Here is a 57,671-nt window from a genome sequence, read left to right as displayed (position 1 = left end):
TCTCATCCACTTGCACAGCCCGCTCGAGCGTAATCGTATCGTCGGTAGAGACCGGAAGGTTCAGCGACTCGAAGACGTTCGGAATCTGGAACTCAAGTTCGACCACTTCTTCGCTTACCAATGCACGCTTGCGCTCGACCGCGGCAATCGCGTGTCCGATAACCTCACCGAGCTGGCTGATTACCGCCCGTTCGTCGTCTGAGAACGCGGACGGTCGCTCGGTATAGACGTTCAACACGCCATAGATCGTACCTTCATGGACGAGGGGGATTGCAGCGGACGAACGAAACCCATACTCTCGGGTGGCATCGCGCCAAGGGTCGTAACGCGGATCGGCGCTGATATCCTGTGCAACCTGGCATTCCTGCTGTAAGATGGCTCGTCCCGTGGGGCCTCTGCTGCGCTCGTCGTCCGGATCAGTCGAAATGGTGATCGAATCGAGATATCCCTCACAACCCGCCTCCGTCCGAAGGTTCACCGTCTGTGATTGGACATCGACATCGCCGATCCACGCAAACAGGTAGGAGTCCGAGTCGGCAAGGCGTTCGCAGACGATCTCCTCGATTTCCCTGCGGGTGGACTGCTCGATCACCGTATCGGTGATATCGCGGAAGATGTCGTTGAGATTGTTGAGGGCGGCCAACTGCTCGCGCTGGCGCTCCAATTTCCGTTCGCGCTCTTTGCGGTTCGTGATATCTTGGACGATGCCGATTGCGCGGGCGGGCTCGTTCTCGGTGCCATAGTGAAACTCGCCACGAGCTGTGATCCACCGCCGTTCGTCGTCGGCACGGATGATCCGACATTCGAACTCCCAGTCGCCCGTCTGAAACGCGGCCTCGAAACTCCGTTTGACACGTTCTCGATCGGTCGGATAGACATGCTCAAGGAATCGCTCGAAGCTCCAGTCGTCAAGCCGTTCTTCATACCCAAAGATTCGGTCGTGTTGTGCTGAGCGGATAGATGACTCCTCGGTCTGGAGATCAAGTTCCCATGCGCCCATGTCCCCCGCCTTCAGGGCAAGTTGTAATCGTTTCTCACTTTCACGCAGGGCATTTTCGGACTTCTTGCGGTCAGTGATGTCGTTGAAGAGGATGGCGACCGTGCGCTCCTCCGGCTGACCAACACGGAATGCATAGACATCGTACCATCGGTCGTCAAGATACTGGGCTCTGTTCGCAAACCGCTCCGACTCACCCGTCAGGGCAATGCGGCCATATGTTTCGAACCAGTGCTGTTCGTGGCGCGGTTCTAGCTCTCGCATCTGCTTGCCCTCAGCATCGGCGAGTCCCGTCTGCTCCTCGAACGCCGGGTTCGTCTCTAAAAAGCGGAAGTCCACAGGAGTGTCGTCCGAATCGAACAGCACCTTGATGACACAGAAGCCTTCGTCAATCGAGTTAAACAGGGTACGATAGCGCTCCTCACTTTTACGCAATGCCGCCTCTGTCTGTTTGCGTTCGGTGATGTCTCGGAGATACACCGACATCCCGGTCTCGGATGGATACATCCGTACCTCGACCCAGGCGTCGGCTGTGGGTGAGTATTCCTCGAATGTGACTGGCTTCTGGGTCGGCATCGCCCGCTCGAACCGCTTTCTATACGACTGTTCGTCAGCGCCCGGAAATTCATCAAAGGCGTATTTCCCACGGAGTTCGTCCTCCGTTTTCCCGAGCAGGTCTTCGGCCTGCTCGTTCATGTGGATAAACCGCCAGTCGGTATCGAGTGCGAGAAATGCGTCGGTGACTCGCTCGTACATATCCTCACGTGCCAACCGGAGATCACGAGGACTGGATCGCCACCACACACGCCCGCGGGCACCGACCTTTTTGGTCTTGAGGTAGCCGTGCTCCACGAGGGCATTGAGCCGGTCGTACGTACTCCGGCGACCAATACCGAGGCATTCAGTGACCTCATTTGTTGTCAGTGGCTCTCCTCCATCCAAATCGGTAAAAACGCGAAGGGTTTCTCGGAGGCTATTTGACAGGGGTTCAGCAGTCACTACGAAACGCTGTGTGCCCCCAACATCATAACTCCTCCGTTAACGGAGTTAGAGGAACCATCACATTTGGCGAGACCAACTTCTACGTCATCCTCGCTATTCAACTAACTGCTGTACTGATCGTTCCAGGGGATGCGAGCCTAATCAATTATGCCTGTGTCTTATCGAGTGTCGGTACTTTAAGAAGAGACAGACCTGGCAGTAGCCGGGGAGTAGGAAGGGGACACTCAATGTCGACTGATCCAAACATCGAAACGAGGAGAAAAGTTGAGACGACCGGGGTATGCAGTAGTGAGCACTATCAGCTATTGGCGGATGCTCGACGTCGAGCGGTTCTCACAGTGCTTGACCCTGATGGGCCGCCGGTCGCTCTGGCCGATCTGGCGCGACAGGTGGCGGCCCACGAGTTAGATAGCACGCCTGATCGTATAGTGGAGTCACCACGGGTACAACGAATCCATGTATCGCTCTATCACGTTCACATCCCCAAGTTAACCGAGGCGGGTGTCGTGTCGTATAATGCTAATCGGCAAACGGTAGCAGCCGGCCCGGAGTTCGACGCTGTTCGATCGCTCTTGAAGAAATTTCGCACGGAACTTACGAAGTAAGCAGATGAGGGGTTTAGTCATGTGCACGGGATGTGGGAATTTTGTCGATGCAGTCCTCACGATGACTGACGACGAAGACGAAAAGACGCTCCAGCCACTCATCGATATGTGCCCTAAATGTGGTGGAACGCAGTTCAAACCGTCATCGTGAACCGTCTCCGGGCGTGGTTCCGAGACACTCGGCCTGCTCCGCCTGCAGGAGATCGATCTATTCGACCGAGAACAGTCCAGGATGATTTCACCCCAGGTACCGGGAAACGAGTATGGGTACTGAATTTCATCGGCTCCGGGCCACTCGTCGAGAACGCGTACGAACCGGACTCCGAATGGACACATCGTTAAGTGCCAACATACCGAACTCGGCGCCATGTCAGACCCGACGCTCGACACCGAGGCACAGCGGCGATTCCCCGTTCCGGACTACGACGAGATTCCAGACGACCTCCGCGACCGCATCGAGACAGAGACCGATCGTGCGGGGTTCACACCCAACGTGTTCGCAGCACTCGCGTACAAACCCTCCCACTTCCGCGCGTTCATGTCCTTCCACGATGCACTCGTCGACGACACGTCGCTCGACCGCGAAGAGGTGGAGATGATCATCGTCGCCGTTTCCGGGGTCAACCATTGCTACTACTGCAACGTCGCTCACGGCGCACTCGTCCGCATCTACGCCAAACAACCCACACTCGCCGACCAGCTGGTTGCGAACTATCGACAGGCAGACGTGAGCGAGAAGCGGATGGCGATGCTCGATGTAGCGGTGAAACTCACCGAACACCCGACGGAAGTGTCCGAGGATGACCTGCAACGACTGCGCGACGTGGGCTACACCGACGAGGAGATCTGGGACATCGGAAGCGTGGCGGCGTTCTTCAACTTCTCGAACCGGATGGCGATGTTCGCCGACTGGCGCCCCAACGACGAATTCCACACGATGGGCAGAGAGTCACGAGAGTAGTTGTCAATCATCGGTGTGACTATTTTGATGGGGCTTGTCGAAACCCTCAGCAACGGATAGGAATTGCCGTGCCTATCGCTAGATCTCCGCCTAAAGACGGAGGAATGCGCTATCGAACTGTATCACGTCGATGAGAGTATACTCGCCAGCCGGGTCTTGTTCGCCGAGATGGAGAACGCCTCGGTCACGCCAAGCTTAGCGGCCCCACAGTCACTTCCGGCGATGACCTGATTGCGTCGCCTTGTTTCCCCGTAATGTATTTTGAGTAGAAGGGCCGAGTTCCCGTCAGTGGCGGGGATGCGTCGCGATGTCGGCCCAGACGAGTCGGTGATCTGAGGCCATACTGACGTCCTCGCCGAGGTTCCGCTTCGTTGCGTTCTTGCTCGGCCAGACGACCGACGAGGCCTGAAGCGAGAGGTTTGGGGACGGGAGGACGTAGTCGATCTGTTCGACAACGCCCTCGAAATCACCGCCGACCCGTGTCGCGGTGGGAAGATCGCGTTGCGCCCCGCCCGGACTCGTTGGGAGGCGGTCAGTGTAGAAGTCGTCGTTGTCGACGAAGAACTTCTGAGCAGGGTGGAGCGGACGCTCTTCCCGACCAAGACCTGGTCCCGCATTCATGTCCCCCATCAGGACGTAGGAGGCGTCGTCGTCGAGACCGCCGCGGACGCCACTGTCGTCGTAGATGTAGTCTTCGCCAGCGACGTAATCTGCGAAAAACCGGACTTCGTCGTGATTCCACCTCCCGTTGAAGTTGTTCACCCCGTCGAAGCCGGGCGGTGTCGGGTGCGCGAACAGGCCGTGAACCGTCCCTCCCTTTACCTCAAACGGGACATCGATGTGGGTCTTCGAAGAGAGCCGATAGACGTCGAGTTCCTCCTCCGTGAGGTAGATCGCGATTTCGTCATCCTCGGGATCCGTGACGACGCCTTCGTCGCCCGCTACCGGAATGAGGTTCCCGGGCATGTCCGCCCACTTAAACGTCTGGAAAGAACGAACGCTCGATTCGTCGATCGGGTACTTGCTCGCGATCGCGAACGCATAGTGACCCGGATACACCCCGAACCCGTATGCGTCACCCGGCCGTTCGCCGAACGTTCCATCCTTGTTGAAATCGTAGTCCTGTTCGGGAAGGACGCCAGTGTTACTCTCTGGCTGGAGCGTGTGTTCGTAGTCGATGCCGTCGAGGTCGTCCCGTTGTGAGACGCTGAGATAGTTCTCAACGAAGGCGTCGATGTTCGCTCTGTCGGTGTATTTGCCCTGCTGGAGGTTGTTGGTGAGTTCGTTGACAACGAGGACATCTGGCCGGACTTCCTGGATGACTCGGGCGGCCGCTTCTGCCTGTGGATCGCCCGGCTTCTGAACCTGCTCTGTCTCCAGTTCGATGACGTTGAACGCCGCGTAGCGTGTCCCACGACCCTGTTTTCTGTCTCCGGTTCGCTGTCGACCGCTCACGGTACCGACGAAACTGGCTGCAGTCGCTGTGCCACCGATCGTCTTGAGTACCTCTCGTCTGGTCTGAGGTCGAACCATCGAATGCATCAATGTCACACACCCACATTAATATTTTCAAGAATTTAATGATAGTTATTAGAGATTGATACTGGATTAGAAGACAGAGGTTCGCGGCTGTGTCAAGCAAGACCATGACGACCTTGTGAAAATACCGTTTTGCCGTTGGCAATCGTGTCGATTTCTAACACGACGGTTCCGTGGAGGTGGGGCCGGCCGACGTTCGCGCAGTCCCGGGCGAGTAACGACCGTGAAACCGCAAGGCCGAATGTCGAAAATCGGCTACTGGCCAGAGCGATTTCAAAGCTGCTCGCTGAAACGAGAACATGGTCACCGTTTCCGATCTTTGGATACTCGTAAAGCGTGTTCTCTCTGACGTTTCCGAGAAAAATGTGACCTTCATGGCGGCGGGCATCGCGTACAACGCATTCGTCTCGCTTGCACCCATGCTGTTGTTGCTCCTCTTCGTGATCTCTATCTTCGGTGGAGGCCTCGAAGCACGTATCGCGACAGTCGTCGGGCGGTGGCTCCCAGGGCCGATCGCAAACGTCGTGCAGGAGATCTTCCAGGGGAATTCGTCGGCCACGAGTGTCTCGTTCGTCGGTCTCGTCGTTCTGATCTGGGGAACGCTCAAGATCTTCCGTGGCCTCGATACGGCTTTCTCGGAGATCTACGAGACTGAATCGAGCAATTCGTTTCTCGACCAACTGACGGACAGTCTCGTCGTCCTGGTTGCACTCGTCATCGCGATCGTAGCGACGGTGGGTGTGAGCGCCATCTTCGCGTGGTTCTCCGATACCATCCCCTTCATCGGATATCTGACACCCGTGATACTGATCCTCGGGCTCGTGGTCGCGTTTTTCCCGATCTACTATCAGTTCCCAGATACGGAAGTCGAGATGGGTGACGTGCTTCCAGGAGTGGTGTTCGCCGCAGTCGGTTGGGCCACACTTCAGGGACTGTTTCAGATCTATCTCGTCTTCAAAGACCCCGGTTCGGGGAGCTTTCTCGGGAGCGTCATCGTCATCGTGACCTATCTGTATTTCTCGGGACTCGTCCTCCTACTCGGCGCGGTGATCAACTCCATCTTTGGAGAACACTCGTCGGGAGAACCGGGTGGTGTCGGTCAAGGCGCGACGAGTTACGACACCGAGACCACGACGTCGTTGAACCGCGAAGAACTTGCCGAGTACCTTCAGAACCTTCGCGAGGAACTGACTGGTCGCTACGAGGGGATGGCTTCGGCGAGCGACGCCACTGACGATACCGACTATCCCCGTCCGAAGAGCGATGTGGAACTGGTCGAACACAGTTCGATGGAGGACGGAACTGAGCAGTGGGCGGTTACGCTTCGGTGGGAAGTCGCCGATGAGTCGGACATTCAGATGAAAACGGCAGACGATTGAAAACGACGTTCCGAAACCCGATTTTCGAACACGCCAACTGCAGGCCAGTAGCGTATCGTGTGGCTATATCTCTCCACTTCGGAAGCCGAAACACCAGTATGGAGAGAGTCCGACTCACATTCCCATTAGACATCAAGTACCTAAGAAGTATATCACCACGTGAATCGCCTCGGGGTCAAGCCCCGAGGCTTCCTGTTTCTACGACGCGCTTTGCAGACACGGACTCATGCTGAGTCGTGTCCGTAGGGAGCGCAGTCTCCACGGGAGTGTCTTCGGGCCATCCCAGCCCTAGTTCAGAAAAACCGCGTTGTAGAACGTTCATCGCTGCGTTCGCGTCCCTATCCGTTTCGAACCCGCACGACGGACACGAATGCTCGCGCACCCAGATGGGCTTTGCCGTCTCCACACCACACGACGCACACTCCTTTGTCGTTCCTGCTGCTTCCACCTGCACGATGTGAGTGCCGTACAACTCGCCCTTGTATTCGAGCAAGGTAATGAACTGTCGCCACGCCACGTCCTGCTTGTTGCGAGCGGTGTGCGCCTGCTCCAACATCCCCTTCACGTTCAAATCCTCAACGAACACTGCGTCATACTCGCGGACGAGCCACGTCGTAATCTTGTGTTGGTAGTCCAGCACCGTTCGGCGGATGTGACGCTTGACCGTGGCGACTTTCGTTCGTTGTTTCTCGTAGTTCTGACTCCCTTTCTGCTTCCGCGATAACTTCCGTTGTTCGCGGCGGAGTCGTTCGTACTCATCGTTGAGGTCGAGCCAATCCACAGTCTTGCCATCCGAGGTGTGGATGTAGTTGAGGATGCCGAGGTCAACACCCACGCTGTTACTTGCGTCAAGCGAGTCCACGTCTGGTTTCTCGGGCAGGTCGGCGTCGTCGGTTTCGAGACCAAAGGAGACGAACCACTCGCCGGTCGCCTCCTTCTTAATGGTGACTTCTTTGATGGACGCCTCGTCGGGAATCGGACGGTGGTAACGGATTTTGATGTCTCCGATTTTGGAGAGCCAGAGGGTCGCTGTGCGGCCACTCGTGTTTTTGAGTTCGAAGCCGGACTGCGAATACGTCATACTCTGGAACTCCTTCGGTGACTTCCACGTGAGCATCCCGACCGTGTTCCCGTTCTCTTTCTGGGATTTGAGGGTCGAGAGATTCTGATAGAACCGTGTGACGGTTCGCTGGAGTGCTTTGGAGTGAACCTCTTTGAACACTGGAAACTCGTCTTTCCAGCCGGTGAGGCGGTCGTGATGCTTATACGCCGACCCGATGGTGTCGGCGTCAAGGTGGGTGTATTCGTAGTGTGTGTAGTTGTACGCTTGGCGATGAACGTCGATGTGGTATTCTAGGTGCACCGCCCCCTCTTGTGTCGGGTACGCGGGGTAACGGTGACTGTATTCCATCGCTGTCTATCGATTAGATATATAATCACTTAATCGTTCGCACCCCGCCTATCGGATTCAACCCCGGGGTCAAGCCCCGGGGGCATTCTCCTTGACCGCCTGTAAAGTAAAGATAAATTTGTTGAGATTATTTCATCAACACAAAGGATTTAACAAATGCTCATGAAATCTGGGTATGGCCCCTCCCTCCGTGTCCCGCAGAACCGCCCTCGCCCTCGCCGGTAGTACACTCTTCACCGGGTGTCTCGCATCGACCAACGAATCCACACAACCCACACGAACGACGGATACGCCGTTGAATCCCGCCTCCGACTCGTCCTGGTCACAACTCGGGCGGGATTCGAATCACAGTGGGTACAACCCAAGCGTCCCCGCGACCTGCTCGGAGATGCGATGGAATGTCAAAACGAAAGGCCCGATCACCACACCGACGGTCGTCAACGATCGTGTCTACGTGACGCGGGGGAAACCGACCGATGGCGCACCCGACGCGACACTCGAAGCCTACGATCTGAACAGTGGAGAGCAACGATGGGCAACCTCACTCGACACGACGTTCGTGTTCCACGCACCACTTTCCGACCTTCGACCCATCTACTACGACGGAGTGCTCTACTGTAACGTCGACGAGAGATTCATCGCACTCGATGCCCAGTCGCGAGAGCGGCTCTGGGAAACGACCGAGTTTGCTGGTTTCATCAACGACCCACCGGTTGTCACGGACGATGCGATCTACGGTGCCGGGCGGGAAGGACTCGTCTGCTTCGATCACGATGGGAACGAGCAGTGGTCGTTCACACCCGATGGTCGGATGGGGGGTGCGAATCTCCCCGCCGTACTTGACGACACCGTGTACACCACGGCGAATCAGGAACTCGTCGCGCTCGATGCCGCGACCGGAAACGAGAGATGGCGGGAACAGGTCAGTGGTTTCACCACTTCCGTGGTCGTGACCGACGACGAAATCGTTCATGCAGGGCACGAGAAGGTTCGCGTCTTCGATCCAGATAGAACTGAACGGTGGCAGGCACCCAGCGTACCGAAAGCGAGCATTCGGCCGGCAGTCGACGACGATACCGTCTATCTCGCCGACCTGAACGGGAACGTGAAAGCCCTCGAACTGGACTCCGGTGAAACGCGCTGGACCCGAGAGCTCCCGGAAAACGAATGGGCACAGGGAACGATACCGACCGTGACCGACGGAGCAGTAAATCTCCTCCGTACGGATACGGAGAACGTGACCATCTATTCGCTGAACGCCAAAGACGGCGAGACGAACTGGAAGCTATCCAAATCCGGAAATCGTGGCCGTGGCCCGATACCAGCCAACGACAGTATCGTGTTCACGTCGGAATACACTCCGCCGAGTCAGCGTCAGTCGAAAACCGTCTCGGAAGGAGTAGACACGGACAGTCAGCTCTGGGCGTTCGACGTCTGACCGAATCTGTGGTTGGATTTCTGCTGCACTAAACCCGAGAAGGATTCGATTGGAGGAATTTCAGTCTTTGTCTGGCACGTCAACAGACTCGGCTCACGTGATCGCCAGTATGATGTAGACGTTCCAGCTGATGGCAAGAATGGCGATAGTTACGAATCCAGCATAGACGGTCTGGACACGTCGCGGAAAACGAGGATATGTCGTAAAGGTATACAATCCAGTGAAACCGGCTGCAACGACGGTTACACCCGAGAGGACGGTCGATAGAAGGGGAAGTGTCGCGTCGGGGTGTGTTGCGAGAGCAACGTACGCGATACCAACACTCGTGGTGAGGCCGACGAGAATGAGGAGAGAGACGACGAGGCGAATCCGGGGATACCAGGGTGAATGGTCTGGAGTCATGACGGAGATGTGGTAATGAAGTGAACAAGAGATAAAAGCAGTACTGGGTGGCATCGGCTGGTAGATTACTTCCAGTCAATACTTTTCAGGGAACGTGTAGGCACACGATTCGCCACGACAACCACGGCCTGGTGGAGTGTTGTCTCGAAATCTGTCAGACCGTTCGCAAGAAATCGGAGTGCTTCACGTCGTCTCGAGACCTCGTTGAACCACTCCGAGAACCTCCTCGTGCAATCGACCATTCGTCGCAACGATTCCCTGGCTGAAGGGCGTCCATGGCTCACCGAAGATATCGGTCACTCGGCCACCAGCCTGATCGACCATATATGCACCAGCAACCGTATCCCACGAGTACGGTTTGACGACTCCAATGGTCCCATCGAGTGCACCACGTCCAACGAGTGAAAGTGTTGCCTGTGCAGAGCCCAATCGTCGCAGGTCTCCGACTTCTCTTGACAACTCGTAAATCACGCTGGAGAACTCGTCTCGCTGTGTGTCTCCATATCGAAGAATCGGTGCGACGACTGCGACATCGAGAGAATCCGTCTCACTGACCGTGATCTGTTCTCCATTTCTGAGAACTTCGTCGGCGTTCGCGACGTACGTCTCATCGATGGCGGGGAGGACGTTCGCCGCTGCGATCGGTTCCTCATCGCGGACCGCCGCGACACTCGTCGCCCACAGTGGAATTCCCCGAACGAAGTTCGTCGTTCCGTCGATCGGGTCGATCACCCAGCAATCTCCCTTCTCGGGGATCTCTTTTGCCGCATCTTCCTCCTCACCGACGATCGTGTCGTCCGGAAACCCATCGGTGATCGTTTCGATGACTCGACGTTGGGTTCGTGTGTCCGCTTCGGTCACGTAATCCATCTTGCCATCCTTCGTCGAGATATCCAGGTCGGTTCGAAACTGCTTGCAGGCGAACGTTGCGCCGACTGTCGCCGCGTGAACGACCATTTCGCTCCGATCCATGATTGCTAGCTAGCGAATCTGTGTCGTAACTGCTCTGGGCACCAGCCCGTGTTTTACTGATCAAAACGATGTTCTGTCTTTCCGGCTGTGTATCGTTCGTGTATCTGCAGGTATTGAATCCGTCATGAGAGTAAAATTGTAGAAATATTTGGACAAATATCCATATTTTTATACAGTGTCGTCCACAATCGTTACCATCAGGCATGGTAAATAGTAACAGTGTCTCTCGAAGAACCGTTTTGATCGGTGCGAGTACCAGTATCGGTGCAGTGTCAATCGGGGCAGGGACCGGGCTCGGTGGCAGTCCACGTTTCATCGTCGGAACGCGCTCCTCGACAGCGGTCACCAAGGCAGCGGACCGGGCTACCGACGTGATTCGAGTGCTCGATTTCGGATCGACCGGACAGGCGGTCGTCGGTCGGTTCGGAAAAGACGACCGCGAATTCCTGCGCGCACAACGCGGTGTTCGATACGTGGAGCCAGATATCCGCGTCCATGCGGTCGGGGAAACCCTCCCATGGGGCGTCGACCGCGTGGACGCCGAAGTCGCCCATTCGAGCGGAGACACCGGGAGTGGTGCAGATATCGCCATCATCGATACCGGCATCGACGAGAACCACCCGGATCTGAAGGCGAATCTGGGTACTGGGGCGTCGTTCGTCGATTACACGTCTTCGTGGGACGACGATAACGGCCACGGCACTCACTGTGCGGGTATCGCCGACGCTGTCGACAACTCGTCAGGAGTGCTTGGCGTCAGTACCGCGGCGACGCTCCACGCGGCCAAGGTGCTCGATGAGAGCGGGGGCGGGTACGCCTCGGACGTGGCCGCTGGCATCAACTGGGTTGCCGACGAGGGATACGACGTCGGGAGTCTCAGCCTCGGTAGCCGTCGAGGCTCGTCGGTCATCGAGGACGCCTGTACGACCGCTTACGAGAGCGGGGTTCTCCTCGTCGCAGCCGCCGGAAACGAAGGCCCCAGCAAGAACAGCGTCGGTTATCCCGCTGCATACCAGGAATGTATCGCCGTCAGCGCGACCGACAGGAACGATACGCTACCGCGATGGTCGTCGCGCGGTTCGGAAGTCGAACTCGCCGCACCAGGAGCCGACATCCTCTCGACGTACAACGATGGTGGGTACACGTCGCTCTCGGGAACGTCGATGGCGTGCCCCCACGTGAGCGGTGCGGGTGGACAACTGATGGCGAACGGCGACACGAACACCCAGGCACGCCAGCGACTCCGTAACACGGCAGAAGACATCGGCCTGTCGAGCAACGAACAGGGCTCCGGCTTGCTCGACGTCGAGAACGCCGTCCTCGGGACGACGAACGGTGACGACCTGGACGGGGGATCTGGTGGGGGTGGTGGGAACACCGCACCTGTCGTCGACTCGCTGAGCCTCGCGGAGGACAATTCGGGTAACAGCCCCCATGCAGATTTCGACGCTTCCTGGGCGGTGAGTGATTCCGACGGGAATCTCAGTACGGTCGACCTCACGCTCACCGACACCAACGACGGCGAAACCGAGGACACGGCGACGGTCGACGTCAGCGGTGACACAGCGACAGGGACGACGTCACTTCGCGCCAAACACGAGGAAACGTCGGGACACACGTATCGCTTGACGCTCGTCGTCACGGACTCGAATAGTGCGAAGGCGACGGCCACGGCAGACGAAATCGAGGACGATTCGTGATACGACGAAAAGATCGTTCGTGACCACCAGCCGTGGTGGTCGTTCGATAGGCAATGCTAGTCGAGTGGTTCGTCGGTGATCGCTACCTGACCTTTCGACTGTCTGGCGCCCAGAGAGTCGGGACTGATGTCGAAGTTGAAAACTGCCTTCGGAACTGCGAGTGTCGAGCACGCATTCGGGATGTCGACCACGCCACTCTGTCGGCCTTCGACAGGTACGGTTCCAAGGATCATGTATGCCTGCTCGCCGGTGTAGCCGAATTTCTTGAGGTATTCGATAGCCTCGAGCGCAGCCCGTCGATAGGCGACGTGAGAATCGATGTATCTCTGCTCTCCATCCTCGGTGACCGAGTACCCTTCGAAGACGACATACTCGGAGAAATCCGGCCCACGGTGACCCGGTTCGAAGATGGGATGATCGATTCCGTACCTGTTCATCCCATCTTTGATGAGATCGAGTTCGATGTCGAGGTACCCTGCCATCTCGATCGCACCGCAGAAGGTGATCTCGCCATCTCCTTGCGAGAAGTGGATGTCTCCCATAGAAAGCTTCCCACCCTCCACGTACACCGGGAAGTAGACCCTCGACCCGAGCGAGAGGTCTTTGATATCACAGTTCCCGCCATTCTCTCGCGGTGGAACCGTTCGGGCTGCTTCCTCGGCAGCTGATTCGGCCTCGTCGTCCGACATATCGCCCATGAGCGCCGATTCCGTCGTCGGTGCGTTGGCGACTGGAGGCTGTGCTTCCTTCGTCGGGTGATCTGGAATGGATTCAGGATCTTCAGCGTGCTTGTCGATGAGTTCCTGTTCGCGCTCGTTCCATTCCTGTAGGAGTTCGTGTGATGGAGCGGTGCCGACCAATCCTGGGTGGATCTTTCCTTCGAAACGTACGTCTGGGATGTGGCGCGACGTCGTTTTCGTCCCGTTTAGCTCCCAGATCGCCTTCGAGGCGGTTGGGAAATGGTCGGTGAGGAATCCACCGCCGTTCTGCTGAGAGAAGATCCCGGTGAAACCGTACTCCCAGCGCTCGTTCAACACCCCGATGTCGAGGATGTCCATCACGAGCAGGTCACCAGGTTCTGCACCGTTGACTTCTATCGGTCCACTCAGGTAGTGAACCTGGGCGAGGTCGACGTCACGAACGTCGTTCGCGTCATCATCGTCGTGAATCTGGCCCCCCGTCCAGTCGAGACATTCGACCCGCAATTTCTCGCCGGGATTCACGCTGACGACCGATGGGATATCTGGATGCCATCGGTTATGAACCGGCATCGGCTGTTCTGCTGGATCGGCATCTACGTCTACTTCGAATCGTGTTTCGGGCATGTAACCCCCCGGTCAAAGGATGATATCCATCTAAATATAGATTCGTGGATAATATCTGTATACTATATTTCATCTATCTAGACAGATGCCGGTATCCGATAGCAGGGCGTTCCGACGGCTCGATTCGATGAGGGATATCAGTTTCAGTGTTCGTCGCCGCCCGCTTTCCGCAACCTACGACTGGCGCGATACAATGTCTGCAGGTCGACGTCGAACTCCACAACCGTCGCTCGACACTGCTCCAGATAAGCGACGTAAGCGTCCACTGAGAGAGAGTCAGGAGCTTGATCATCCAGTTTGCCGATTTTATGGAGAAGCCACCAGATCTGTTCATCGTGGACGATGTATTCTTCTGGATCCATAAATTGGAGAATCGCGGAAGCAACCGGCACTGTCACCCCTTTTAATTCCAACAATCGTTCGGTCTTTTCCGTCACTGTCGATGCCTGTCTGGCTCCTTCGATAGTTGCATTCACGGTCTCCCACGAATTGGTTCGGAATCGGCGTTCCGCGGATTCGCGCTCCTGGTGTGGAAATTCACCTAATTCGCGACGATAATACCACCGAACGATCCACTCCATGTCCTTCCAGACGACCGTTCCTTCTTCGAACGCGTCGGGCAGCGTTTCGAGACGATCTCGTTCGACGAGAAACAGCGGTTCCAGTTGTTCGTACTCCCGACTCTTTTCGAGCAATCGATCATGATCGAGTTCCATGGGTAGCCTCTGTTGGTTTCTGCGACAGTACCAGGTGTATCGACGACCTGGATGCTTGCCGTTCGTAGCTGAAACTGGGTCGTCAATCATCTTGATTCCTTGTTCTCCAGGGAAATGGAACCTCGAACGTTCCTCCCCCCGACGGGTGTCTTCGGAATCGATAGGCGACACAATGCTCAAGTCGATTGCCCCCAATTGGTAACTGATAGCATAGTCGGTGTTGCTCGTGTTCGACGACCGAGGAGATGGTCGAGCACAATGACGCCAGTGAACGAAAAATCGGATCAGGAAAGACAAATCATGAGCCAAGAATCCGAAGACAACGTCTGTACGATTTGTCCGTATTGCGGTGTCGGATGCGGACTGCAACTAACAGAAGGCACCGAGGAGGGAGACGTGAACCTCAAACCGTGGTTCGATGCGCCGGTCAACGAGGGTGCTCTCTGTATCAAGGGTGGTGCATCGACCGAAGTCGTGAACCACGAGGAGCGCCTGAAAGAACCGTTGATTCGTGATGGCGACGAGTTCCGCGAAGCGACGTGGGAAGAGGCATTCGAACTCGTCACCGACGAGATGAGTCGGATTCGAGATGAACACGGACGAACCGCGATGGGCTTTTTCGGGTCGTCGAAGTGTACAAACGAGGAGAATTATCTCCTCCAGAAGTTGGCCCGTCGATACGGCAACAACAACGTCGACAACTGCACCCGGATGTGCCATGCTTCGACGGTCGCTGCGCTCAGACAGAGTCTCGGTGCTGGTGCGATGACCAACAGTATGCGCGACCTTCGGGAGGAGGCCGACGTGTACTGGATTCAAGGTGCCAACCCCTCCGAGCAACACCCGATCGCTCACAGCAAATATTTCAAACAAGCCGCATTGGAGGACACGTTCGTCGTCCAGGTCGACCCGCACGCGAACAAGACCACCCGCGACGTCGACCTCCATCTTCAGTTGAAGCCAGGCACGGACATCCCGTTGTTGAACATCGTTCTCAAAACCGTCCTCGATAACGACTGGCTCGACGAGGAGTTCATCGACGAGCGAACGGAAGGTCTCGACGGGGTGGTCGAGACGCTCGAAGAGTTCGACGTCGAGGAGGCAGCCGAAACGTGCGGCGTTCCCTTAGAAGACATCGAAACGGCGGCTGAAGCGTACGCGACAGCGGACAACGCCGCCATCTTCACCGGGATGGGGATGAGCCAGCACGCCTGTGGAACCGACAACGTGCAGAACCTCATCAATCTCGCGCTGATGACGGGTAACCTCGGGCGCCCAGGAACCGGCGTCAACCCACTCCGCGGGCAGAACAACGTTCAGGGAACCTGTGACGTCGGGACGATGTACAACACCTTCCCCGGCTACGTCCCCATCGATGACGACGAACAGCGGGCGGAGATCGAGGACGTGTGGGGCTTCGAACTACCGACGGAGCCGGGACTGTCCAACGTCGAGATCACGCAGGCCGCAGGCGAGCAGATACACGGACTCTACATCATGGGTGAGAACCCGGTCATCAGTGAGCCAAACGGGAACGAGGTCGTCGAGAACCTCGAGAGTCTAGAGTTCCTGGTCGTCCAGGACATCTTCATGACCGACACCGCAGAGTATGCCGACGTGATTCTTCCGGCGACATCCTGGGCCGAACGTGGCGGCACGGTTACGAATACCGACCGCCGCGTGCAGCGCATGCGCGCGGCGACGCGGGTTCCCGGAAATACGAAACACGATATGGAGATCCTCTGTGAAGTCGGGACGCGCCTGTTCGACGAGGGATTCGACTTCGAATCGGCCGAAGAGATCTTCGAAGAGCTCCGGCAGGTGATGCCGATATACAGTGGAATCACGTACGACCGCCTCGGATTCGAAGGGCTGCACTGGCCGTGCTACGATGAGGAAGACGAAGGCGACCCCTTCCTCTACGAGGAGTCATTCGACACGTCGAATGGACTCGGCAAGATACGGGGTGTCCGGCACCAACCGCCGAAGGAGGTGGAAGACGACGAGTACCCGTTCGTGCTAACGACCGCGAGGCTGGAAGAACACTACAACACAGGGACGATGAGCACCCGGTCACCCACGTTGATGCGTCGAACCGAAGAGAACTTCGTCGACATCCATCCAAGCGATGCGGAATCGCTGGGCGTCGAAGACGAAGAGTACGTGCGACTCGTCTCGCGCCGTGGGGAGGTCGTCGCCAGAGCGCACGTCACCGAAGATATCAAACAAGGTGTCATCTGGTCGACGCCTCACTTCGCAGATTCGCCGATCAATCGACTGACGAACGACGCCCTCGACCCGGAGGCAAAGATACCGGAGTACAAAGCATCGGCCGCGAGGGTCGACGTCAACGTCGAACCAGCCCCCCAGTCGGGTGACTGACTCCGGCGAACAGCCCCGTACGGGGATTCCCATCACATCGTCTCGTGAGCCGAAGTAACGGTAGCTTTGCCCGCGCCTATTTTTGTCACCGTCAGATGGGTCATATCGCTTCAGCAGCGCGAATTTCATACCAGCGTGCGAATTTCATCCCAGGGAAAAGATAACGTCTGCCGGTGTCGTAGACGTGAACCTCACGAGGCATGTTACGTGAGCGTCCACTCCTAACGCTGGAAGAGATCTTCCTGATAGCACTCGGTGGGTTCGTCGGATCGAACTTCCGGTTCTTCGTCGGGACGTTCCTCCCGGACCTCCGAGGGACGTTTCTCGTCAACGTCGTCGGGAGTTTCCTTCTCGGATTCCTTCTTTACGAAGCACTCACGACGTCGATTTTGGCCGAAAAGTCGGTGGTCGTTTTCGGGACAGGATTCCTGTCATCGTTCACCACCTACAGTACGTTCGCACTCGAGAGTGTCCAAGCGACTCCACTCATCGGGTTGCTCAACGTCGTGGGAAGTTATTTGATCGGCTTCATCGCGGTTCTCCTCGGGCGGCGGGTCGCACTATCGATTGAGAGTGATTGAAGGATGGTGGAACCAGGTCATCTCGTCGGATTCGGTGGCATGCTCGGTGCAGTGGTTCGCCATCTCGTTAACGAGGCTGTCGAGCGAGAAGACTTTCCAACAGGAACCCTCACGGTGAATGTCGTCGGCTCGTTTGTTCTTGGGTATATAACGTTTCTCGGTGCCGGTAACGACGTTTTACTCTTCGTCGGCACTGGTGCTTGCGGTTCGTTCACGACGTTTTCATCGTTTTCGTACAACACCATCCGGCTCTGGGAGACAGGTGAGCAGATAAAATCTGTCGCGTACGCAGCGTTGAATATCGTCGGCTCGGTCCTGGCTATCGGCATCGCATCGCTCATCGTTTCGTGAAGAAGGCCTCCTGGCGTTTCCCCGAACTATCTTCTGTTGAGGATGGTGACCCGAGACGAAGTTCACGCGGGAGCCCAGGGCCACATGCCTGCTGCCATGAGATACCCAGCAGCAGCGGTGACGATGCCGACCGCGACGGTATACCACGCGACCGGAGACGTGTATTCACTACGGCGGAGTGCAAGAAGGAGCCAGAATGTTGCCCAGAGCACGGCCCAAATCCACCAGAGCGCCGCGAGGCCGACGTCACCGGCAAGCCAAACGATGTATCCGGTTGGGACTGCGACGACCGTGACGAAGATGCAGTACCAGCCGAGCGAGCGCTGATCATCCGCGCTACGATACGCGTTGTATCCGACCCACAGGTACGTGAACGAGAATAGGAGTGTTCCCGCAGCGTTAAACGCTGTCCCTTCTGAATCACCCCCGAACGCCCACCACATCGCTATCAAGAAGGTCAACACCCCGACGAAGAAGTTCAGCACGGCCGTATCTCGATCGTCAGCTCGACCGAGAAGCCAGATGCCGTTTACTATCAATACAGCACCGACAAACACTAACCCCATTCCAAGAATCGTGTACAGTGACATTGTCTCCCCCCCGAATCGGATTCGGAACGTCCCAATATGTTCATTCGATAGAATAGTATAAATAACTAACAGTTGGTCAAACCAGTCGCGAATTATGATTTTACCAGAGAGCGGGTGAGAGAGGCCGATTTTCGATCGTCGAAAAAGGACAGGGTCGTCACGGCTTGCGATAGTTTTCGCACCTCCAGATACGGCATCGATCACCTCGGTCGGATAGAAGTCGACTCGAAACGACATCCACCAACCAGAGGCGAACACGCGGATACTGCGGACGGAGTCGAGCGTCGAACAAAGATGACGGGTAAGGCTGATCGAATCGGTTCGAAGAGTCGTCTGCTGAGTCGAGAACATTATCCACGGACTACCTTTTTGTAGGACACCGTTGTGACGTGCAGTGACATGTCTGACCCAGCTGGGAACCGCTCGCTGTCCGCCGTCCGCTCTGCACCAGTGGAACGACTTCGTGGAGACGACGCCAGAAACACCAACATCGCCGCTGGAAAAGCACTTGCCGAAACGATCAGAACGACGCTCGGCCCGAAAGGGATGGACAAGATGCTCGTCGGCGCTTCTGGAACGGTCGTCATCACGAACGACGGTGCAAGCATTCTCGATAGAATGGATATCGAGCACCCTGCCGCGGAGATGATCGTCGAAGTCGCAGCCAGTCAGGGGACAAAGGCGGGGGATGGAACGACTACAGCAGTACTACTGACGGGCGAGTTACTGAAACAAGCTGAGCAACTGCTCGAAAATGGTCTCCACCCATCCAGTGTGACGAAGGGATACCGGCGAGCCAGTCAGAAAGCGTTCGACGAGCTCGACGCGATGAGTCTCGACATTTCGCTCGCCGACGAATCTGGTCTTCGAGACGTTGCAGCGACCTCGGTGACTGGAAAATGGGACGCCGACGCAGCCGAAGTGTTCGCCGACCTCGCTGTTGGTGCCATCCGTGCTATCGAAGACGGAGGGATGGTCGATCTTTCGAAAGTAACTCTCCGACCCGTGGCCGGTGCGGGTATCACCCACTCCTCGCTCGTATCAGGCATCGCCATCGACATCGGGAGTTCGTCCACGTCGATCGAAGGGAAAACACTCGACATTCCACGTCGAATTGAAGGGGCACAGTTAGCTCTCATCGACACCGAATTGACGGTCGACGAGGCCAACGCGGTAGAAAACGTCACTGTCGACAGTCCGGAGACGATGGAAGCACTTCGTCGATTCGAGCACGACGCCTACGCGGCTCAGGTTCGCGAGATCATCGATGCGGGAGCGGATGTCGTCGTTTGCCAGAAATCCATCGACGACGCGTTTCGAAATCAACTCGCCAGAGAAGGTATCCTTGCGATCGAGCGAACGCGGCAGGACGAACTGTACAAACTGGCGGATGTAACTGGTGGCAAACTCGTTACATCAGTAGATGAACTATCGCCAGTGGAGATCGGTTACGCCGACGAAGTCGAGCGCCGTACCATCGCAGGAACGCACCTCCTGATCGTCACCGAAGATGCCAATTCGCAGCACGTATCGGTGCTCTTGCGTGGTGGTACTCAGCACGTCGTCGATGAGATGAAACGTATCATAGAGGACTGTCTGTACGTTACGACCCTTGCCATCGAAGATAGCGACGTGCTACCCGGCGGCGGAGCCACAGAGATCCATCTTGCCAAGGAACTCCGCGAGTACGCCGATTCGCTCGATAGTCGCGAACAACTTGCAGTTCACGCGTTCGCAGACGCCCTCGAAGCGATACCGAGAACGCTCGCGACGACAGCAGGTCTCGACCCCATAGATACACTCGTCGAGTTGCGTGCAAACCATCACGATGGGAAGCAGAACGTCGGACTCGACGTAACGAACGGACGGCCGAAGAACATGTTGACCAACGGTGTCTTGGAACCAGCAGCCGTCAAACGGCACGCGATCGCCAATGCTGAGGAAGCTGCGAACATGCTCCTGCGAATCGACGACGTCATCGCGGCGACCCGTGACGCCGATGAAAGTGACCACGAACACGACCACGGCCACACCACCCACGAGCACGGAAGTGGGGGATACCCCTGGGCGATCGGCCACTGATCAGCCACTGATCGACGAGTGAGCGACAAGCGAAACAAAAACAGGGCCGGAACGATCCTACCGGACTACACTGGTTACGACGGCTGTGCGGCGTCACCTTGACGCTCGGCAGACACCTCGGCGAGACTGTCTGGATCGACGTCAAAATCGAAGACCGCTTTCGGCACCGAGACGGTCACACACGTGTTCGGGAGGTCGACGATACCAGCGATTCGGCTTTCGACCGGGACAGTACTGAGGATGATATACGCTTGTTCAGGTGTGTACCCGAAGTTCGTCAGATAGTTGATAGCGTCGAGACACGCCCGTCGCATCCCGACATTGGCGTTCTTGTAGTGCTGTGTGCCGTCCTCGTCGACGGAGTAGCCCTCGAAGACGATGTACTCGGAGAACTGTGGCTCGACGTTACCCGGCTTGAAGATGGCATGGTCGACGCCGAGTTGTTCCATGCCATTCTTGATGACGTCGACTTTGAGGTCGACGTACCCTGCCATCTCGATCGCACCGCAGAAGGTAATCTCGCCGTCACCCTGCGAGAAGTGTAGGTCGCCAGTGATGAGGTTCGCCCCGTCGACGAAGACGGGAAGGTACACTCGCGAGCCACGACTGAGATTCTTGATGTCACAGTTGCCAGCGTTCTCTCGCGGTGGAATCGTGCGTGCCGCTTTTTCCGCCGCTTCCTCGACTTCGTCATCGTCCATGTCACCGAGCATCACCTCGTTTGGTTCTGGCGGGAGTGCCAACGGTGGTTCGTCCTCGCGAGTCTCGTGATTCACTGCGGTCTCAGCCTCAGGGCCTCGCTCGATGAGTGCTTGTTCGCGTTCGTTCCACTCTTCCAGAAGTTCGTGTGACGGCGTCGTCCCGAGGATACCGGGATGGGAGAGTCCCGCGAATCGGACATCCGGAACGTGTCGTGACGAGGTGTAAACACCGTCGAAATCCCAGATCGCTTTCCGGGCGTTCGGAAAGTGGTCGGTCAGGAATCCCCCGCCGTTATCTAGCTCGAAGATTCCGGTGAATCCCCATTCGTTGTCCGGAAATGGTCCTAAGTCGAGTATGTCGACGACCAACAGGTCGCCCGGTTCCGCTCCTTCGACCGCGATCGGACCACTGAGATGGTGGTTGGGGTCGAGTCGCATATCCCGAATGTCGTTCGCGCTATCGTCGTTATTCACTTGATTTCCCGTCCAGTCGAGACATTCCACGCGGAATTTCTCACCTGGTTTGACACTGTCCACAGGTGGAACGTCAGGATGCCACCGGTTCACGATAGGGTCAGGCTGTTCCTCCGGCGATTTCTCGACGTCGACCTCGAATATCGTTTCTGGCATACTCTATGCCCCATGCTAGCTCCCAACTCCCCGGGGGAAATAGTTAATTATTCATAATGATTTACGTGACATAGATGAATTATCACTCATCGACGGTCAACCCACAGAGAGATACCGTTGACACGAACAGTGATGTTTAATCGAAGCGAGACCGTTTTCCTCTGCCATGTCTTCGCAAAACGTGCTTCCGAGCCTCGACGATTGTATCCAGCTTTATTTATTTATCTGTCAACAGTACGAAGACGACCAGTTCACTCTCGAGAGACTCGAAAAAGAATACAGTAAACAGTATGACAGAACCGGGGTCCCCAATTTCGACGGTGGCCAAATGCTTGACCTGCTTACTGCATACGGATTATTAGACAAGATTGGTGATAGTTCCTATCGTGTACGATGTCGTCCGGATGAGACCATCCTTTCGTGGCGCGAGAAGTACGACTCTCGAATCGAACGACTGCACCAGCGGGTACAAGGAGAGCAGCGTGAACGGGCCAACGAATCGACGGACAGCACGCTGCCAGCTCAGGTCGAATACCAGAACGAATCGTACATCAGTCTTCCATTCGAGAAGATCGGCAGTTTCGATGATTTGCTCACACAGATGGACGAACTACTCGATATCGAGTCTGGTAGAACCAACCTCGTCATCCTAGCGCCAGGAACCGAAGCCGGAGACGTTCAACATCTTACCGACCAACTCTGTGATGAAAGCGTGATGACCGATACCCCATATTCGACTCCCTTCGAGAAAGCAGGGTCGGAAGTTCGTGGAGACGACGCGGACGAACTGGAGTTCCGAATGTACCTTCGAATGTCGAACGGAACACAGTGAAAAGTCGGTGTAGGGCTGCCTTTGACGGGGTCGATGATTCGGTCGGTGTCGATACAGCCGGTCCGATTTTCAGGCGTATCTCACCGAACCGTTTAACCATAGGCTCGTCTACAACCAACGATGACCTCGTTCGATGCCGAGAAATTCGAGGAGAAGTATGTCAATTACTTCGATGAACTTCAGGAAGCGTATTCGAACGCCTTCCAGTACATGCACGGTCGATACGATTCGAACCTCCTCCGCTCGATCGACCACAAGGTGCTCAACGAAAGCGAACCCTTCTATGAAGGCGACGGGGAGTTCCGAGTCGAACTTCCCGACAACCCACGTGACCGTGTTCAACCTGTATCCATCGACGACGATGAATTCGACGCGGTTCTTCGAGAGTTCGTCGAACGGATAGAACTCGAGTTGCGTCGAGTCTTCGAGTTCGATTCCGAGAGATAGTTTCGGGACGGGAACTTGCAGGCATGGACGACTGTAGGACAGACACGAGAATAGCGATTTGCTACGGGTACGGTGGAGCGAAAAAGCGCACGCTGTTCTGAATCAGCCGATGCCTTGCCACCGTTACCGGTCGGTGAGCAAACGAAGCGCGACGCCGATCAGGATCACGATGACACCGAGTATCGTCGCGATCGGTGGAATCGGGACGAACAACAGGACGATACCAACGAGGAGCACTATCGTCGAGAGCCGTACCATACCAACGGATACCAGCGATAGTCGGAAAGGAGTTATGGGCACCGATGAGGACTGCTCGTGCCTCCTCCTCGCCGTAAACGGCGAGGCTTCCCACGGCACCGCACCGCTGGTTTGGGATGTTTGCTGGTTTAGGACCTATCGGTCTGACAGACCGTCGAACTGTCCGAATGTAGAATCTCGAACAGCCCGGTCGAAGAACCGACTGGTCGTCACGGGATATCTCAATCGAACGTCAGTATACGACGTTGAGATAGTCGAGAGATGTCGTCGTGAGTAGCAGCGGTGCCGACGGAACCAGGTGAGTCGTTGGTTACTTTTGAATTTTTACCACTGCAGACCCACCGAACGAGTATGGGAACGATACGTGTCGAACGACCTGTTCGGGCACCGCCGGATGCAGTCTGGGAGGCGATCGCAGACGTCGAAGCAGTCAGTGAGTTTGCATCCAACGTCAGCAGAGCTATCGCACTCGACCCGGTGGGGGAAGGAATGGGCCGACGATGCTGGGATAACCAAGGTAATCGATGGGACGAGGAGTGTGTCCTGTGGGAGCCAGGCCGACGCTACTCGTTTTCCGTCGATACCGAGACGAGTGAGAATAGCATCCACGGGGTGTTCGAACGGTTTCTGGGGACGTTCGAAGTGGTTTCGCGTCACGATGAGTCGATGCTCGCAGCGGAGTTCGAACTCACGCCGAAATATGGGCTGTTCGGGAGGGTGATGCTCCGATGGATGCGACCACGGATACGTCGAGAGATATCGGAGATGCTTGACGAGTGGGCAACTGCGATCGAAACGCAGCGGATCTCACCCAGTTGGTAAACCGAAAGCCGAAGAATATGACGACCATTATATCAGAACGATGAAAGACGCGCTGCTCGGAAATCGGTTAGTGGTTTGGCAAGGTATCTCGTAACTATGGTGGACGAAAACACACCGGACGACGACTCTTTCGACCGGCGACTCGTCGCTGGCTGGCACGGCCGCTACTACGAGGATTTCGAAGTCGGTGACATCTACAAGCATCCCTACGGTCGAACCGTGACCGAGACGGACAACGTCTGGTTCACGAACCTCACGATGAACCTGAACCCGATGCATTTCAACGAAGCGTATGCCGCCGAAACCGAATTCGGCGAACGGCTGGTCGATGGAACCTTCGTCATCGCACTCGCTGTGGGCATGAGTGTCGTCGATATTTCGATGAACGCGACGGCGAATCTCGGCTACGATGCGATCCGTCACCATGCACCCGTCTTCCACGGTGACACCCTGTTCGCGGAAAGTGAGGTGCTTTCGAAACGGGAGAGCGAATCTCGTGACCACGTGGGCATCGTTACGACCGAACTCCGGGCGTACAATCAGGACGACGATCTCGTGCTCTCACTCGAACGAACACCGATGGTGCTCAAACGCGAACACGCAAATCCCGATGCCGCGACGCCGCCTGGATGGCGAGCAAATGTCGGAACCCAACCGGACGATCTCGCATGATCGGTCGCAGTGACGGGGTTCTTCGTCGGTGTGGAAGATGGAGCTAGTTTGATTTCACCAGACCGAGAATTTCGATCAACCTTATAAATTCTTTGAGTATGAAGGTGAAACGATAACAGTGCGAGCGAATAACAAACAGATAGCGAAACACCCCTCTATGACCGACCCAATGAACGAGACGGTAACTGCAGGGAACGATTCCCCGGAGATCATCTTCCCCATAGACGAGACCCCGGACGAGAACTGCCCAGACAAAGCGATCATCGCGGACATCGCCCGAGATGACGCCTGGGTTGCGGTCGACCTACCGGACGCCCGCCCGCTCGAAGCGTGGCGGTGACAGCCACCCTCGCGCTGTCGCGAACATTCCGCCTCGCTCTTCCAGTTCGTCCGTTCCGGTGACGCTTCACGACGAGGTGGTAGTACAGAATACCGGAGTCGCTGATGACATGCGAGCGGAATTCACACCGATGGATCAGAGCTCGGTGACGACGGGAATGCCGACCGTGTCGTAGTCACCGAGGGAGGCGACCATCTCCGGGACATCTTCGAGTGCGACCGTCTCCGAGACGATCTTGCCGGGATCTATCTTTCCATACTCCATCATTCGAAGTATCTCGTCGTATCTGCTCGGCGGCATTCCGAACGCTCCGTAGAAGTCGCGTTCATCCATCGCCATCACGTCGACTGGCAGTGACACTTCACCGCCTTCTTCCTGCGTGGTCAGCCCGATCTGAAGATGTTGACCGGCCTTCCCCAGACTGTTCACCGAGTTCCGACAGGTCTCGGCGATTCCGAGCGCATCGACGGAGATATCGACCCCGCGACTTCCGTCGGTAACCTTCTTGACGGCCTGAGGAACGTCTTCGACTTCGGTTACGGGAACGGTCTCGACCGCACCGAGCGACTCGGCCTTCGAAAGAGCTTGCTCGTCGATATCGACCGCCACGACGTTCGCACCGAGTGCGTCGGCGATATGGACCGCCGACAGTCCGACGCCGCCACAGCCATGCACCGCGACCCAGTCTCCGGGTGTCAGATCGACACGATGGGCGAGGCCGTGATACGCAGTAGCAAATCGACAGCCCAGTCCGGAGACGCTCACGGGGTCGATATCGTCGGGCAGAAGTATCGCGTTCTGATCTGCCGCCCGGATCGGAAACCGTTCTGCGAATCCACCCGGTGCCATCTCCAGAAATCCCATCGGAACCATCCGTTCGCAGATGTTCCCTCGGCCGTTTCGACAGTGAACGCACGTCCCGTCGCTCAAGTTGAACGGGGCAGTGACCCGGTCACCTTTACGGAGTCGCTCGACATCCCTGCCGACTTCGACCACTCGCCCCACGGCTTCGTGACCGAAGATGAGTCCCTCCGTCGGGATGACTCCGATCCAATCCCAATCCCCCTGCCAGGCGTGCCAGTCGCTCCTGCAGATGCCACACGCCTCCGTTTCGACGACCACCTCGTCGTCGGCTGGCTCCGGCTCGTCGACGGCCTCGATCTGCAACGGTTCCTTCGCTCCTTTGAACACGGCTGCGCGCATAGTTCGTCGACGTTCAGAAAATCGATGAATGTTCGGCACGGTATACGAGGCCCGTTTTAGGGGAGGCGGATCTCCCGAGAGACAGAGCAAACATCTTCCCTGCTGTCCACGTTGGAATCCCCACCGCGCAGAGAGAGTCACTTGGCACTTCGGTCATTGGCAGGGTAGTCGCTACCTGGTTGGGTACTCGTAGTGAGAGATGAGAGATGAAAGTCCACGCGACGACACTCTCTTATAAATCTACCAGTGATCGGGGCCTCAACCCTTACCGAGGTACCGTCGCACGCTACGAAGTGCTACTGCCAACCACAGCAGTGGGCCACGGAGGACGCCAAGGTATGACATACGAGTTTCCATCCGAGAACTGGATCGAACGCTGGGAAGAAGTCGTTGCGAACGACGAGGAGTATCGAAAGAAGAGCGACGGGTGGGGAGTCGATTTCGACGGGGATTTCATCTTCCACTTGCAGGCAGACGGTCGACTTCCCGAAGACCAGTATTTCTTCATCGGCCTCGAAGACGGTGATATCTTCGATTGCCATGAGATCGACGGGGCGGACGAGGTTGACCACGGCTTCGTCCTCCGCGGCGACTACAGCGACTGGGTTCGCATGACGCAGGGAGAAGTCGGTGCGATCGATGGCCTGATGAGTGGAACGTTCGACCTCGAGGGCGATATGCAGAAACTGTTGCAGAGATGCTCCCCGACGGTGCTGGGATTGAGATTCAAACTGGTAGCGATGTGTTCGTGAGTCGACTGCCTGGGGACACAGTAGTATCCCGCTTCGACAGCTTTGACGAGGATCTCCCGTTGGCGGTCGGTCAGTTTCGTGAACGTATCGTCGATAGCAGCGTGGTAATCGCCGTGTGATTCGAGCGTGACCAACAACGGGTCGGGAATATTGTCGATCGCAGTCTGTAATGTCGCATCGTCACCGACGAGTCTGACTCGAATTCCACCACGTTCGATACACTCGATCGGCATATCGAGGACGACCTCGTACATCTGGACGATAGTGAGCAATGCTTCGACGGTGAAATTCGTCTCGAAGTGGACGTAGACGAGTCCACCCTCGGTATCGGACACATCCACCGCGATGACGTCCAGATGGGTCGATAACAACTCGTCTACCTGTTCCAAATCACCGCGTAGTTCGTACAACGTGACGCACGTCCCGTCGTTCAAGAGATTGATCTCTCGTATCGTCTCTCGCGTCACGTCGGGGTCGGTGTACAGCTTCCAATCCGCGGGATGCAGCCCGCCGTCGTCGGGTGTGATGGTAATGGTAGCATAGCGCATAGAGAGAAGACCGAACGCGATGAACTTTCTTTTGCCGTGTAGACGCGGCATTATATATCAACAGTGACCGACTGATGGGATAGCAACCGTCGGCTCGAATTGGCCCATATTCGTGGGGACTGTGAACCGACCGTTGGCATATTCAGCACTGACGACCGTATTAAACCCGCCGCGTATTGTTGGCATCATCGCTATCGTGGCCAGTGATAACATTTGACCGTCCATGACACAGGTAAGCGATACCAGCCGAGACCTCAGACTGAACCCGGACGGCATGGTTGGTGGGTACTTCCGCCACGCAGTCTACAATCACTGGGATCCATACGAAGATATCCCAGAGAAATTGCTCGAACAGGATCTAGAGAATCTTCTCGCCGATGAGGAGTTGACGGCCGACGAGTTCTACGAACTACAGAAGGTCGTCGCCCTGTTCGGCGCGGGTGAAGAAGCTGTCACCGAGGATCTCGCCCCACTGATGGCGGTGCTACAGGATATCGACGATCAGATGTTCATCTCCTCGCAGATATACGAGGAGGCGAAGCATACCCAGTTCTTCGACCGATACTGGCGCGACGTGCTGAATCCTGCCGCCGAGGACCTCGAATTCGAGCAGTTGAATCCGACGAATCAGGAGTTCTTCAACGATGCGTACAGAACCATCTTCGACGACACCGAGGCAGCGATGCATCGTCTGAATTCGGACGACACACCCAAGAACCGCGTCGAAGCCTACTGTCACTATCACCTCGTCGTGGAGAGCGTCCTCGCGCAAACCGGTTACTGGGGAATCACGTCAACGTTCAGCGACCGGGGATCTGACGAAGTCCCGACGCGCGAACTACCACATCTCGAAGGTCTCGTCGAAGGCGTTAGTTACATCCGGGCGGATGAAGGCCGTCACGTCGGCTTCGGGATGCACAAAGTCCAGAAACACATCCGCGAAGACGGCGTCGACCCCCAGGTCGTCCACGATACACTGCAATCGTTGATGCCCCACGTGGCGAACGTCGTTTCCACCTTCGGTGACGCGACCAACCCCGTTCCACTCGTCGATTACGCACGTAGCAAACTTACCCGCCGCATCGAGATCATCACGAGCGACGAGAACGAGATTCCCGAAGTCGAGGAACTCGTCAAGCTTAACGACGATACCGGTGCTGAACGGGTTTCAGCCAACGATTGAGAGCCGAATCACGGACCACGACATGCAACACGAACACAAACCCGAGCACGGAGATATCCACGAGGACATCAGAGAGAAGCATCGGTCGATCGCCGACGAGATACTTCCTGACGAGCCGTACGGATTGCTTATCGACGGAGAGTGGGTGACCAGCGAGACCGGAGAGACGAACGACGCAACCGATGCCACGACGGGCGAGCGACTGGCCACCTATCAGTCGGGGACGCGAAACGACGTCGATCATGCGGTCGCGGCCGCACAGGACGCATTCGACGGTCGGTGGGGGGAGATGTCGGCAACTCAGCGCGCAGACGCACTGTCTGAGGTGGCCGATGCGATCGAAGAACAGAAAGTCGAACTCGCCCGCCTCGACTCGCTGGAGATGGGAAAGCCGAACCAGCACTCATTGTTCGTCGATATGACGATCGCGATCGAGCAATTCCGTCATTTCGCTAGCATCGCACGAACTGCCGAGGCGGGTCGCCATCCTTCGACGAGCAACGACAAGTTGTGTTACACACGGAGTGAGCCATACGGTGTCGTCGGGCAGATCAGTGCGTGGAACTTCCCGTCGATGTTCGTCGCGTGGAAGGCCGCCCCCGCACTCGCTGCCGGGAACACGCTCGTTTTCAAGCCGTCGAGACGGGCTGTACTCTCGACGCTCGAATTAGGGAGGATCATGAACCGAATCCTCCCGGACGGAACGGTCAACATCGTCACCGGGTCGGGGTCGGAGGTCGGGTCGGCGATAGCGAACCACGACGGCATCCGGAAGGTTGCGCTCACCGGCTCGACGGCTGCTGGCCGGACGGTCATGCAGGATGCTGCGGAGACGATCACGCCGGTGTCGCTCGAACTCGGCGGCAAGAGTCCGAACATCGTCTTCCCCGATGCTGATCTGGAGAAAGCCGTCGAGGGGACGCTCATCAGCATCTTCTTCAATCAAGGCGAGCAATGTACCGCCGGATCGCGTCTGTACCTCCACGAAGATATCGCCGACGAGTTTCTGGAACTGTTCACGACCGAGATGGAGCGACTCACCGTCGGCGACCCGCTCGATTCGACAACCGACGTCGGCCCGCTCGTCGATCACGACCATCTCGATTCGGTTCGTTCCTACGTCGAGACGGCGACGACCGAGGGTGCGGACGTTCTCGTCGGTGGAACACAACTGGACGACCAGCGCCTCGACGGCGCACCGTTTTTCGAGCCGACCGTCCTCGTCGGCGTCGAATCCGACCATACCGTCGCACGGGAAGAGATCTTCGGGCCGGTACTATCCGTGTTCGAATGGTCGGAGCGGGAGGAAGTGGTCGAACAGGCCAACGATACCGAGTTCGGACTGACCTCGGGCGTCTGGACGACCGACCTCGAAACAGCACACGAGATGGCTGCAGAAATCGAAGCTGGAACCGTCTGGATAAACACCTACAACGACCTCTTCGACAACGTTCCCCACGGCGGGTACAAGCAAAGCGGAATCGGACGCGAACTCGACGTCGAGGCGTTCGAGGAGTATCGACAGACGAAGACGGTCGTCTGTAACTTCGGTGACCTGCCGAGATTCGGGTGACGTCGATCTGGTTTCGTCCGTGGTCGTGGGGTCTCTTTCGATCAGTGTCAGTTGATGGCCGTTCAGTTGGGATAGTTGAACGGGAAGGGGATGGATTTTGAGAGATTGGTCAAAATGGTTTATTGGCTTTCTCCCCTTGGTCTATCTGGGTCGGTGGTCACCGGCCTGAGCATCCCATGTGCGCCGCCCGGAAAACGCTCCCAAGCATCGGCAGAAAGATACGTGATTCAGCACCAGCCGCCACTGGTAACCTGTCATCCCTGGGTACTCCCAGTCGACGATGCTCGTCGTAGCTACCCAACGCGAGCATCCCTCCACGGCTGGGAGTTCACCGGTTCATCGCCACTTGCTAACGGATTCTGACGAAAAAGTCAGTTAACACAGTAGGAAGAGAATAACTATTCAGTAATACTGTTCAGACTTCTTCGTCAGTCATTACGGTCATACCGACCGATACCTACAGAATATCGATCTTGCCCCGTCGAAGCAGTTCGAATACAGGAGCGTCATCGAGGGCTGCTCGATGAACCGGAAAAGACGACGGGCAATCCGTCGGTTCAGTCGTCCCCCGGAGCCGCCTGTTGTTCTTCGATGTGTTCGACCATCTCCGTCGTTTCGTCGACGAAGTCGTCGATGTCGACCTCCGTTCCGTGGAGGATGGTCGAGAAGTACTGCGTCGTGCTGGCGAGATTGACAGCCTCCGTGAGTTCGTCCTCCGTGGCCCCCTCCATCCGTGCATCTTCTTTGTGGAAGTGGATGCAGTACGGACACTGGATTGCAGCTGCAACACCGACTCCGATGAGTGCTTTCTCCCGTGCAGACAGTTCTGTTTCCCCGAATTCGAGATCCCGGACGAGTTCCCAACTCTGATCGCTGGCTGGTTCTGCAAGGTTCTCGATCCACGTTGGAACCAGTCCGAGGTACTCTTCCACTTCGTTGCGTGTCTCCGTCGATACCATGCTCGTTCTCCCCCGTTGGATTTCGCAGATTCGTGGACAGCGTTTCCCCCGATCGCTGTCACACTGGACTGGAAATCCACTTATAAATACAATCTCCAAAGTAATGAAAATCGACTAATGGAGTCTGGTAAAACGAATCATAGTGTTAGCTACATATCATGTGAATTCGACACCACTACACTCCGAAACGTAACATTCGCCCGGCGAAAACGCCGGGACTCTCTACACGGTGGAAACGTCAGTCAGTCGTCTTCAGATGCATCGCCAGCGGCCACATCACTGGCACCGACCGTCTCACCAGTGGAACTCTGACCACCGATGAGCATGTCTTGGCCACGGACGGCAGCCCCTTCCTGGACGAGGACGCGACCGTGGACGTCGCTGAACTCCTTTACCATCCCATAGACAGCGATGAGTCCGACGATGGCGACTGGCCCGCCAGTGATGATAGCGGCCTGCTGGAGTGCGCTCGTCCCACCGATGACGATGAGGATCGACGCCACGAGTCCCTGGAGGACACCCCAGACGAGACGGTTGACTTTCGAGGGACTCTCTTTCCCACCACTGGTCAACATCGCTATCCCAAGCGTCGAGGAATCTGCGGAAGTCACGAAGAACGTGATGACAAGCAGGAAGAACAGGGCCGACAGTAGTTCACCAGCGGGGAGGGCTTCGAACAGCGGATAGCCGGAGACCGCGACACCGAACTCGTTGATGGCACCGAGGATATCTGTACTGCCGTTGGACTGTAGTCGCATCGACGTACCGCCGACGATGGCGAACCACGGAACCGTCGCCAGTGTCGTCGCGATGACGCCGACGAACGCGACTTCACGGATCGTGCGGCCTTTCGATATCTTCGCCAGGAAGATGCCGGAGAACGGTGCCCACGAGAACCACCACGCCCAGTAGAAGACGGTCCACGCGCCGACGAACGACGAGGCGTCGCTGCCGGTACCCGCTCCGGTGAAGAAGCTCAGGTGGATGAAATCGTCGAGATACGCCCCGATAGCTTGCGTGCCGAGATTCAACACGAATGCAGGGAAGCCGACGACGAAGACGACGACCCCCAACAGCAGGAACACGATAACGTTGAGTTGCGAGAGGCGTTTGATCCCCCGCTCGACCCCCGAGACGACCGAGAGGGTGAAGATGAACGTCACACCTGTAATGGTGAGGATGGTTCCAACGTCGCCGAAGGTGTAGCCGAACTTGTACTGAAGACCGGCTAGCAGTTGTTGCCCGATGAAGCCCAGTGACGTGGCGATACCGCCCATCGTTCCGAACACGGCGATGATGTCGACGACCGTCGCTGTCCGACTGTCTGCGAGGTCATCGACGCCGATGAACGGTGCGAGCAGCGTCGAAAAGCGGAACGGCGCGCCTTTGTTGTATGCGAAGTACGCAATCGGAACGCCGACGATGAGATAGGCACACCACGCAGAGATGCCCCAGTGGAAGAAGGTGTACTGGAGCGACGAGAGCATCTTCGCCTGCGTTCCCGGATTGTTGCCGGTCAGGGGCGTCCCACTCCCGAAGTGGTAGATCGCCTCGGCAGGCCCCCAGAAGACGATACCGGCGGCGATACCCGCCGAGAAGAACATCGCAAAGTACGTCAGAAAGCTGTGTTTCGGCTCCGCATCCTCACCTCCGAGCTTGATGTTCCCCCACGGCCCGAGGATGAGAAACGCAGAGAAGCCGACGAAGATCGCCATCGCCCACAGATAGAACCACGCGAAGTTCGACCATAACCATTTGTTGGTGTCCGTCAAGAGCTTGCCGAGCTGGTTCATCTGTTCGCCATCGACAGTGACCGTCGGACTCAACACGTACGAAATGATGAACGCGACAGCGACGACGACGCCAGCACCGAAGATAAGGGGGTCGATCTCGTCTCTGAACTCTGCGATCAATCCTCGTGAATCTGTACTCATTTGTGACTATCTCTGTTGTATCGTGTTCTGGAACCGGGGTGGTGTTCGAATATCGATGCTCTCCACAGTTCGTGATGGCAGCGTCAGTAGCCGATAGCCTGCAGATCGTACCCGACGAGCAGTGCTTTCGACCGAGAAATCACGACCGTACCCTACACAGTATCTGAGAACTCGCGCCGTATCGTCACACTCGCCACCATGTGTCATGGTAGTAAGACACACGGCATTCATGCACACAACTGTGTATAAATGTTCGTCTTCACCACCTGAGGTCGTTTAAACAGGGCGTGCTGCCGAGAACGAATCCTCCGTGGTTCGAGGTTCTCCTTGGGTTCAGTCCTCGGTTCGATTGACGTGTCGAACCGGATAGTCGGCATCGACGATCGAATCGATGATGGTGGCCGCGTGCTCTGCACCGCTCGTCTCGATCTGGAACGTGAGATACGCTTCACCGACGTCGAGTTCTTCGACTGCGCGGTCGTGGCGGACGGTCTGGATGTTCGCTCCATGGCCTGCGATGATTCCCGACAGTTCCGCCATCGCACCGGGTTCGTCGGTGATACGAACGCGAAGCCGAAGGATCTGATTCCGGCTGGTGAGTGCGTGGATCAGGACGGTCTGGAGCATGGTCATATCGAGATTGCCACCACACAGCAGTGGCATGACGGTCTCGTTTTCGACGGATAGCTCGCCCAGGATAGCAGCCACCGATGCGGCTCCTGCTCCCTCGACGACCTGCTTCGCACGCTCTAACAGTAGCAGGATGCTCTGGGCGATCTCCTGGTCGCTGACGGTGACGATCTCGTCGACGTGTTGCTCGATGAGCGAAAGCGTCTGGTTCGAGATTCCACCGGTGGCGATGCCATCGGCGATGGTGTCCACCGAGTCGAGGGTCTGCGGGATGCCCTTGTCGAGGCTTCCCGGAACCGTCGCGGCACCTTCAGCTTGGACGCCGACGATCCGGGTTTCGGGCGAGAGGGTTGCGAACGCTGTGGCGATGCCACTGATTAGGCCCCCACCGCCGATCGGCACGACGACAGTATCGACTTCCGGGAGGTCTTCGTACATCTCGATTCCGAGTGTTCCCTGTCCAGCGATGATGGCTGGGTCGTCGTAGGCGTGGATGAATTCCGCGTCGGATGACTCGGCGAGTTCCTTTGCGTAGTTCATCGCATCCCGGAAATCCCGCCCGACGAGTTCGACGTCAGCACCGTAGCCACGGGTCGCGTTGATCTTCGTCTGGGGTGCGGTCTTCGGCATGACGATGGTCGATTCGACGCCGAGTTTCGTCGCCGCGAGGGCGACACCCTGTGCGTGATTGCCTGCACTGGCAGCGATGACTCGTTCACAATCGCCATCTCGCACGCGCTGTTTGATCGTGTTGTACGCGCCGCGCGTCTTGAACGACCCCGTCCACTGGAGGTGTTCCATCTTGAGATACACCTCGTCGGCTCCGGTCATCGCCTCCAAGGACGTGCTTCGTTCGACCGGCGTTCGCTTGACGACGGTCTCGTCGTCGAGTCGCTCTCGTGCCTGTTCGATATCGTCGAAATCGACGGATGCAGATGGTTTCTCGCTCATGGTTTCTCGGGTCGAACCGGATCGGCTCGGGGTGGATACGGGATTCGGCGTGGCCGCCAGCCAGTCAGAACGGTTCTGCCGGGGTGGTCGTCACCGGAGTATCTTCTCCCGGTCTGGGTCGAACAGCGGCTCGTTCTGAACCGTCGCAGCATATCGCTCGTTCTCGTACTGGATCTCGACCGACTGACCGGCCTCGGCGTATTCTGGGGGCAGGTAGCCATAGGCGATGCCCGCATCTACCGTATACCCGTACTCTGCACGTGCGGTATATCCGAGTACCGCATCGCCGTCGAGGACGGGCCGCCCTGTATCGACGACAGCACTAGGCTCGTCGAGTGTCATGCAGGCGATCTTCCGGTCGAGTCCCGCTTCACGTGCATCACTGAGTGCCTCTTTCCCGATAAAGTCGGTGTCGAGGTCGACCGCGAAGCCGATTCCGGCCTCGTAGGGGTTGTACTCGGGCGTGATGTCGGTACCCCACAGCCGGAATCCCTTCTCCATACTCATGGAGTTGAGCGTGGCATCGCCCATCGCAATCACGCCGTGGTCTTCGCCTGCGTCCCAGACGAGATCCCACAGTTTCGCACCGTACTCCATCGGGGCGTACAGCTCCCAGCCGAGTTCTCCGACGTAGGAGACGCGAAGCATCGTCACTGGGATACTCCCGACGTAGGTTTCCTGGCAGGAGAAGAACGAGAATGCTTCGTGTGAGATGTCGGCCTCGACGAGGTCGTCGAGTGTCTTCCGGGCGTTCGGACCCCAGACACCGAGGCCGCAGGTGCCGGAGGTTCGGTCGGTCACCCTTACAGAGTCGGGTGCGTGGTCACGAACCCACCGGATCTGTTCGGTGCCGGAGCGACCACCGCCTGTCAGAAGCAGGAAGCGGTCGTCGGCCAGTCGTGAGACGGTCAGATCCGCCAGGATCCCGCCCGTCTCGTCGAGCATCGTCGCATATCTGACTCGGCCAGGGGAGATGTCGACGTCGTTAGAGAGCAATCGCTGAAGGAAGTCGACGGCGTCATCGCCGATCACTTCGATGCAGGTGAACGACGTCAGATCGTAGAGACCGACGCGGTCGCGGACGGCCTGATGTTCGACACCGTGGGCTTTCGACCAGTTCTTTCCGAGCCAGCCGTCCCGGTCGGGAACGTCGTATTCGTCGAGCAGTGTTTCGTTCGTACCGTACCACTGGGCGGCTTCCCAGCCATCGGCGTCGTAGAACTCCGCGTCGAGGGCCGTCTGCTGAGGATTGTAAGGGCTCTGGCGAAGGTTACGTTCGTCTTGCGGCTGTGCACGGGGGTGGATGAGCTGGTAGACTTCCTGATACTGCTGGGCACCGCGGTCGCGGGCGAACGTTCGCGCGCCCGAGTGCGGTTGAAACCGGTCGATATGCGCGTCGGTCACGTTCACGGAGTCGCCGTCGAGTTTCGGAACGCCGTTTTCCATCCACTCTGCGAGGATGTTGCCCGCACCGCCGGACTGCGTGACCCAGACTGCCAGCCCCCACCAGAGACCGTCGATGTCCTCGGTTTCGCCGAAGATGGGCATCCCATTCGGAGTGAACGAGAACATTCCATTGATTCGGTAGGAGAATTCACAGTCCTGAAACGCCGGAACGAGTTCGGTCGCGGCATCGTACGCCGAACTGTCGATATCAGGATGGGTCGGTTCGTAGAAGTGTTCTTGGGTGAACTCTCGGATCGAGGGCTGGTCAGGCGCTTCTTCCGGGTCGAGGATGTCCTCTGGGTCGACCAACAACGGTTCGTGGTTGTACGACCCGATGCCGTAGGATTCGCCGTGCTGACGGAAGTACAGAGAGTAGTCCTGATGACGGAGGATTGGCTGTTCGATCTCGCGTTCGGCTCCCTCCAACGCGTCGAGTTCGTCGGAGACGAGATACTGGTGCGCACAGGGGACGAGCGGGATATCGACGCCGACCATCTCACCGAACAGTGGCCCCCAGATGTTCGTCGCCACTAACACTTCGTCGGCTTCGATGCGCCCCGTCTCGGTGACGACTGCCGAGACCGATCCATCGTCTGTCTCGATATCCGTCACGGTCGTCTCACCGAAGAATCGAACACCCCTCTTGTGCGCTGACTCGGCCATCGTCTCCGAGACATCGACCGCGTGGGCCTTTCCGTCGGTGGGGACGTAGTAGCCACCGTGGATGACCTCCTCGTTTATCTGTGGAATCTGGCCGTTGACTTCGGCAGGCGAAAGGAGTTCACCGCCTTCGATTCCCCACGCCATCCCCCACTCCCGTTTGCGTTTGAGGTAGTCCCACCGTTCTTCGGTGTAGGCTACCTCGATGCCACCAGATCTGCGGAAGCCGCCGAGGTCGTCGTACAGTTCTCGCGTGTACGTCGCCATCTCCGTCATCAACTTGTTCCCGCTCGTCTGGAACACGAGTCCCGGCGCGTGCGAGGTAGAGCCACCGGTCTCGAAGAGCGGCCCCTGGTCGACGACCACGATATCCTCACGGCCCAATCTGCTCAGATGATACGCTGCACTACACCCCACGCAACCTGCACCGACGATGACAGTGCCAGCACTCTCCGGGAGTGTGTCTCCTGTGAACATGGGACTATCCCCCAGTTTTCGTCACCCCCTATAAGTTCTCGTGTGAGTAGTTGTCCCCGTTTATAACGTGGCCTCGGGCGAGCAATTTTACCGACCGTGCGTCACAATTTCGATCCGACACATCCCCCCGGTTCAGGGGTGTACACCTGGCCGCTTGCGCCTGGCATCGATTGCCCTTGCGTCGTGGTCGACATCGACGAGGATCACGTCGCCTTCGTGGCCAAAGGAGTACGTCAGACGAATTTATGCTGGATATTTGCGACGCAGTAGACCTATCCTTCGAAGTTGGTGCCGTAGAACTTGTGTGTTTGTATCGCCACATACGGTTTATGAGAGCAGCCCACCATCTTTGCCAATCGTTAACACATAATCCGGCGAAGTGTGTAGTGAGGTGAATGGCTGTCATGACGTTGGCTACGGTTCCGCGATACGACAACGATAGAAGAGGCAAGAATGGGCGTGCGGTGGTAGTCGGTGCGAGTATGGCCGGTTTGCTCGCTGCTCGCGTTCTCGCCGATTCGTTCGAGGCGGTCACGATCATCGACCGAGATCCCCTTCCTGACGAACCGATCGCCCGTCGTGGGGTCCCCCAATCGAACCACATCCACATCCTACTGGAGGCCGGACATTCTACGCTAGAAGATCTGTTTCCAGGATACGGTGAAGAACTGCTCTCTGCGGGGGGATTAGTGATCGATGGTGCTCGGAACGTCAATTTCTTCATCGAAGGAGATTTCCTCGCCGACCGTCCCCGACGTATCCCGCTGTACTGCGCGACCAGACCGCTATATGAACAGATAGCACGACGGTGTGTCGCCGATATCGACAGTATCCAGTTGCGAGGAAATTGCCAGATGACCGACTACCTCGTCGACGACGCAGGGGCGACCGTCGAAGGCGTGGTCGTCAGGCCCGTGGAAACAGGTGGGAAGACTGAGGAACTCAGTGCCGAACTGGTCGTCGATGCCACCGGTCGACCGAGCAAGACACCGAACTGGCTGGATTCGCACGGATACACACCGCCGCCAGTCGACGAGGTCCATATCGACCTGGCTTACAGCACCATCCTTATCGAGCGCCCTACCGACGACCGTAGGTCGTTCGTCGTGACGCCTACCCCTCCGGTTGCCCGTGGTGGTGGGGTCAATCCCGTCGAAGGCGACCGGTGGCTGATGACGTTGTTCGGTATGCACGGTGACTACCCGCCAGCAGAGCCGGAGGAACTCATCGACTTCGCCGCGAAACTTCCCGACCCGCATATGAAACGCCTTCTTGACGAGCATCCACGAACCTCCGACGACATTATCCACTACCGCTTTCCGGCCAACATCAGACATCGATACGAGGAACTCGACCGATTCCCTGGTGGGTTGGTCGTCATCGGCGATGCGATCGCCAGCTTCAATCCGATCTACGCCCAGGGTATGTCTGTCGCCGCGCTCGAAGCCGTGATTCTCCACCACACGCTTTCGGCAGGTGGGCGCGAAGATCTCGCACTTCGATTTTTCGAACGGGCCGAGAAAACCATCGATATCGCGTGGAACATGGCGGTCGGGTCAGACCACCAGTTCGAGGAAACCACCGGCCCGAAGCCCCGTGGAAGCGATTTCGTGAACCGATATCTGTCTCGATTACTCCGCAAGGCTCACACCGATGCCGTGCTGTCCGACGCCTTCTTTCGCGTGCTGATGATGGAACAACCGCCGAACTCGCTGTTACGGCCCAGAACCGCGTGGCGCGTGCTCAGGCCGACAGGCTAAGTATCCGAGTCTGTCGAATCGGTCGAGAATTCAGAGTCAGTCGAATCGGTCGAGACGGAACATCTCGATGGGATGGTCGGTGTCGCCGTTTGCCGCCAAGTCAGCCAGAATCTCGCCGATAACGCTGGCGAACTTGAATCCGTGTCCCGAGAACCCAGCGCCGACGGCGACCTGTGGATGGTCGGGGAGCGTGTCGATGATGAAGTGTTCGTCTGGGGAGTTCGTGAACATGCAGGTGGCGAGTCGCATCGTCGGCCCGGCAGCCTCTGGGAAATAGTTCTCGACGCACTCCCGCAATACGTCTTCGTCTTCGCGTTCGAGGTCACGGTTCCAGTCGTCGGGGTCGACCTGCTCGTCGCGGTGGTGGTACTTCCCGAGTTTGAATCCCGGAACGTCGTACTTCGGGAAGCCGTAGAAACGCCCCTCGGGAACCTGCAGGTTCCAGACGGGGAAGTTCTCGGGCGTGAACTGTTCCGGGGTCGTCGGTTGGAACCAGCCGAGGGCCTGTCGCTCAGGAACCGCCAATTCATCGAGTGCGTCGACGAATTTGGCGGCCCACGCACCCGCGGCGATGACCATGCTATCGGCTTCGTACTCGTCGCGGTCGGTGGCGACCCGGACACCACCATCAGCGGTCTCCTCCCAGTCTATCACTCGTTCTCTGGCGTGGATCGTCGCGCCGTCGTTCTGGGCGGCTTCCACGTGAGCGATGATCGACTGTTCGGGAACGAGAAATCCGCCATCGGACTGGTAGACGGCCATGTATTCCTCGGGTAACTGGTAGCCGGGGAATCGGTCCGTCACCTCCGCACTCGTGAGCACCTCGTGTGGAATGTCGTGTTCTTCACAGGAACGTCGCGACTCTGCGAAGACGTCACAGTCCGGTGGGCCCGCATCTATCGACCCGGTTCTGTGGAGGAGGTCCCGGCCCGTGCGTGTCTCCAGTTCGTCCCAGAGGTCGTACGCTCGTTCGATCAGCGGGATGTACGACGGATGCTCGTAGTACGCCCGTCTGATGATTCGCGTGATTCCGTGCGACGATCCCATCGTATGTGGAACATCGAATCGTTCGAGACCGAGAACGTCCATCCCTCTCCGTGCGAGGTGGTACGTCGTTGCACTGCCCATTCCACCGACACCGAGAACGATGACGTCGTACCGCTCGTCGCCCATGCACCACGGTTTCGGCGGGGCTGTAATGATGGTTTGGGTAGTGCTAACGCCCCTCTCATCGATAGTGGAGCTAGAGGAAAACGCTGCAAACCGACACCGGCTACGGGAATTGACTTATAAGGGTGTCCTATCTGCGACCAACATTTATCGAGGGGAATGAGGACTGTTCGCACATGACGCGGTGGAACGACGGTCGAGCCCAAACGGAGCCGGTGAGTCCCGACATCACGGACAAAAGCAACGCACTGCCAGCGAAGTACTTCACCGACCCGGAGGTGTGGGAGATGGAGAAAGAGAAGGTGTTCTCGCGGTACTGGGTCTACGCAGGTCACGCGAACAGCATCGAACAGCCGGGCGATTTCTTCACGCACACCGTGGGTGATAAACAGGTCATCGTCGTCCGCGACCACGACGATTCCGTCCGGGCATTCTTCAATGTCTGCGCACATCGGGGCTCGAAGATGGTCGACGACACTCCCATGACTGACCCCGGCAACGCACGCCGCATCCAGTGTCCGTACCACCTCTGGACGTACGACCTCGACGGAACGCTTTCGAACACCCCGAACAGCTTCGAGGAAGCGAGTTTGAACCCAGACCTCGAAGACCACGATGTCCAGGAGTTCGACGCGGAAGAGAACGCACTCATGGAAGTCCGAACGGACACCATCGGGCCATTGGTGTTCATCAACTTCGACGACGACCCGATTTCGCTCGACGAGCAGGCTGGCAAGATGAAGACGGAACTCGAATCACTTCCACTCGGTGAGTACGAACACGCCCGTCGCATCGTCTCCGAGGTCGAATGCAATTGGAAGGTCTTCGGTGGCAACTACTCGGAGTGTGATCACTGCGAGGCCAACCACCAGGATTGGATCACGGGCATCTCGCTCGACAGGTCTGAACTCGAAGTCAACGACTACCACTGGGTTCTCCACTACACCCACGAGGAGGACATCGAATCGGACATGTCGCTCCACGACGAGCACGAAGCCCGGTTCTACTACATGTGGCCGAACTTCACGGTGAACATGTACGGAACCGCAGACGGGTACGGAACCTACATCATCGACCCGATCGACGAACAACGGTTCAGCCTCGTCGCCGACTACTTCTTCAAGGACCCCGACCTGAGTGACGAAGAAGAGCGGTTCATCGAGACGAGTCGCCAACTGCAGGAAGAGGACATCGAGTTGGTCGAACGGCAGTATGAGGGCCTGAAGATGGGCGCACTCGCACAGGCACAACTCGGGCCGAACGAGCACACGGTTCACAAACTTCATCGACTGGCACAGGAGGCGTACAACGCCTGAACGATCGTTGACCGACGGTTCAGAAATACTCAGGGCCCTTCGAACCTCGATTCCACCAGATCCAAACACAATGAGCCAGCAAAACCAGTCAAGCTTCGTCGTCTCGTGCCCCGACTGTCGCGTGCAGAAAGAAGTCGATCAGCCGAACGACGCGATAGCGTTCTACCGGCGACACACCAAGCTGACCGGTCACGATATCGAGTGGGTGCACGCCGATTTCGAAGAAGAGGACGTTCCGACCGAGGGAGATGTCAAGGCGGTCATCGAGACGTTGGAGCACCGTTTCGAAGACGGTGTCCCGATCGGCGTCATCGCCGCTGCGAAGAGTTTGCAGGGCGCTACGATCGACGAGACCCTCTCAGAGATCCGAACGCTTCGGATGAAAGGTGAACTGTACGAACCGAAAGACGACCACATCAGCGCGACGTGAAACAGACCGTTCAAAGGAGGCAGACCGTTCGTATCACGGAGTGCTCGCGACACTGGCCACCCGTTTCTGATGACTTTCGGTGCGTTTTCGACCCGATTGGTATTTTTCCAATTTCGATTCACTCTTCGATAAGGATCGCCCGAATCAGTTCGTCCATTCCACGGCGAAGGCGGCCACCCACGGCGGTCGGTGAGATTTCGAGTTGGTCTGCGAGGTTTTCGAGGGACGTGTCACGGGGCTCCTTGAAATAGCCTTGTTCGTATGCCGCTACCAACGCGGTTCGTTGGGCCTTCGTCAGCTTCATCGGCTGGCCGACCATCAGTTCGTCCTGTCGATACATCCTGGCCAGCTCGAACGAGATACATTCGTTCTCACAGAAATCAACGAGCGTGGCGAGCGCGTCACGGTCGGGAAGTTGAAGCTTGACGGCCCAGTTTCGCCGGTTGCTCTCCGCTTCGATCATCAGCCCACCCACTTCTATCGTCTTCGGTGAGATCAACTTCGTCTCGTCAGTATGACACAGTCGATACAGGCGAGTTATCCCGGAGTTGGAGACGAGAAGTGATTTCTCGACCGTATGGTCGTCATCGAGTGCTTGCTCGAACGACTCGAACACACCCTCCTCGTTTTTGACGAGGAAGAAGAACATCCCGGTCTCGGGGTCGGTCGCCGAATGTGGGACGACCTGAATCGAGTAATCGGTGACTGTCCTGATCGTCGGTATCAGTGCAAGGTCGGGATGAGCGATATCTGCAACGACTATCAAACTCATCTCGCATACCCCCGCTGTGAAACGGCTGAACGAGAGAGCGTGTTTCGAGTTTCGATCGGAGAGGAGATGATGCTACGAATACTATAATTGGGGGAGAGCAGGGTAATGGAGGAGAAGCCGTGATGAGGTGTGGTGACTGTTGGGCAAATAGAGGTGGTGGTTGGAGCATGAACGACCTTGGTATGGTTGCTCATAACATTCACATGAATGTAAACCACAGATTTAATCGTTAGCTTAATCTGCTTGACGTTCTATGAATGAGATTCCATCGTAATTGTTGATATCACAACAGAGAATGAAACCCATCAACCGATTCGACGTAAGGGGTCGCTGGAAAACGAGGGGGATTAGTCGAGTGGATTTAGTGCAACTTCTGCCAACTCGGTGGTATCGGCTGTTTTTAGTTCCTCGTTATTGAATTTCAAACGTTGTCTTGGACGGCCCACCTGAACTGGAACTTTTTCGGTTCCGACGAGACCCGCCGATTCCAACTCGGTCTTCATCCGAGAGATGGAGGCTGGACTCGCGATTCCAACGTCTTCGCCCCAGCGCCGCAACTCGTAGAGTTGAAGTTCGTTTTTCGCAGCGACGAGAAGACTGATGATCGACGCGTCGAGTTCGGTTCTCGCGCCGCGAGCGGATTCGATCGATGCCAGGATGCCGTTGAAATCATCGGAAACTTCGTTCCCGAACTTTTCTTGTAACGAATCCTGAACAGCCGAGCGAGGTGGGGTACGTAGCGGGAATTCTGACGCTGCTTCCCATTGGGTGCTATAGAATTCGGAGGCAGTGGACACGAAGTCGCTTTCGTCAGTGACGAGCCCGCCGACCCCTGAGCCACCGAATACGAGAGCGACGAGTTCATCATCGGTGACCAGGAGTGAATCGTTCGGGATCGAGTCAGCAGCACGGATTTCGAGGGAGCCTGCTGCCACGAGATCGGCCACCAAACTGGCCAGGAAGAAATCGTTGCGTATCGATTTGAGCGTCGATTCGGATGCCAGTATCTGCGTTGGCGGACAGGAGTCTTCGAACTCCTCCACAGCACGAGTTAGTTTCTCGACCGTCTCCACGGACGGGTTGACCAGCATTCCACCATCGTACTCCGAGAAATAGTACTCGAAGATATCGGGTTGGTCGTATGCCAAAAGCGTCCATCGTTCGTTCATATATACACGAGAAAATCATATCAGCATTATAAACATATGGGTTTTGTTAATAAAATACTAGTGAAAGAAACCGATTAGAATGCCGATAGGGGAGACCAGAGTGGCGTAGAGGAAAAATTCCGAATCGGTCAATTTATATTAGTCAATAAAAATTAATAGTTGATAACCAACCACGAGTGATGTCGAACCGTAGTATCCGATCGATGAATCGGTGTCCAATCAACCTGATCTGCGAAACGATGATCCAACGAGTCCGCCAAACCTTCTACTACTGGTTTTCTACTCGTACTGAACTGACCTTCCAAACAGCACCCCTGGGCAGTATTTCTGAGCAAACACACTGCCCAGTCACACTGTCCAATAATACTAACGAGTAATTCTAACCAACAATATTGAACAGGCATGCCAGCAATACTGGCCTGGCATACCTAACAGAGATGCTGGATAGAACCACTGAGAAAATTATCGGACAGTAATTCTAAAAAATAATATCGAGCAATAGCTCTGCGGAACGATCCTCGATAGTAAAATTGAACAATGCCATCAAGCAGTCGTGTCACGTGAAATCGGCGACCGAGAATCATCTGCAGAAACATAGAAAGACTGCAGTGAACGAGTTGCTGGAAAGTGATGAAGACTGAATCTGCTATAAAAAAACGGTGAGTGATTGTGCTGGACAGTACTGTTAAATGACCATACCAAACAGAGGTGTTATTCGGTTCTACCAAGCAGTAAATATAGACAGTTGTAACAGGCAGTGATTTTATTCGGTATTACTGGACAGAGTTATCCGACAGTGATTATGAACAGCAGCGTAGGATGTGAAACCCTGGTTTCTTACTGGCGAGCAGTAGTAACCATCATCTCTTCACTGTGCGCCTGATCAATCTATCTCGTCGAACCGACTGTCTCGAAGTACAGATTTGAGGACGACACCCGTGTCCTGAACCAGTCGATGTTCGAGATAGCTCCCTTGCCCACGCCCACCGCCGGTTCGCGTCGATTCGACGACGCCGAGAAACGCCTGCTCTTTGAGTAGTTCGTAGACCCGGTGTTCGCTGAGAACGTTCGCATTGAGCTGTTTACAGGTCTTCGTGTACTGTTCGTAGATCCGGCTCGTCGAGAACTCGTCCTCACGGTTTTCCTTGGTCAGAAGCGCAAGCGCATAGAGGATGAACTTCACCTGCGTCGTTGAGCCGCGAAGTAGCTCCTCGAAACGGTCGACCTCCGCCCATTCCTGCGCGTTCCGGACGTGCTCTTCGGTGATCTTGCCGTCGCCCTGTCGTTCCGCGAGTTCACCAGCATGACGAAGGATCTCGATCGCTTTGCGCGCGTCACCGTGTTCTTGCGCTGCGAATGCCGCGGTAAGTGGGATAACGTCGTCAGTCAGCACATCCTCCTTGAAAGCGTCACGTCGGTGCCCCATGATTTCCCGGAGCTGATTCGCGTCGTATGGCTGAAAGACGAACTCCTCTTCACGAAGGCTGCTTTTCACACGCTCGTTGAGCCGGTTTCGATACTCGATCTTGTTACTGATCGCGACGATACCGAGATGGGAATCGACCTTCCCGGACTCCCGTGCACGTGAGAGTTGCATGAGCACGTCGTCCGTTTCGAGACGGTCGACCTCGTCGAGGATGATGAGCACGGCATCGTAGCATTTGTCGAGAATCTCCCAAAGATAGTCGTAGTACTCCCCACTTCCGATTCCAGTGCGAGGAATCGACAGATCGGTCATAACCTCGTCGTTCAGCGAGCGTGTGATCGTCCGAGCGACACGGGTATGGGTATCGTGTTGTGCACAATCGACGTACACGGTTCCAACTGCCACATCCCGAGCAGCTGCTGCCTGTCGCGCGCGCTCGGTGACGTGCCGTGTCACGAGTGACTTTCCAGTTCCCGTCTTGCCGTAGATCATGACGTTGTTCGGCGGTTCGGACTGGACGATGGGACGGATCTCGGCAGCGACGGATTCGATCTCCGTATCACGACCGACGATTCGCGTGCTCTCGGGAACGTGACCTACTTTCAGTAACTCCTTGCGCTCGAAGATCTGCGCAACGGAATCCTCCTCATCCACGCTGAAGAGTGGATCTTTGGCAGGATCTTCGAAGGAGTCACCGAAATCGGTGATCCGAGCCGGGTCATCGGGCATAAGACAAGCAGTGTTGGCCTAGCACAAATAGTTACCCCCTCTCGAACCAGAGTGTAATTCGACCGTAAATTGCGGGGAGACACGCTGTAAGTCGTTTATCATGGTATCATCATCAAGACCACACCCAGAGTGTATGGCCGAATCCATGCGTAACACTGTATTCCACGACGTCAGAGAGGACACCCCCCATCAAGAGTGTAAACCGAGGATTCCACGTTTCGCTACAGGTTTCTAACGGCACCCCTCGTCCTGAGTGTAACTCGAACGAATCAGAGTCGCTGATCAAAACGACGAAAGCCACACCGAGAGGCGGAAGTCGGGAAATGGAACGAAGAGATATGCAATACTTATAGTGCAATTATAGAATTAGTGAAATAAATACTGGTGAGAGAGTTGATGGTTAGCACCTATCGTTGGAAGGTGTCTTCAGAAACCGTTGACTCACACACCCCTTGTCCAGAGTGTATCGTCGAGGGCGTGTTGCGGTCGAGATGAAGGGTCGTTTCTTTCAGATCGATTCCCGAATTTACGATGGTTACCGCTACTGAGACATCGTTTGATGTCTCGGTAGATGAGAGAATATTCAGGTCGTTTTCGACGTATTTGACCGATTCGAATGCAACCAGAGACGAATAGCCGTATTCGTCTCAACTTAGGACGAATAGTACTTGGGGAACTTTTTGCCGTTATAGTATTTAAACTTACCGAAAGCATAGTTGATGGTTACCCCAACGTCATCAGTTGGTTATCTATCGTTTAAATCGTATCCATCCATTTTGGCTGAACTATCGAATTCGAGTTCTACAGACCATCTAATGCTATTTTACCGGATTGAATATCGAATACGGCCTACAGTCACGCTCCGACAACAAAACAGACCTTTTTCGTTACACTCTGGACGAGGGGTGTGTCTCTACAAACTCTTTCTCGAATCTGGGTCCCGCCAACTCACCTCACACAACATCTCGTTACACTCTGGACGAGGGGTGTCTCTAACACGGAAAGGGCCCAACACCGGAAGGATGGAGGATGCAACAACACTGGAAACGAATCACCGAGCAATATCACTACCACTGAAGTCTAACTCGACTTATATCCGCTAGCAAGTCGATCTGCCTGAAGATCAGTGCCACCCGGCAGTTTATCCAGAAATAGCGCGATGGCCGAAATGTTCTCGACAATCGCCACTGTCGAATGGGTCGAACGTCGTATGGCAACGCAGTACCCACCTGGGTTTCACTCGCTCACGAACGAGACACAGTCAGCACTCTCGGTCGACGGCACGCTTCCGGAGTGGATTTCTGGAACACTCGTTCGTAATGGCCCAGGGGCATTCGAACTCGGAGAGACGACGGTCGACCACTGGTTCGATGGATTTGCGATGCTCCATCGGTTCACGTTCAACGACGGAATCACCTACCAGAATCGATTTCTTCGAACCGACGCGTACGCTGCTGCGCTGGATGGCACGTTCGAGGGTGGGTTTGCAACCGGCAAGACGTCCTTTTTCGAGCGCCTGAAATCGTTTCTCTTCGAGAAACCCTACGACAATACGAACGTCATCACCGAGCGGGTCGGGAGACACTATCTAGCCCTCACTGAAACTCCACGCTGGGTCGAGTTCGATCCAACCACACTCCAAACACTCGGCGATCTCCAGTACGACGGCCCCGAACCCAACGGTCGACTCGCCTGCGCGCACATGAATCGGGATATCGACACTGGTTCGATGGTCAACTTCGAGACCGAGTTCGGGAGAACGAGTTCGTACCACGTTTACGCGATGGCGAGTCCGACCGACCGAGACCATATCTGTTCAGCCGCTGTCGATGAGCCAGCGTACATGCACAGCTTTGCTTTGACCCCTCACTACGTCGTTCTCACGGAGTTTCCCTTCGTCGTCGATCCGATCGACTTTCTCCGCCCAGGAAATCAAGACCCGTTCATCGAGAACTTCGAGTGGAAACCCGAACGAGGAACGCGATTTCTCGTCATCGATCGAGAGAAAGGACATATCATCGCCGAACCCAAAACGGACGCGTTCTTCGGTTTTCACCACGTCAATGCGTACGAGGTCGAATCCACTCACGAAACCGACACGGAACTCGTCATCGATCTCGAAACGGTGCCGGATACGGTTTCACTCGACGCCCTCTATCTCGACGAACTCCGATCGGGTGATCTCGGCGTTTTCGGCGGCCGGTTGGAACGGTTCCAAATCCATCTCGACGAAACAGACAGCGCGACGATTTCCCGTGAGATGTTGTACGAGGGGGGGACAGCATTACCGACCGTCTCGCCAGCACGGTGGTGTCACGAACATCGATACGTCTACGCGCAAGGCACCGACCAACCGGTAACGGAATGGCCACGCGCAATCCTCAAGATCGATACCGAGACGGGCACTGTTTCGGAGTTCTCCGACAGGGAGAACCACTTCAGCGAGCCGATTTTCGTCCCACGACCAGAAGGAGCAACCGAAGACGACGGTGTCGTCCTCACTGTCGCACTCGATGTCGATGCTGAACGCTCCTGGTTAGTCGTCCTCGATGGTTCGTCATTTACGGAACTTGCACGAGCTTCCCTTCCACATCCGATTCCGTTCGACTTTCACGGGCGATTCTTCCCCGAAGTCGAGGATAACTGGGTGCCATACTGATCGAAGGACGATTTGTCTACATTCGACGGGAATACTGAACAGTATCAATGATTGGTATTGCTGAGGGATAATACTGAACAGTACTTTAATTCAGTAACACTGGATGAGGGGTGATGAAGCAACACTATCTGGTATGACTACGAAGTATTCTCACACAGTATGATCCTCTGGATGGTACATTTTGAGCGTACTGAACGGTATTACTAGTCAGTATGCCTGCTCTGAATGGCTACCAGAATTCATCATTCAGATACTCTCATACTCCATTGAAAGCGAATAGCGGAACACAGATTGGCATCTTTCTCACCGGATTCTATCCTCACTATCTGTGATCTCCCCTCGATCTCGGCGATCAGCAACCACGTTCTTTCTGTCTAGCAATACTATTCAATCACACTGCCCAGTATGACTGGATAGACTTACTGGCCAGTTCGTCTGACGAGTCTTTTTATACCTCGACTGCCATGTGACCGATACATGATTTCATACACCGTCTGGTCGGAGGCCGGAGGTGTCGGAAAAACGACGCTCTCGGTGAACCTGGCCGCCGCTCACGCACGACAGGGCCAACGCGTCCTCGCGATCGACATGGATCCGCAGAACGGTGGACTGACACACCACTTTGGTGCCGAAGATCACCGCGAAGATCCGGAAGTCGATAACCTCGTTCGGCATATGGTCGAACGACCGAAAGGCGACTTTTCGGATCTCATCGTCGAGGCCGAAGAGAACATCAACCTCGTCCCTGGTCATAATATGCTCGAATCGCTTGAACGCAACCTGACCAGGGCCGCCCAGATGGAAGAAGACATGCACGACGCGAACTACCGATGGCCGAAAGAGAAACAACTTCGACGCGTGCTGGCCGAGGCGGATGTCCCATCGAACTACGATGTCCTGATCATCGACCCGCCTGCAACGGTCGGCCAGCACATCTACAACTCGATCTACGCCACGTCGAACCTCCTTATTCCCGCCGAACTCTCGGCGAAAGGTTCACAGAGTGTCGACGGACTGCGGGACGTGGTCACGAACATCGAAAACACGCTCGGCGATATCGAAGTCGGCGTCCTCGGCGTCGTCCCGAACAAGGTGGGGAACACGAACGTGCAACGTGAGTACCGCGAGAAGTTAGGCAAACAAGACCTTCCTATCGCGCCGGTCTCCATCCGAGAACGTGGGTCGATGCTCGGCGATTCCTGGGATAGCCAAGTCAGCATCTTCGAACTCGCTGAAAACGACGAATACCGCGATCTTCGGGAGTACGAAGAAGAGACGCTGAGGAAGTTCGACCAACTCGCGACGTACATTGCCAAACAGTTCGACCAACCGGAGGTCACAGCATGAAATCTGGCGCATCCGATCCCTTCGCAGACGATTCATCGGAAGAACATGAATCCGAAGAAGACGAGCCGACGGCGACTAGAGAAGGAGATTCGACAGAAACGGATTCCCAGTCGCAGTCCGAAACACAGACGGAACAGTCTGACGAGACAGTCTCATCGAGCAGTAATACCGATCGGATCAATCGGGCAGATCTGCCACTCACGCTTCGTCGTGATACCGTCAAAGACGAACGAGAGAATGTCCATCAGCTATTCGTCCAGGACAGCACGAACGACCGTGCGAAGGACGCAGAACGAGATCTGGAGACGCTCGTTGGCGAGGACGTATATCGGCTCGATGCTCGTGAAGCGATCTATCTGGCTGGAATGCAGAATCTGGGAGACGCAGCAGAAATCCTCCGTGAATGGGGATACGACCTCTGAAGAGATCGCATAGCATCCCCGCGAGAACGAAGAAAACTCTGAACTATACACTGTATCTCGCTATATCTTTCTTGCATACTGATTTCGACCTCGCACACCGAGCCCGTCCTCACGAGAGCATTCCAACGCTCGATACTGGGAAACCGATGTCTCCGTTTTCAGTGACCCTTAGCACGGCGAGCAGGGAATTTACCGGTCGGTGTGCTAAAGCCGTCGATAGTAGTGACGTGATCACCGGTGCTGGAGTTCAACACGACCAATTTACCGGCATCCCAGAGGCTGAGATACACCTGAGATCCGTCGCTGGTGAAGATAGGATGTAATGACCGACCCGTTCCCCACTGACTGCAGTCGACTTTGAAAGCGACTTCGAGGGTTTCAGGGTCGATTGCGTACACGAGCGAGTTCTTTCCGTCAGAGTCGAATAGGACGTCTGCCCAGACGTAATCGCTTCGGGGATGATTGCGGATAAATAGACCACTACCGGGAACATCGATCGATTTGATGACCTCGAAATTCACGAGATCCCAAACCGTAACCTTTGGTGCTCCCATGTGCGTCGTGTACGCGCGCATCCGTTCGGCGTCGACTGCACCGGGACCAGGGTGTGGAACTTTCGAAGAATCGATGGTCGTTGCCAGCTCCCGCTTTTTCGTATCGATGACTCCCAGTACGTTGTCGTCTTGCGAGGCGACGAAGAAATACCGGCCGTTCGGGCCGAAGAAGCCATCGTGGAGGCCATCCGCTACGTAGAAGTCCGCGACGACAGGGAAGTCCTTCTTGGTGTAGTCGACCATCTGTATGCGTCCGGCCTCGTGCAATGCATACAGAAACAGTCCCTCGTTCTCGACGTCGTAAAGGGTATGAACCTGACTCGGTGTCGACTTTCCGTTTGCATTCTTGCCGGACGTCGCCATCACCGTTTCTGGAGACATGTCTTTCGTATTGGCGATGAACAACTGCTTTGGGTTGTAGAAGCCACTTGCCACGTATCGGTCGTCGTTGGAAATCGCAAGTCCCCGGGCGCTCACCCCCGCTCGAACCCTGGAAACGCGATTGAACCCGTAGAGATCGAGCTTGTACATCCATCCCTCTCGGGACACCGTGTACGCGTAGGCACCCTCTCGACCTCCCTTGGCGAGCGAACCCGGAAAGTCAGCAAAGTGGATCGCCCGCCCGACATCGTCGATTCTGGCGATTCGCTCGTGATTTACCATATCGACGATAGCCACCGACTCGTTTTCGCGTTCGATGACGACCATGAGTTCCATCAGATCGACGTCGTGCTGAGGTGATGTCGGTAACTCGTCTTCCGGCATCAGGACGTCGTGGCGCGGCTGTTCGTGATACGGCGGTGTGGTCGTCTTCTGTATCGACGTTCTCGTCCGCGTCGTCGTTGTCTGTCTGCCTGAACTCGGGCCGGACGAACACCCGGCTAGAATGGCGCTGGATATGGTTGCACCGACCATTCCGACGAACTTTCGTCGAGAGGTCGTCGATTTCGTGGAGGTCTCTTTCTCTATAATCATCATGTTGCTGCCGTCATTCAGTTACTTTGACCGTTCCTTTATCGCCGAACATCTCGTGTGGAATGCAGAAATATTCGTACGTGCCGGACACCTCGAAGGTGTGTTCGTAAGTTTCACCAGCTGCGAGATCTCCGCTATCGGGCTCACCGGCTGCATACGAATCACGAGCAGTTTGCTCGGAGTCGAACCCTCCCGAAGCGAAATACTCCGCCTTCTCCGGAATTTTGTCTTCGTAGGCGGTGACCGAGTGCCCGGCTCTCCCGACGTTCTTCCAGACGACCGTTTCGCCCTTTGCAATGGTAACTGTCGCCGGTTTGAAAACATTGTTGTCGTTCGTCACGACCTTGTGAGTCGAACTGCTCAGTGTCGTCGACGTGGTCTTACCGCTGCTGTCACTCGAACACCCCGCCAGCGCGAGGCTGAGTGACAACGTGCCGATGGCTCCGAAATTTCGGAGGAAATCCCGTCTTGTGTTATCATGTGTCATATTTGGTTCATTAGCGGAGATTATCTCGCACAACGTCGTTTGTCCCGTACTGTCCACGTTGCAACCCGAGCGTGACCCAGGGCGCTGCCGTCGTCTTGTTGGTCGAACTATCTCTGTCTAAAATATCAATTAGATTCGGATAGCTTGCTGTCACCAACGTGCTTTCAAACGTCAGCCTGCTCAACGTACTTGTAAAGGTCGGAGAATTTTCCTTCTGCACCTTGGAGAACGTAATTCCGGTACTGGAAGGGTTCAATCGTGGCAACTGCTTTCTGATAACGCTTTGGCAATTCCAGAACTTGTTGTTGATTCTCATGTAACAAATGTACAGTACTCGATGCTCGAACCAATACGTTGCTTCCAACATGTTAGCTAAATCTGCAATAATTAAATGTATTTTATATAAATTGAATGGAAATAGGAAATCACTGTCGGACGAAAGGGTGTCTATTGTTCTGTTTGGCTCCCATTCGTCCACGAAGGGATATTCATTCGTGGTTCTGTTTCACCACCTCAAGCGAACCAAAGAAGCCGTAGTAAGCAACAACACCTCCGAACATCGCCAGATAGTAGGCCCACTGCGGACTGCCCAGCGTGCCGAAAATGATCGAGACGATGGACACCCATGCCAGAGCAAACACGAGATCGACGAACATACCCGAACGGTTCTCGCGGATGTGTTCGTCGAGATTTTCAACGAGACTCACTGTTCGCCTCCTCGTGGGTGATCATGGATTTGCAACCTCCGTTTTCGTCGAGGATAATTGGTGGAGGACGGCTCCACCGCTACGTCCGCAACGTAACTGCCGTGGGTCGTGGGTAGAACGTGTTCGTCCATCATTAGTCGTCTGCAGAGGTTGTGCCGCCGTCGGTCGCTGCGACCTCTTCTGCGGACTGCATCTTCGACATCGGTTCGGGGCTGTGGCACTGCCGAACCAATCGTTTGGTATGCATGTCCGGTTCGTCAGTTATCAGCGAAACGCCGATGGTGATCGTGAACACGATCGGGACGCCAACCAGCGACGAGGCAAGGGCTGGCAGCCACTGCGCGAGGAACGGTGAGATGACACCGTCGGCACCAGCCATTCCGGCGAAGATGCCATAGCTCGGGAGAACCTCGTTAATCATCGGGATGAACCAGATGATCAGGCCGGTCGTCATACCGGCCAAGGCACCCTGCCGATTGGTGTTCTCCCACCAGAGCCCGAGGAAGAACATCGGGAACAGAACCGTGCCCGCCAGTGAGAACGCGTAGGACACCAGCGCAGCGATGGGTGCAGCAGGATTCAGCGCAGCCAGCGTCGTGATGACGCCCAGCGCGACGATACTCAGGCGTCCTACGAGCACCTGTTGGCGTTGGGTCGCCTCTGGGTTGATGATGTTCGCGTAGATGTCGTGAGAGATCGCGGACGAGCCGGCGATGAACAGTCCGGCGACTGTCGCGATCGCGGCAGAGATTCCGCCCGCGGCCACCAATCCGACGAACCACTGGGGTAATCCAGCCAGTTGCGTCGCCAGCACGACGATGACGTCGGCGGCAGCACTACTCATGCCGGGATTACCGTACACAGCGCCGATACTCTTGGCGTAGAGGTCGGTTCCAAACGCCGCGAACGCCGGGGCCGAGAGGTACAACAGGCAGATGAAAAACAGGCCCCAAACCGTCGACCAGCGAGCAGTGCGCTCGTTTTCGACGGTATAGAACCGAACAAGGACGTGGGGTAGGCCACAGGTCCCGACCACTAACGTGAATGCCGTCGCGATCCAGAGGTAGTAGCTCCCACTGACGAAGGGTTCGCTGAATTCACTGCTGAGTTGGCTGAACAGCGCGCCGTATTCGATATGTGGCAGTGCCGTCGAATACCCCTGTGAGAAGCCGACAGCGTAGAGTCCGGCCAGGAACGCAACGATGAGGATGGTGTACTGGATTGCCATGTTCTTCGTGGCACCCAGCATCCCCGACAGCGTCAGGTAGCCGACGGTGATCGCCATCATCAGGATAACCATCGACTGGTAGCCACTCATGCCGGGGATACCGATGTCACCGAAGATGTACAGACCGACCAGCCCCATTCCACGGGCCTGTCCGATGGCATAAACGAACCCGATAAGGAACGTCGTGGTGGCCGCGATGGCACGAGCGGCATCAGAGTTGAAGCGGTCTCCAACGAAGTCTGGTGCTGTGTACTTCCCGAACCGGCGCATCTGTGCGGCTAAGAAAATAAGCAGGATGAAGTAGCCGGTCGACCAGCCGACGACGAACGCTAACCCGTAGAACCCCGAGAGGGCGATGAGTGCTGCCATCCCGAGGTATGATGCGGCCGACATCCAGTTGGCACCGATGGCCATCCCGTTCTCGATGTTCCCGATGGATCGCCCGGCGACCCACATACTCTCGGTGTCGGCCACCTTGAAAACGTATCCGATGGCGAGAAACAGCGCGAGCATTGCCGTAACCAGGATGGCCGGCACGATCTTGAACGAGATATTGAGTCCTTCCGGTAGCAGCCCAGTCTGGAGGAAAACATCGATCATTCGACGTTCCCTCCGTCGGCTGCGACACCCTCACCACTACTCCGTTTCTCGGGAGTGCCGTGTTCGATTCCGTACTTCTGGTCGAGCCGGTCACGCTTCCGAGCGTACCAGAACGCGAGTAGCAGTGCGCCACCTGGTGCGCCGATGGCGACTAGGAAATAGTGCAGCGGAAAGCCGATGATGGGCAGTTGCGTCGTCATCATCTCCGGTGCGATTGCTGTCAACGTTACCGGGCCGAAGACAGTGAGTGCCCAGGCGATGAAGCCGATCCATATTACCCGTAGATGGTCACGCATGAACGGTGTACTAGGTTGGAGTAGATTCACTTCCTGGTTGAGATAGTCCGTGTTTCGGTGGGACTGTCTGGCTTGTGTGACGGTTCCTCCGTCCGTTTCGACGGTCGAATCTTGTGTGGTATTGTCTTCCATAGTATCGTATCTGCAGCGTGTGGTTTGTGTTCGAATACGATTCACTCTCAATCGGCCTGCACAGTCTGCTGAATCCCTCTGACAACGTCGGGGTTCCGCAGTGTGCTGGTGTTACCTAACTCGTCTCCGTTAGCGATGTCCTCCAGAAGTCGACGCATTATCTTACCAGACCGGGTCTTCGGAAGCTCGGGCGTGAAAATCACCTGCTCGGGCCGGGCGATGGAACCGATCGTCTCCTCGACGCCTGCGACGATACGCTCACGGAGTTCCTCGTTTTCTTCGTACTCGTCCTCGGTGATGACGTAGGCGTACACCGCCTCGCCCTTGATTTCGTGATTACCGCCGACGACGGCAGCTTCTGCGACGCCGTTCACGCCGACAATGGCGCTTTCGATCTCCATCGTCCCGAGGCGATGGCCGGAGACGTTGAGTACGTCGTCTACGCGCCCCAATATCGTAATATAGCCATCATCGTCTCTCTTCGCTCCATCTTCCGGGAAGTATACCCAATCCTCGGGATCGTCGGAGTCGGTATCGGAGTACTCGGCCCAGTACTCCTCGATATACCGTTCGTCGTTCCTGTAGAGCGTCCGAAGCATCCCCGGCCACGGCTTCTGCACAGTGAGATATCCAGCACGTCCGGCATCGACCGCTTCCCCGCCAGCATCGACGACCTGCACATCTAATCCGGGGAGGGGGAGACCAGCAGAGCCAGGTTTCATCTTGTCTACTCCGGGGAGCGTCGTAACCATGATGCCGCCCGTCTCTGTCTGCCACCACGTATCGACGACTGGACACGCCTCGTTGCCGATGTGCTTGTAGTACCACTTCCATGCTCGCGGGTTGATTGGCTCACCGACCGATCCGAGCAAACGGAGGCTCGAGAGGTCGTGCTGGTTGGGATAGTCCGAACCCCACTTCATGAACGCACGAATCGCCGTCGGCGCAGTGTAGAGCTGGCTCACGTCGTAGTCCTCGACGATCTCCCACAGGCGACCCTTGTCGGGATGATCGGGTGTCCCTTCGTACATCGTCGTCGTCGTTCCGAGTGCGAGGGGCCCATAGACGATGTAGGAGTGACCCGTGATCCAACCGATGTCGGCGGCACACCAGTAGGTGTCGTCGGGTTCGATGTCGAGCACCGCCTGCGAGGTCCACGTCACGTAGGAGAGGTAGCCTCCGGTCGTGTGTTTGACCCCTTTCGGTTGGCCGGTCGTACCGGAGGTGTACATCAAAAAGAGCATGTCCTCGGCGTCTCGCTCGACCGGGTCGACCACGGTTCCTTCTTGTTCGGCCACGAGGTCATCGTAGTCGTGGTGGTTCACGTCCATTGGGTGATCGTAATCGTCGATTCGATCCACAACCACGACGTCTTCGATGTCGTGTCCAACATCACCAAGGCCGTCGTCGGCCTTTGCTTTGTGTTCGAGCACCTCACCGCGCCGGTAGTAGCCGTCACATGTGACCAGATACTCGGAGTCGGCGGAATTCATCCGTGTGGCGAGTGCATCAGCTGAGAACCCGGCGAACACGACTGAATGAGGTGCACCGATGCGAGCACATGCCAACATCGCGATTGGCAATTCCGGCACCATCGGGAGATAGAGCGTGACGATGTCGTTTTCTTCGACGCCGAGATCGCGCAGCGCGCCAGCGAACTCGTTGACCTCGCGATGAAGATCGAGGAAGGTGTACGTGCGATTGTCTTCGTCGGTAGGTTCACTCACCCATTCGATGGCTACCTCGTCGCCACGATCATCGAGATGACGGTCGAGACAGTTAGTTGATGCGTTCAGCGTTCCACCGGTGAACCATTCATAAAACGGCGGGTTCGAGTCGTCCAGCACGTTCTCCCATCGCCGTTCCCAATCGAGCATCTCGGCGGCGGCCGTCCAGCAGTTGGGCCAGTTCTCCGCGAACGAATCGTAGACGCTCGGATTCGAGACATTCGCTTGCTTGTCGAACGATTCCGGTGGTTCGAACTCTTCTTGTTCGGCCAGCCGTGCTTCGAGTTCTACTTCCTCTGGCATGTGCACACGTG

49 protein-coding genes and 1 pseudogene (1 of these 50 only partly in view) are annotated in these 57,671 nt (G+C 56.4%); 23 read left to right on the top strand and 27 right to left on the bottom strand.

The features are described from left to right. Positions 1-1,753 carry the 5' portion of a PAS domain S-box protein gene (locus tag ACR3FE_RS23340; protein WP_458210226.1) on the bottom strand. 551 nt of this gene lie to the left of the window's left edge, so only the first 1,753 of its 2,304 coding nucleotides appear in the window; its start codon is at positions 1,751-1,753; its stop codon lies off the left edge, out of view. 473 nt (positions 1,754-2,226) lie between these two features. Here ACR3FE_RS23340 and ACR3FE_RS23335 point away from each other — a divergent pair, with 473 nt between their 5' ends. Together ACR3FE_RS23335 and ACR3FE_RS23330 are read left to right on the top strand one after the other, a co-directional pair. Beyond that, on the top strand, positions 2,227-2,604 hold the full coding sequence (locus ACR3FE_RS23335) for a DUF7344 domain-containing protein (RefSeq protein ID WP_458210224.1): 378 nt from the start codon (positions 2,227-2,229) through the stop codon (positions 2,602-2,604). Between the two features lie 367 nt (positions 2,605-2,971). After that, complete coding sequence (locus ACR3FE_RS23330; protein ID WP_458210223.1) at positions 2,972-3,565, top strand: peroxidase-related enzyme; 594 nt, start codon at positions 2,972-2,974, stop codon at positions 3,563-3,565. 285 nt (positions 3,566-3,850) lie between these two features. Here the strand turns inward: ACR3FE_RS23330 and ACR3FE_RS23325 are convergent, their stop codons facing one another. Continuing rightward, a complete protein-coding gene (locus ACR3FE_RS23325) occupies positions 3,851-5,098 on the bottom strand; it encodes an endonuclease/exonuclease/phosphatase family protein (protein WP_458210222.1) in 1,248 nt (415 codons plus the stop codon). Positions 5,099-5,403: 305 nt separating this feature from the next. On the opposite strand from ACR3FE_RS23325, the gene ACR3FE_RS23320 reads away from it, so the two are divergent. Next, positions 5,404-6,483, top strand: coding sequence for a YihY/virulence factor BrkB family protein (locus ACR3FE_RS23320; RefSeq protein ID WP_458210221.1), 1,080 nt, complete (start codon positions 5,404-5,406; stop codon positions 6,481-6,483). Positions 6,484-6,658: 175 nt separating this feature from the next. On the opposite strand, the gene ACR3FE_RS23315 is transcribed toward ACR3FE_RS23320, so the two are convergent. Then, entirely contained in the window at positions 6,659-7,894 is a 1,236-nt protein-coding gene (locus ACR3FE_RS23315; protein WP_458210220.1) for an RNA-guided endonuclease InsQ/TnpB family protein, read from the bottom strand. Positions 7,895-8,069: 175 nt separating this feature from the next. Here ACR3FE_RS23315 and ACR3FE_RS23310 point away from each other — a divergent pair, with 175 nt between their 5' ends. Continuing rightward, complete coding sequence (locus ACR3FE_RS23310) at positions 8,070-9,332, top strand: outer membrane protein assembly factor BamB family protein (protein ID WP_458210219.1); 1,263 nt, start codon at positions 8,070-8,072, stop codon at positions 9,330-9,332. Between the two features lie 93 nt (positions 9,333-9,425). Here the strand turns inward: ACR3FE_RS23310 and ACR3FE_RS23305 are convergent, their stop codons facing one another. Both ACR3FE_RS23305 and ACR3FE_RS23300 read right to left on the bottom strand, forming a co-directional pair. Beyond that, positions 9,426-9,734, bottom strand: coding sequence for a hypothetical protein (locus ACR3FE_RS23305; protein WP_458210218.1), 309 nt, complete (start codon positions 9,732-9,734; stop codon positions 9,426-9,428). A 183-nt stretch (positions 9,735-9,917) separates the two neighbouring features. Then, on the bottom strand, positions 9,918-10,706 hold the full coding sequence (locus tag ACR3FE_RS23300; RefSeq protein ID WP_458210217.1) for an inositol monophosphatase family protein: 789 nt from the start codon (positions 10,704-10,706) through the stop codon (positions 9,918-9,920). A 269-nt stretch (positions 10,707-10,975) separates the two neighbouring features. Here ACR3FE_RS23300 and ACR3FE_RS23295 point away from each other — a divergent pair, with 269 nt between their 5' ends. Next, a complete protein-coding gene (locus ACR3FE_RS23295; protein ID WP_458210215.1) occupies positions 10,976-12,406 on the top strand; it encodes a S8 family peptidase in 1,431 nt (476 codons plus the stop codon). Between the two features lie 56 nt (positions 12,407-12,462). Here the strand turns inward: ACR3FE_RS23295 and fmdA (ACR3FE_RS23290) are convergent, their stop codons facing one another. Together fmdA (ACR3FE_RS23290) and ACR3FE_RS23285 are read right to left on the bottom strand one after the other, a co-directional pair. Next, positions 12,463-13,731: a formamidase gene (gene fmdA / locus ACR3FE_RS23290; RefSeq protein ID WP_458210213.1), complete on the bottom strand. Its 1,269-nt coding sequence runs from the start codon at positions 13,729-13,731 to the stop codon at positions 12,463-12,465. 143 nt (positions 13,732-13,874) lie between these two features. Further along, positions 13,875-14,447 (bottom strand): hypothetical protein, encoded by a 573-nt coding sequence (locus tag ACR3FE_RS23285; RefSeq protein WP_458210212.1) that lies wholly within the window; start codon positions 14,445-14,447, stop codon positions 13,875-13,877. A 300-nt stretch (positions 14,448-14,747) separates the two neighbouring features. Between ACR3FE_RS23285 and fdhF the strand changes: the two genes are divergently transcribed. From fdhF to crcB, 3 genes are all read left to right on the top strand, one after another. Then, positions 14,748-16,829 (top strand): formate dehydrogenase subunit alpha, encoded by a 2,082-nt coding sequence (gene fdhF / locus ACR3FE_RS23280; RefSeq protein WP_458210211.1) that lies wholly within the window; start codon positions 14,748-14,750, stop codon positions 16,827-16,829. Positions 16,830-17,029: 200 nt separating this feature from the next. Then, a complete protein-coding gene (locus ACR3FE_RS23275; RefSeq protein WP_458190749.1) occupies positions 17,030-17,410 on the top strand; it encodes a fluoride efflux transporter FluC in 381 nt (126 codons plus the stop codon). A gap of 3 nt (positions 17,411-17,413) precedes the next feature. After that, on the top strand, positions 17,414-17,761 hold the full coding sequence (gene crcB, locus ACR3FE_RS23270) for a fluoride efflux transporter CrcB (protein WP_458210210.1): 348 nt from the start codon (positions 17,414-17,416) through the stop codon (positions 17,759-17,761). 62 nt (positions 17,762-17,823) lie between these two features. Here the strand turns inward: crcB and ACR3FE_RS23265 are convergent, their stop codons facing one another. Beyond that, the gene (locus tag ACR3FE_RS23265) at positions 17,824-18,351 is read right to left on the bottom strand and encodes an AmiS/UreI family transporter (protein ID WP_458210209.1); all 528 of its coding nucleotides are present in this window, start codon (positions 18,349-18,351) and stop codon (positions 17,824-17,826) included. Positions 18,352-18,750: 399 nt separating this feature from the next. Between ACR3FE_RS23265 and thsA the strand changes: the two genes are divergently transcribed. Continuing rightward, positions 18,751-20,433: a thermosome subunit alpha gene (gene thsA, locus ACR3FE_RS23260; protein WP_458210208.1), complete on the top strand. Its 1,683-nt coding sequence runs from the start codon at positions 18,751-18,753 to the stop codon at positions 20,431-20,433. Between the two features lie 74 nt (positions 20,434-20,507). On the opposite strand, the gene fmdA (ACR3FE_RS23255) is transcribed toward thsA, so the two are convergent. Then, a complete protein-coding gene (gene fmdA, locus ACR3FE_RS23255) occupies positions 20,508-21,764 on the bottom strand; it encodes a formamidase (RefSeq protein ID WP_458210207.1) in 1,257 nt (418 codons plus the stop codon). 328 nt (positions 21,765-22,092) lie between these two features. On the opposite strand from fmdA (ACR3FE_RS23255), the gene ACR3FE_RS23250 reads away from it, so the two are divergent. After that, positions 22,093-22,596 (top strand): hypothetical protein, encoded by a 504-nt coding sequence (locus tag ACR3FE_RS23250; protein ID WP_458210206.1) that lies wholly within the window; start codon positions 22,093-22,095, stop codon positions 22,594-22,596. Positions 22,597-22,716: 120 nt separating this feature from the next. Continuing rightward, positions 22,717-23,043 carry a DUF5783 family protein gene (locus ACR3FE_RS23245; RefSeq protein ID WP_458210205.1) on the top strand — a complete coding sequence of 109 codons (327 nt, stop codon included), beginning with the start codon at positions 22,717-22,719 and terminating at the stop codon, positions 23,041-23,043. Positions 23,044-23,166: 123 nt separating this feature from the next. Here the strand turns inward: ACR3FE_RS23245 and ACR3FE_RS23240 are convergent, their stop codons facing one another. After that, complete coding sequence (locus ACR3FE_RS23240; RefSeq protein ID WP_458210204.1) at positions 23,167-23,301, bottom strand: transporter; 135 nt, start codon at positions 23,299-23,301, stop codon at positions 23,167-23,169. Between the two features lie 351 nt (positions 23,302-23,652). Here ACR3FE_RS23240 and ACR3FE_RS23235 point away from each other — a divergent pair, with 351 nt between their 5' ends. From ACR3FE_RS23235 to ACR3FE_RS23225, 3 genes are all read left to right on the top strand, one after another. Next, positions 23,653-24,123: an SRPBCC family protein gene (locus ACR3FE_RS23235; protein ID WP_458210202.1), complete on the top strand. Its 471-nt coding sequence runs from the start codon at positions 23,653-23,655 to the stop codon at positions 24,121-24,123. A 96-nt stretch (positions 24,124-24,219) separates the two neighbouring features. Then, complete coding sequence (locus ACR3FE_RS23230; protein ID WP_458210200.1) at positions 24,220-24,795, top strand: MaoC family dehydratase; 576 nt, start codon at positions 24,220-24,222, stop codon at positions 24,793-24,795. Positions 24,796-24,952: 157 nt separating this feature from the next. Beyond that, positions 24,953-25,135 (top strand): DUF7556 family protein, encoded by a 183-nt coding sequence (locus tag ACR3FE_RS23225; RefSeq protein ID WP_458210198.1) that lies wholly within the window; start codon positions 24,953-24,955, stop codon positions 25,133-25,135. 135 nt (positions 25,136-25,270) lie between these two features. Here ACR3FE_RS23225 and ACR3FE_RS23220 read toward each other — a convergent pair whose 3' ends face one another. Then, positions 25,271-26,338, bottom strand: a complete 1,068-nt coding sequence (locus ACR3FE_RS23220; protein ID WP_458210197.1) for a zinc-dependent alcohol dehydrogenase family protein — start codon at positions 26,336-26,338, stop codon at positions 25,271-25,273. Between the two features lie 296 nt (positions 26,339-26,634). Next, positions 26,635-26,910, bottom strand: coding sequence for a hypothetical protein (locus ACR3FE_RS23215; protein ID WP_458210230.1), 276 nt, complete (start codon positions 26,908-26,910; stop codon positions 26,635-26,637). On the opposite strand from ACR3FE_RS23215, the gene ACR3FE_RS23210 reads away from it, so the two are divergent. Next, entirely contained in the window at positions 26,803-27,090 is a 288-nt protein-coding gene (locus tag ACR3FE_RS23210; RefSeq protein ID WP_458210229.1) for an SCP2 sterol-binding domain-containing protein, read from the top strand. The two genes, ACR3FE_RS23215 and ACR3FE_RS23210, sit on opposite strands and share 108 nt — an antisense overlap. Here the strand turns inward: ACR3FE_RS23210 and ACR3FE_RS23205 are convergent. Next, a pseudogene (locus ACR3FE_RS23205) lies at positions 27,042-27,638 on the bottom strand (helix-turn-helix domain-containing protein); the annotation flags it as partial. The gene ACR3FE_RS23210 and the pseudogene ACR3FE_RS23205 sit on opposite strands and share 49 nt — an antisense overlap. A 223-nt stretch (positions 27,639-27,861) precedes the next feature. Between ACR3FE_RS23205 and ACR3FE_RS23200 the strand changes: the two are divergent. Further along, on the top strand, positions 27,862-28,821 hold the full coding sequence (locus ACR3FE_RS23200; RefSeq protein WP_458210195.1) for a ferritin family protein: 960 nt from the start codon (positions 27,862-27,864) through the stop codon (positions 28,819-28,821). A gap of 22 nt (positions 28,822-28,843) precedes the next feature. After that, entirely contained in the window at positions 28,844-30,394 is a 1,551-nt protein-coding gene (locus ACR3FE_RS23195; protein ID WP_458210193.1) for an aldehyde dehydrogenase family protein, read from the top strand. Positions 30,395-30,951: 557 nt separating this feature from the next. Here ACR3FE_RS23195 and ACR3FE_RS23190 read toward each other — a convergent pair. From ACR3FE_RS23190 to ACR3FE_RS23175, 4 genes are all read right to left on the bottom strand, one after another. Beyond that, entirely contained in the window at positions 30,952-31,353 is a 402-nt protein-coding gene (locus tag ACR3FE_RS23190) for a carboxymuconolactone decarboxylase family protein (protein ID WP_458210191.1), read from the bottom strand. Between the two features lie 242 nt (positions 31,354-31,595). Next, positions 31,596-33,287, bottom strand: a complete 1,692-nt coding sequence (locus tag ACR3FE_RS23185; protein ID WP_458210189.1) for a BCCT family transporter — start codon at positions 33,285-33,287, stop codon at positions 31,596-31,598. A gap of 333 nt (positions 33,288-33,620) precedes the next feature. After that, positions 33,621-34,868, bottom strand: a complete 1,248-nt coding sequence (ilvA, locus tag ACR3FE_RS23180) for a threonine ammonia-lyase (RefSeq protein WP_458210188.1) — start codon at positions 34,866-34,868, stop codon at positions 33,621-33,623. Between the two features lie 90 nt (positions 34,869-34,958). After that, positions 34,959-37,451 (bottom strand): GcvT family protein, encoded by a 2,493-nt coding sequence (locus ACR3FE_RS23175; RefSeq protein ID WP_458210186.1) that lies wholly within the window; start codon positions 37,449-37,451, stop codon positions 34,959-34,961. A 395-nt stretch (positions 37,452-37,846) separates the two neighbouring features. Here ACR3FE_RS23175 and ACR3FE_RS23170 point away from each other — a divergent pair, with 395 nt between their 5' ends. Next, positions 37,847-39,211 carry an FAD-dependent oxidoreductase gene (locus ACR3FE_RS23170; RefSeq protein ID WP_458210184.1) on the top strand — a complete coding sequence of 455 codons (1,365 nt, stop codon included), beginning with the start codon at positions 37,847-37,849 and terminating at the stop codon, positions 39,209-39,211. Between the two features lie 36 nt (positions 39,212-39,247). Here ACR3FE_RS23170 and solA read toward each other — a convergent pair whose 3' ends face one another. Next, the gene (gene solA, locus ACR3FE_RS23165) at positions 39,248-40,384 is read right to left on the bottom strand and encodes an N-methyl-L-tryptophan oxidase (RefSeq protein WP_458210182.1); all 1,137 of its coding nucleotides are present in this window, start codon (positions 40,382-40,384) and stop codon (positions 39,248-39,250) included. Between the two features lie 173 nt (positions 40,385-40,557). On the opposite strand from solA, the gene ACR3FE_RS23160 reads away from it, so the two are divergent. Both ACR3FE_RS23160 and ACR3FE_RS23155 read left to right on the top strand, forming a co-directional pair. Next, positions 40,558-41,697 carry an aromatic ring-hydroxylating oxygenase subunit alpha gene (locus tag ACR3FE_RS23160; RefSeq protein WP_458210180.1) on the top strand — a complete coding sequence of 380 codons (1,140 nt, stop codon included), beginning with the start codon at positions 40,558-40,560 and terminating at the stop codon, positions 41,695-41,697. A 70-nt stretch (positions 41,698-41,767) separates the two neighbouring features. Next, positions 41,768-42,127 carry a hypothetical protein gene (locus tag ACR3FE_RS23155; RefSeq protein ID WP_458210178.1) on the top strand — a complete coding sequence of 120 codons (360 nt, stop codon included), beginning with the start codon at positions 41,768-41,770 and terminating at the stop codon, positions 42,125-42,127. A gap of 118 nt (positions 42,128-42,245) precedes the next feature. Here the strand turns inward: ACR3FE_RS23155 and ACR3FE_RS23150 are convergent, their stop codons facing one another. From ACR3FE_RS23150 to ACR3FE_RS23140, 3 genes are all read right to left on the bottom strand, one after another. Next, positions 42,246-42,899, bottom strand: a complete 654-nt coding sequence (locus tag ACR3FE_RS23150) for a helix-turn-helix domain-containing protein (RefSeq protein WP_458210176.1) — start codon at positions 42,897-42,899, stop codon at positions 42,246-42,248. 347 nt (positions 42,900-43,246) lie between these two features. Continuing rightward, entirely contained in the window at positions 43,247-44,068 is an 822-nt protein-coding gene (locus ACR3FE_RS23145) for a transcriptional regulator TbsP domain-containing protein (protein WP_458210174.1), read from the bottom strand. Between the two features lie 883 nt (positions 44,069-44,951). Beyond that, the gene (locus tag ACR3FE_RS23140; protein WP_458210173.1) at positions 44,952-46,223 is read right to left on the bottom strand and encodes a Cdc6/Cdc18 family protein; all 1,272 of its coding nucleotides are present in this window, start codon (positions 46,221-46,223) and stop codon (positions 44,952-44,954) included. A 1,210-nt stretch (positions 46,224-47,433) separates the two neighbouring features. Between ACR3FE_RS23140 and ACR3FE_RS23135 the strand changes: the two genes are divergently transcribed. The 3 genes from ACR3FE_RS23135 to ACR3FE_RS23125 all read left to right on the top strand — a co-directional run bounded on the left by ACR3FE_RS23135 (position 47,434) and on the right by ACR3FE_RS23125 (position 50,651). Continuing rightward, the gene (locus ACR3FE_RS23135; protein WP_458210171.1) at positions 47,434-48,882 is read left to right on the top strand and encodes a carotenoid oxygenase family protein; all 1,449 of its coding nucleotides are present in this window, start codon (positions 47,434-47,436) and stop codon (positions 48,880-48,882) included. A 477-nt stretch (positions 48,883-49,359) separates the two neighbouring features. Next, positions 49,360-50,229, top strand: a complete 870-nt coding sequence (locus ACR3FE_RS23130) for a ParA family protein (RefSeq protein ID WP_458210169.1) — start codon at positions 49,360-49,362, stop codon at positions 50,227-50,229. After that, a complete protein-coding gene (locus tag ACR3FE_RS23125) occupies positions 50,226-50,651 on the top strand; it encodes a DUF7970 domain-containing protein (protein ID WP_458210167.1) in 426 nt (141 codons plus the stop codon). Before ACR3FE_RS23130 ends, ACR3FE_RS23125 begins: the two co-directional genes overlap by 4 nt. Before the next feature lie 158 nt (positions 50,652-50,809). Here ACR3FE_RS23125 and ACR3FE_RS23120 read toward each other — a convergent pair whose 3' ends face one another. The 6 genes from ACR3FE_RS23120 to acs form a co-directional block, all read right to left on the bottom strand. Beyond that, complete coding sequence (locus ACR3FE_RS23120; protein ID WP_458210165.1) at positions 50,810-52,183, bottom strand: cytochrome D1 domain-containing protein; 1,374 nt, start codon at positions 52,181-52,183, stop codon at positions 50,810-50,812. Positions 52,184-52,193: 10 nt separating this feature from the next. Further along, positions 52,194-52,667, bottom strand: coding sequence for a plastocyanin/azurin family copper-binding protein (locus ACR3FE_RS23115; protein ID WP_458210163.1), 474 nt, complete (start codon positions 52,665-52,667; stop codon positions 52,194-52,196). A gap of 488 nt (positions 52,668-53,155) precedes the next feature. Beyond that, the gene (locus tag ACR3FE_RS23110; RefSeq protein WP_458210161.1) at positions 53,156-53,374 is read right to left on the bottom strand and encodes a DUF8119 family protein; all 219 of its coding nucleotides are present in this window, start codon (positions 53,372-53,374) and stop codon (positions 53,156-53,158) included. A gap of 133 nt (positions 53,375-53,507) precedes the next feature. After that, a complete protein-coding gene (locus tag ACR3FE_RS23105) occupies positions 53,508-55,202 on the bottom strand; it encodes a sodium:solute symporter family transporter (protein WP_458210159.1) in 1,695 nt (564 codons plus the stop codon). Next, the gene (locus ACR3FE_RS23100; protein ID WP_458210158.1) at positions 55,199-55,630 is read right to left on the bottom strand and encodes a DUF4212 domain-containing protein; all 432 of its coding nucleotides are present in this window, start codon (positions 55,628-55,630) and stop codon (positions 55,199-55,201) included. The genes ACR3FE_RS23105 and ACR3FE_RS23100 overlap by 4 nt, the downstream gene beginning before the upstream one ends. A gap of 47 nt (positions 55,631-55,677) precedes the next feature. Further along, entirely contained in the window at positions 55,678-57,660 is a 1,983-nt protein-coding gene (gene acs, locus ACR3FE_RS23095) for an acetate--CoA ligase (RefSeq protein WP_458210156.1), read from the bottom strand. Between the last annotated feature and the right edge of the window lie 11 nt (positions 57,661-57,671).

Source organism: Haladaptatus rarus, assembly GCF_054177585.1.
Note: the sequence above shows the minus strand (reverse complement) of the source record. Positions and strands in the feature narration are given on the sequence as shown.

What these genes read in the sequence shown, in the direction of transcription:
- fdhF (WP_458210211.1), top strand. Translation starts at nt 14,748, where the DNA reads ATGAGCCAAGAATCCGAAGACAACGTCTGTACGATTTGTCCGTATTGC.
- ACR3FE_RS23170 (WP_458210184.1), top strand. Translation starts at nt 37,847, where the DNA reads ATGGCTGTCATGACGTTGGCTACGGTTCCGCGATACGACAACGATAGA.
- ACR3FE_RS23330 (WP_458210223.1), top strand. Translation starts at nt 2,972, where the DNA reads ATGTCAGACCCGACGCTCGACACCGAGGCACAGCGGCGATTCCCCGTT.
- ACR3FE_RS23120 (WP_458210165.1), bottom strand. Translation starts at nt 52,183, where the DNA reads ATGATGATTATAGAGAAAGAGACCTCCACGAAATCGACGACCTCTCGA.
- ACR3FE_RS23220 (WP_458210197.1), bottom strand. Translation starts at nt 26,338, where the DNA reads ATGCGCGCAGCCGTGTTCAAAGGAGCGAAGGAACCGTTGCAGATCGAG.
- ACR3FE_RS23320 (WP_458210221.1), top strand. Translation starts at nt 5,404, where the DNA reads ATGGTCACCGTTTCCGATCTTTGGATACTCGTAAAGCGTGTTCTCTCT.
- ACR3FE_RS23185 (WP_458210189.1), bottom strand. Translation starts at nt 33,287, where the DNA reads ATGAGTACAGATTCACGAGGATTGATCGCAGAGTTCAGAGACGAGATC.
- ACR3FE_RS23135 (WP_458210171.1), top strand. Translation starts at nt 47,434, where the DNA reads ATGGCAACGCAGTACCCACCTGGGTTTCACTCGCTCACGAACGAGACA.
- ACR3FE_RS23335 (WP_458210224.1), top strand. Translation starts at nt 2,227, where the DNA reads ATGTCGACTGATCCAAACATCGAAACGAGGAGAAAAGTTGAGACGACC.
- ACR3FE_RS23325 (WP_458210222.1), bottom strand. Translation starts at nt 5,098, where the DNA reads ATGGTTCGACCTCAGACCAGACGAGAGGTACTCAAGACGATCGGTGGC.
- ACR3FE_RS23230 (WP_458210200.1), top strand. Translation starts at nt 24,220, where the DNA reads ATGGTGGACGAAAACACACCGGACGACGACTCTTTCGACCGGCGACTC.
- ACR3FE_RS23305 (WP_458210218.1), bottom strand. Translation starts at nt 9,734, where the DNA reads ATGACTCCAGACCATTCACCCTGGTATCCCCGGATTCGCCTCGTCGTC.
- ACR3FE_RS23130 (WP_458210169.1), top strand. Translation starts at nt 49,360, where the DNA reads ATGATTTCATACACCGTCTGGTCGGAGGCCGGAGGTGTCGGAAAAACG.
- ACR3FE_RS23245 (WP_458210205.1), top strand. Translation starts at nt 22,717, where the DNA reads ATGACCTCGTTCGATGCCGAGAAATTCGAGGAGAAGTATGTCAATTAC.
- ACR3FE_RS23235 (WP_458210202.1), top strand. Translation starts at nt 23,653, where the DNA reads ATGGGAACGATACGTGTCGAACGACCTGTTCGGGCACCGCCGGATGCA.
- fmdA (WP_458210207.1), bottom strand. Translation starts at nt 21,764, where the DNA reads ATGCCAGAAACGATATTCGAGGTCGACGTCGAGAAATCGCCGGAGGAA.
- ACR3FE_RS23225 (WP_458210198.1), top strand. Translation starts at nt 24,953, where the DNA reads ATGACCGACCCAATGAACGAGACGGTAACTGCAGGGAACGATTCCCCG.
- ACR3FE_RS23145 (WP_458210174.1), bottom strand. Translation starts at nt 44,068, where the DNA reads ATGAACGAACGATGGACGCTTTTGGCATACGACCAACCCGATATCTTC.
- ACR3FE_RS23100 (WP_458210158.1), bottom strand. Translation starts at nt 55,630, where the DNA reads ATGGAAGACAATACCACACAAGATTCGACCGTCGAAACGGACGGAGGA.
- ACR3FE_RS23150 (WP_458210176.1), bottom strand. Translation starts at nt 42,899, where the DNA reads ATGAGTTTGATAGTCGTTGCAGATATCGCTCATCCCGACCTTGCACTG.
- ACR3FE_RS23115 (WP_458210163.1), bottom strand. Translation starts at nt 52,667, where the DNA reads ATGACACATGATAACACAAGACGGGATTTCCTCCGAAATTTCGGAGCC.
- ACR3FE_RS23200 (WP_458210195.1), top strand. Translation starts at nt 27,862, where the DNA reads ATGACACAGGTAAGCGATACCAGCCGAGACCTCAGACTGAACCCGGAC.
- ACR3FE_RS23275 (WP_458190749.1), top strand. Translation starts at nt 17,030, where the DNA reads ATGTTACGTGAGCGTCCACTCCTAACGCTGGAAGAGATCTTCCTGATA.
- ACR3FE_RS23125 (WP_458210167.1), top strand. Translation starts at nt 50,226, where the DNA reads ATGAAATCTGGCGCATCCGATCCCTTCGCAGACGATTCATCGGAAGAA.
- crcB (WP_458210210.1), top strand. Translation starts at nt 17,414, where the DNA reads ATGGTGGAACCAGGTCATCTCGTCGGATTCGGTGGCATGCTCGGTGCA.
- ACR3FE_RS23175 (WP_458210186.1), bottom strand. Translation starts at nt 37,451, where the DNA reads ATGTTCACAGGAGACACACTCCCGGAGAGTGCTGGCACTGTCATCGTC.
- ACR3FE_RS23155 (WP_458210178.1), top strand. Translation starts at nt 41,768, where the DNA reads ATGAGCCAGCAAAACCAGTCAAGCTTCGTCGTCTCGTGCCCCGACTGT.
- ilvA (WP_458210188.1), bottom strand. Translation starts at nt 34,868, where the DNA reads ATGAGCGAGAAACCATCTGCATCCGTCGATTTCGACGATATCGAACAG.
- ACR3FE_RS23105 (WP_458210159.1), bottom strand. Translation starts at nt 55,202, where the DNA reads ATGATCGATGTTTTCCTCCAGACTGGGCTGCTACCGGAAGGACTCAAT.
- ACR3FE_RS23285 (WP_458210212.1), bottom strand. Translation starts at nt 14,447, where the DNA reads ATGGAACTCGATCATGATCGATTGCTCGAAAAGAGTCGGGAGTACGAA.
- acs (WP_458210156.1), bottom strand. Translation starts at nt 57,660, where the DNA reads ATGCCAGAGGAAGTAGAACTCGAAGCACGGCTGGCCGAACAAGAAGAG.
- solA (WP_458210182.1), bottom strand. Translation starts at nt 40,384, where the DNA reads ATGGGCGACGAGCGGTACGACGTCATCGTTCTCGGTGTCGGTGGAATG.
- ACR3FE_RS23195 (WP_458210193.1), top strand. Translation starts at nt 28,844, where the DNA reads ATGCAACACGAACACAAACCCGAGCACGGAGATATCCACGAGGACATC.
- thsA (WP_458210208.1), top strand. Translation starts at nt 18,751, where the DNA reads ATGTCTGACCCAGCTGGGAACCGCTCGCTGTCCGCCGTCCGCTCTGCA.
- ACR3FE_RS23190 (WP_458210191.1), bottom strand. Translation starts at nt 31,353, where the DNA reads ATGGTATCGACGGAGACACGCAACGAAGTGGAAGAGTACCTCGGACTG.
- ACR3FE_RS23300 (WP_458210217.1), bottom strand. Translation starts at nt 10,706, where the DNA reads ATGGATCGGAGCGAAATGGTCGTTCACGCGGCGACAGTCGGCGCAACG.
- ACR3FE_RS23140 (WP_458210173.1), bottom strand. Translation starts at nt 46,223, where the DNA reads ATGCCCGATGACCCGGCTCGGATCACCGATTTCGGTGACTCCTTCGAA.
- ACR3FE_RS23310 (WP_458210219.1), top strand. Translation starts at nt 8,070, where the DNA reads ATGGCCCCTCCCTCCGTGTCCCGCAGAACCGCCCTCGCCCTCGCCGGT.
- ACR3FE_RS23250 (WP_458210206.1), top strand. Translation starts at nt 22,093, where the DNA reads ATGCTTGACCTGCTTACTGCATACGGATTATTAGACAAGATTGGTGAT.
- ACR3FE_RS23240 (WP_458210204.1), bottom strand. Translation starts at nt 23,301, where the DNA reads ATGGTACGGCTCTCGACGATAGTGCTCCTCGTTGGTATCGTCCTGTTG.
- ACR3FE_RS23160 (WP_458210180.1), top strand. Translation starts at nt 40,558, where the DNA reads ATGACGCGGTGGAACGACGGTCGAGCCCAAACGGAGCCGGTGAGTCCC.
- ACR3FE_RS23265 (WP_458210209.1), bottom strand. Translation starts at nt 18,351, where the DNA reads ATGTCACTGTACACGATTCTTGGAATGGGGTTAGTGTTTGTCGGTGCT.
- ACR3FE_RS23315 (WP_458210220.1), bottom strand. Translation starts at nt 7,894, where the DNA reads ATGGAATACAGTCACCGTTACCCCGCGTACCCGACACAAGAGGGGGCG.
- fmdA (WP_458210213.1), bottom strand. Translation starts at nt 13,731, where the DNA reads ATGCCCGAAACACGATTCGAAGTAGACGTAGATGCCGATCCAGCAGAA.